Origin of the sequence: Reichenbachiella agarivorans, assembly GCF_025502585.1 — a bacterium.
GTDB classification, from domain to species: Bacteria; Bacteroidota; Bacteroidia; order Cytophagales; family Cyclobacteriaceae; genus Reichenbachiella; species Reichenbachiella agarivorans.
In genome coordinates, this window is the sequence record NZ_CP106679.1 from 1,222,399 (window position 1) to 1,280,069 (window position 57,671).

General features: G+C 43.1%; 52 protein-coding genes (2 of these 52 only partly in view). 25 read left to right on the forward strand and 27 right to left on the reverse strand.

The window, feature by feature from the left end; genetic code table 11:
- Nucleotides 1-386, reverse strand: partial view of a capsule assembly Wzi family protein gene (locus N6H18_RS05145; RefSeq protein WP_262310765.1) — the beginning only. Its footprint begins 1,285 nt before the window's first position; only the first 386 of its 1,671 coding nucleotides appear in the window; the start codon lies at nucleotides 384-386; its stop codon lies off the left edge, out of view.
- 222 nt (nucleotides 387-608) lie between these two features.
- Between N6H18_RS05145 and N6H18_RS05150 the strand changes: the two genes are divergently transcribed.
- The 8 genes from N6H18_RS05150 to N6H18_RS05185 all read left to right on the forward strand — a co-directional run bounded on the left by N6H18_RS05150 (nucleotide 609) and on the right by N6H18_RS05185 (nucleotide 8,342).
- The gene (locus N6H18_RS05150) at nucleotides 609-854 is read left to right on the forward strand and encodes a type B 50S ribosomal protein L31 (protein WP_262310766.1); all 246 of its coding nucleotides are present in this window, start codon (nucleotides 609-611) and stop codon (nucleotides 852-854) included.
- Nucleotides 855-924: 70 nt separating this feature from the next.
- The gene (locus tag N6H18_RS05155; RefSeq protein WP_262310767.1) at nucleotides 925-2,106 is read left to right on the forward strand and encodes a putative sugar nucleotidyl transferase; all 1,182 of its coding nucleotides are present in this window, start codon (nucleotides 925-927) and stop codon (nucleotides 2,104-2,106) included.
- Nucleotides 2,103-3,230: a DNA polymerase III subunit gene (locus N6H18_RS05160; protein ID WP_262310768.1), complete on the forward strand. Its 1,128-nt coding sequence runs from the start codon at nucleotides 2,103-2,105 to the stop codon at nucleotides 3,228-3,230. Before N6H18_RS05155 ends, N6H18_RS05160 begins: the two co-directional genes overlap by 4 nt.
- A complete protein-coding gene (gene hemC, locus N6H18_RS05165; RefSeq protein ID WP_262310769.1) occupies nucleotides 3,227-4,153 on the forward strand; it encodes a hydroxymethylbilane synthase in 927 nt (308 codons plus the stop codon). Before N6H18_RS05160 ends, hemC begins: the two co-directional genes overlap by 4 nt.
- 9 nt (nucleotides 4,154-4,162) lie before the next feature.
- Nucleotides 4,163-5,008 (forward strand): peptidylprolyl isomerase, encoded by an 846-nt coding sequence (locus tag N6H18_RS05170; protein WP_262310770.1) that lies wholly within the window; start codon nucleotides 4,163-4,165, stop codon nucleotides 5,006-5,008.
- Between the two features lie 28 nt (nucleotides 5,009-5,036).
- Nucleotides 5,037-5,435 carry a hypothetical protein gene (locus tag N6H18_RS05175; RefSeq protein WP_262310771.1) on the forward strand — a complete coding sequence of 133 codons (399 nt, stop codon included), beginning with the start codon at nucleotides 5,037-5,039 and terminating at the stop codon, nucleotides 5,433-5,435.
- Between the two features lie 405 nt (nucleotides 5,436-5,840).
- Entirely contained in the window at nucleotides 5,841-7,151 is a 1,311-nt protein-coding gene (locus tag N6H18_RS05180) for a leucine-rich repeat-containing protein kinase family protein (protein ID WP_262310772.1), read from the forward strand.
- A 585-nt stretch (nucleotides 7,152-7,736) separates the two neighbouring features.
- Nucleotides 7,737-8,342, forward strand: a complete 606-nt coding sequence (locus N6H18_RS05185) for a YceI family protein (protein ID WP_262310773.1) — start codon at nucleotides 7,737-7,739, stop codon at nucleotides 8,340-8,342.
- A 129-nt stretch (nucleotides 8,343-8,471) separates the two neighbouring features.
- Here the strand turns inward: N6H18_RS05185 and N6H18_RS05190 are convergent, their stop codons facing one another.
- Nucleotides 8,472-8,975, reverse strand: a complete 504-nt coding sequence (locus N6H18_RS05190; protein WP_262310774.1) for an Lrp/AsnC family transcriptional regulator — start codon at nucleotides 8,973-8,975, stop codon at nucleotides 8,472-8,474.
- A 123-nt stretch (nucleotides 8,976-9,098) separates the two neighbouring features.
- On the opposite strand from N6H18_RS05190, the gene metE reads away from it, so the two are divergent.
- Nucleotides 9,099-11,417 (forward strand): 5-methyltetrahydropteroyltriglutamate--homocysteine S-methyltransferase, encoded by a 2,319-nt coding sequence (gene metE, locus N6H18_RS05195; protein WP_262310775.1) that lies wholly within the window; start codon nucleotides 9,099-9,101, stop codon nucleotides 11,415-11,417.
- A gap of 164 nt (nucleotides 11,418-11,581) precedes the next feature.
- Nucleotides 11,582-12,334 (forward strand): copper homeostasis protein CutC, encoded by a 753-nt coding sequence (locus tag N6H18_RS05200; RefSeq protein WP_262310776.1) that lies wholly within the window; start codon nucleotides 11,582-11,584, stop codon nucleotides 12,332-12,334.
- 44 nt (nucleotides 12,335-12,378) lie between these two features.
- Here the strand turns inward: N6H18_RS05200 and N6H18_RS05205 are convergent, their stop codons facing one another.
- Nucleotides 12,379-13,770: a pyridoxal phosphate-dependent decarboxylase family protein gene (locus tag N6H18_RS05205; protein WP_262310777.1), complete on the reverse strand. Its 1,392-nt coding sequence runs from the start codon at nucleotides 13,768-13,770 to the stop codon at nucleotides 12,379-12,381.
- A gap of 248 nt (nucleotides 13,771-14,018) precedes the next feature.
- Between N6H18_RS05205 and N6H18_RS05210 the strand changes: the two genes are divergently transcribed.
- The 3 genes from N6H18_RS05210 to N6H18_RS05220 all read left to right on the forward strand — a co-directional run bounded on the left by N6H18_RS05210 (nucleotide 14,019) and on the right by N6H18_RS05220 (nucleotide 16,330).
- Nucleotides 14,019-15,365 (forward strand): NAD(P)/FAD-dependent oxidoreductase, encoded by a 1,347-nt coding sequence (locus tag N6H18_RS05210; protein ID WP_262310778.1) that lies wholly within the window; start codon nucleotides 14,019-14,021, stop codon nucleotides 15,363-15,365.
- Between the two features lie 285 nt (nucleotides 15,366-15,650).
- The gene (locus tag N6H18_RS05215; protein WP_262310779.1) at nucleotides 15,651-16,151 is read left to right on the forward strand and encodes a hypothetical protein; all 501 of its coding nucleotides are present in this window, start codon (nucleotides 15,651-15,653) and stop codon (nucleotides 16,149-16,151) included.
- Nucleotides 16,152-16,165: 14 nt separating this feature from the next.
- On the forward strand, nucleotides 16,166-16,330 hold the full coding sequence (locus tag N6H18_RS05220) for a maltose acetyltransferase domain-containing protein (RefSeq protein ID WP_262310780.1): 165 nt from the start codon (nucleotides 16,166-16,168) through the stop codon (nucleotides 16,328-16,330).
- A 144-nt stretch (nucleotides 16,331-16,474) separates the two neighbouring features.
- Here N6H18_RS05220 and N6H18_RS05225 read toward each other — a convergent pair whose 3' ends face one another.
- From N6H18_RS05225 to N6H18_RS05270, 10 genes are all read right to left on the reverse strand, one after another.
- Nucleotides 16,475-17,122, reverse strand: a complete 648-nt coding sequence (locus N6H18_RS05225; protein ID WP_262310781.1) for a ClpP family protease — start codon at nucleotides 17,120-17,122, stop codon at nucleotides 16,475-16,477.
- Nucleotides 17,123-17,126: 4 nt separating this feature from the next.
- Entirely contained in the window at nucleotides 17,127-17,396 is a 270-nt protein-coding gene (locus N6H18_RS05230) for a hypothetical protein (protein WP_262310782.1), read from the reverse strand.
- Entirely contained in the window at nucleotides 17,377-17,910 is a 534-nt protein-coding gene (locus tag N6H18_RS05235; RefSeq protein WP_262310783.1) for an RNA polymerase sigma factor, read from the reverse strand. The genes N6H18_RS05230 and N6H18_RS05235 overlap by 20 nt, the downstream gene beginning before the upstream one ends.
- Before the next feature lie 445 nt (nucleotides 17,911-18,355).
- Nucleotides 18,356-20,971 carry an ATP-dependent chaperone ClpB gene (gene clpB / locus N6H18_RS05240; RefSeq protein WP_262310784.1) on the reverse strand — a complete coding sequence of 872 codons (2,616 nt, stop codon included), beginning with the start codon at nucleotides 20,969-20,971 and terminating at the stop codon, nucleotides 18,356-18,358.
- 201 nt (nucleotides 20,972-21,172) lie between these two features.
- Nucleotides 21,173-21,790, reverse strand: coding sequence for a MarC family protein (locus N6H18_RS05245; RefSeq protein WP_262310785.1), 618 nt, complete (start codon nucleotides 21,788-21,790; stop codon nucleotides 21,173-21,175).
- Nucleotides 21,791-21,897: 107 nt separating this feature from the next.
- A complete protein-coding gene (gene thpD, locus N6H18_RS05250; RefSeq protein ID WP_262310786.1) occupies nucleotides 21,898-22,764 on the reverse strand; it encodes an ectoine hydroxylase in 867 nt (288 codons plus the stop codon).
- 7 nt (nucleotides 22,765-22,771) lie between these two features.
- Nucleotides 22,772-23,170 carry an ectoine synthase gene (locus N6H18_RS05255; protein WP_262310787.1) on the reverse strand — a complete coding sequence of 133 codons (399 nt, stop codon included), beginning with the start codon at nucleotides 23,168-23,170 and terminating at the stop codon, nucleotides 22,772-22,774.
- Nucleotides 23,167-24,432: a diaminobutyrate--2-oxoglutarate transaminase gene (gene ectB / locus N6H18_RS05260; RefSeq protein ID WP_262310788.1), complete on the reverse strand. Its 1,266-nt coding sequence runs from the start codon at nucleotides 24,430-24,432 to the stop codon at nucleotides 23,167-23,169. The genes N6H18_RS05255 and ectB overlap by 4 nt, the downstream gene beginning before the upstream one ends.
- Before the next feature lie 8 nt (nucleotides 24,433-24,440).
- Nucleotides 24,441-24,926 (reverse strand): diaminobutyrate acetyltransferase, encoded by a 486-nt coding sequence (gene ectA, locus N6H18_RS05265; protein ID WP_262310789.1) that lies wholly within the window; start codon nucleotides 24,924-24,926, stop codon nucleotides 24,441-24,443.
- Nucleotides 24,923-25,447, reverse strand: a complete 525-nt coding sequence (locus tag N6H18_RS05270) for a MarR family winged helix-turn-helix transcriptional regulator (RefSeq protein WP_262310790.1) — start codon at nucleotides 25,445-25,447, stop codon at nucleotides 24,923-24,925. The genes ectA and N6H18_RS05270 overlap by 4 nt, the downstream gene beginning before the upstream one ends.
- 254 nt (nucleotides 25,448-25,701) lie before the next feature.
- On the opposite strand from N6H18_RS05270, the gene N6H18_RS05275 reads away from it, so the two are divergent.
- Entirely contained in the window at nucleotides 25,702-28,287 is a 2,586-nt protein-coding gene (locus N6H18_RS05275; RefSeq protein WP_262310791.1) for a hybrid sensor histidine kinase/response regulator, read from the forward strand.
- On the opposite strand, the gene N6H18_RS05280 is transcribed toward N6H18_RS05275, so the two are convergent.
- The 3 genes from N6H18_RS05280 to N6H18_RS05290 form a co-directional block, all read right to left on the reverse strand.
- Complete coding sequence (locus N6H18_RS05280) at nucleotides 28,265-29,656, reverse strand: sigma-54-dependent transcriptional regulator (RefSeq protein WP_262310792.1); 1,392 nt, start codon at nucleotides 29,654-29,656, stop codon at nucleotides 28,265-28,267. The genes N6H18_RS05275 and N6H18_RS05280 overlap by 23 nt on opposite strands.
- Nucleotides 29,657-29,932: 276 nt before the next feature.
- Nucleotides 29,933-30,286 carry a hypothetical protein gene (locus N6H18_RS05285; protein ID WP_262310793.1) on the reverse strand — a complete coding sequence of 118 codons (354 nt, stop codon included), beginning with the start codon at nucleotides 30,284-30,286 and terminating at the stop codon, nucleotides 29,933-29,935.
- A gap of 191 nt (nucleotides 30,287-30,477) precedes the next feature.
- Entirely contained in the window at nucleotides 30,478-31,029 is a 552-nt protein-coding gene (locus N6H18_RS05290; protein WP_262310794.1) for a YfiT family bacillithiol transferase, read from the reverse strand.
- Between the two features lie 164 nt (nucleotides 31,030-31,193).
- Between N6H18_RS05290 and N6H18_RS05295 the strand changes: the two genes are divergently transcribed.
- Nucleotides 31,194-31,970, forward strand: a complete 777-nt coding sequence (locus tag N6H18_RS05295) for a hypothetical protein (protein ID WP_262310795.1) — start codon at nucleotides 31,194-31,196, stop codon at nucleotides 31,968-31,970.
- Here N6H18_RS05295 and N6H18_RS05300 read toward each other — a convergent pair.
- The 3 genes from N6H18_RS05300 to N6H18_RS05310 all read right to left on the reverse strand — a co-directional run bounded on the left by N6H18_RS05300 (nucleotide 31,947) and on the right by N6H18_RS05310 (nucleotide 35,031).
- The gene (locus N6H18_RS05300; RefSeq protein ID WP_262310796.1) at nucleotides 31,947-33,131 is read right to left on the reverse strand and encodes a class I SAM-dependent methyltransferase; all 1,185 of its coding nucleotides are present in this window, start codon (nucleotides 33,129-33,131) and stop codon (nucleotides 31,947-31,949) included. The genes N6H18_RS05295 and N6H18_RS05300 overlap by 24 nt on opposite strands.
- A gap of 64 nt (nucleotides 33,132-33,195) precedes the next feature.
- Nucleotides 33,196-34,188, reverse strand: a complete 993-nt coding sequence (locus N6H18_RS05305) for an aspartate-semialdehyde dehydrogenase (protein WP_262310797.1) — start codon at nucleotides 34,186-34,188, stop codon at nucleotides 33,196-33,198.
- Between the two features lie 186 nt (nucleotides 34,189-34,374).
- The gene (locus N6H18_RS05310; RefSeq protein WP_262310798.1) at nucleotides 34,375-35,031 is read right to left on the reverse strand and encodes an NAD(P)H-dependent oxidoreductase; all 657 of its coding nucleotides are present in this window, start codon (nucleotides 35,029-35,031) and stop codon (nucleotides 34,375-34,377) included.
- A 144-nt stretch (nucleotides 35,032-35,175) separates the two neighbouring features.
- On the opposite strand from N6H18_RS05310, the gene N6H18_RS05315 reads away from it, so the two are divergent.
- Nucleotides 35,176-35,553, forward strand: coding sequence for a DUF1801 domain-containing protein (locus tag N6H18_RS05315; protein WP_262310799.1), 378 nt, complete (start codon nucleotides 35,176-35,178; stop codon nucleotides 35,551-35,553).
- 105 nt (nucleotides 35,554-35,658) lie between these two features.
- Here the strand turns inward: N6H18_RS05315 and N6H18_RS05320 are convergent, their stop codons facing one another.
- Together N6H18_RS05320 and N6H18_RS05325 are read right to left on the reverse strand one after the other, a co-directional pair.
- Entirely contained in the window at nucleotides 35,659-37,980 is a 2,322-nt protein-coding gene (locus N6H18_RS05320; protein ID WP_262310800.1) for a chondroitinase-B domain-containing protein, read from the reverse strand.
- A gap of 40 nt (nucleotides 37,981-38,020) precedes the next feature.
- Complete coding sequence (locus tag N6H18_RS05325) at nucleotides 38,021-38,986, reverse strand: sugar phosphate isomerase/epimerase family protein (protein ID WP_262310801.1); 966 nt, start codon at nucleotides 38,984-38,986, stop codon at nucleotides 38,021-38,023.
- Nucleotides 38,987-39,349: 363 nt separating this feature from the next.
- Here N6H18_RS05325 and N6H18_RS05330 point away from each other — a divergent pair, with 363 nt between their 5' ends.
- The 6 genes from N6H18_RS05330 to N6H18_RS05355 all read left to right on the forward strand — a co-directional run bounded on the left by N6H18_RS05330 (nucleotide 39,350) and on the right by N6H18_RS05355 (nucleotide 50,740).
- Nucleotides 39,350-39,919 (forward strand): peroxiredoxin-like family protein, encoded by a 570-nt coding sequence (locus tag N6H18_RS05330; protein WP_262310802.1) that lies wholly within the window; start codon nucleotides 39,350-39,352, stop codon nucleotides 39,917-39,919.
- A gap of 148 nt (nucleotides 39,920-40,067) precedes the next feature.
- Entirely contained in the window at nucleotides 40,068-40,826 is a 759-nt protein-coding gene (locus N6H18_RS05335; protein ID WP_262310803.1) for a LytR/AlgR family response regulator transcription factor, read from the forward strand.
- 147 nt (nucleotides 40,827-40,973) lie between these two features.
- Nucleotides 40,974-42,953: a tetratricopeptide repeat-containing sensor histidine kinase gene (locus N6H18_RS05340; RefSeq protein ID WP_262310804.1), complete on the forward strand. Its 1,980-nt coding sequence runs from the start codon at nucleotides 40,974-40,976 to the stop codon at nucleotides 42,951-42,953.
- A 131-nt stretch (nucleotides 42,954-43,084) separates the two neighbouring features.
- Nucleotides 43,085-48,604, forward strand: a complete 5,520-nt coding sequence (locus tag N6H18_RS05345) for a BspA family leucine-rich repeat surface protein (RefSeq protein ID WP_262310805.1) — start codon at nucleotides 43,085-43,087, stop codon at nucleotides 48,602-48,604.
- Nucleotides 48,605-48,767: 163 nt separating this feature from the next.
- The gene (locus tag N6H18_RS05350; protein WP_262310806.1) at nucleotides 48,768-49,790 is read left to right on the forward strand and encodes an agmatine deiminase family protein; all 1,023 of its coding nucleotides are present in this window, start codon (nucleotides 48,768-48,770) and stop codon (nucleotides 49,788-49,790) included.
- A 65-nt stretch (nucleotides 49,791-49,855) separates the two neighbouring features.
- Complete coding sequence (locus N6H18_RS05355) at nucleotides 49,856-50,740, forward strand: carbon-nitrogen hydrolase (RefSeq protein ID WP_316044837.1); 885 nt, start codon at nucleotides 49,856-49,858, stop codon at nucleotides 50,738-50,740.
- Between the two features lie 54 nt (nucleotides 50,741-50,794).
- Here the strand turns inward: N6H18_RS05355 and N6H18_RS05360 are convergent, their stop codons facing one another.
- Nucleotides 50,795-51,187: a DUF7079 family protein gene (locus N6H18_RS05360; protein WP_262310807.1), complete on the reverse strand. Its 393-nt coding sequence runs from the start codon at nucleotides 51,185-51,187 to the stop codon at nucleotides 50,795-50,797.
- 99 nt (nucleotides 51,188-51,286) lie between these two features.
- Between N6H18_RS05360 and N6H18_RS05365 the strand changes: the two genes are divergently transcribed.
- Nucleotides 51,287-51,865, forward strand: a complete 579-nt coding sequence (locus tag N6H18_RS05365) for a VIT1/CCC1 transporter family protein (protein ID WP_262310808.1) — start codon at nucleotides 51,287-51,289, stop codon at nucleotides 51,863-51,865.
- Nucleotides 51,771-51,980 (forward strand): VIT1/CCC1 transporter family protein, encoded by a 210-nt coding sequence (locus tag N6H18_RS18825; RefSeq protein ID WP_262310809.1) that lies wholly within the window; start codon nucleotides 51,771-51,773, stop codon nucleotides 51,978-51,980. The genes N6H18_RS05365 and N6H18_RS18825 overlap by 95 nt, the downstream gene beginning before the upstream one ends.
- Nucleotides 51,981-52,364: 384 nt before the next feature.
- Here N6H18_RS18825 and N6H18_RS05375 read toward each other — a convergent pair whose 3' ends face one another.
- From N6H18_RS05375 to N6H18_RS05385, 3 genes are all read right to left on the reverse strand, one after another.
- Nucleotides 52,365-52,913 (reverse strand): carboxymuconolactone decarboxylase family protein, encoded by a 549-nt coding sequence (locus N6H18_RS05375; RefSeq protein WP_262310810.1) that lies wholly within the window; start codon nucleotides 52,911-52,913, stop codon nucleotides 52,365-52,367.
- Between the two features lie 101 nt (nucleotides 52,914-53,014).
- A complete protein-coding gene (locus tag N6H18_RS05380) occupies nucleotides 53,015-53,863 on the reverse strand; it encodes a helix-turn-helix domain-containing protein (protein WP_262310811.1) in 849 nt (282 codons plus the stop codon).
- Nucleotides 53,864-53,943: 80 nt separating this feature from the next.
- The gene (locus N6H18_RS05385) at nucleotides 53,944-54,738 is read right to left on the reverse strand and encodes a transglutaminase family protein (RefSeq protein ID WP_262310812.1); all 795 of its coding nucleotides are present in this window, start codon (nucleotides 54,736-54,738) and stop codon (nucleotides 53,944-53,946) included.
- 375 nt (nucleotides 54,739-55,113) lie between these two features.
- Between N6H18_RS05385 and N6H18_RS05390 the strand changes: the two genes are divergently transcribed.
- The gene (locus tag N6H18_RS05390; protein ID WP_262310813.1) at nucleotides 55,114-55,683 is read left to right on the forward strand and encodes a pentapeptide repeat-containing protein; all 570 of its coding nucleotides are present in this window, start codon (nucleotides 55,114-55,116) and stop codon (nucleotides 55,681-55,683) included.
- 73 nt (nucleotides 55,684-55,756) lie between these two features.
- Here N6H18_RS05390 and glpK read toward each other — a convergent pair whose 3' ends face one another.
- Both glpK and N6H18_RS05400 read right to left on the reverse strand, forming a co-directional pair.
- Nucleotides 55,757-57,244: a glycerol kinase GlpK gene (glpK, locus tag N6H18_RS05395; protein ID WP_262310814.1), complete on the reverse strand. Its 1,488-nt coding sequence runs from the start codon at nucleotides 57,242-57,244 to the stop codon at nucleotides 55,757-55,759.
- Between the two features lie 371 nt (nucleotides 57,245-57,615).
- Nucleotides 57,616-57,671: the 3' portion of a vWA domain-containing protein gene (locus N6H18_RS05400; protein ID WP_262310815.1), read on the reverse strand. Its footprint extends 1,789 nt past the window's final position; 56 of the gene's 1,845 nt are visible here — the last part of the coding sequence; the start codon falls outside the window, past its right edge; the stop codon is at nucleotides 57,616-57,618.

Sequence of the window (57,671 nt, forward strand, 5' to 3'; positions counted from 1 at the left end):
CCCAAATACAAGACTGGACTAATTTTGAGTTTGAACATCTCGGTGTTGACATGATAAAAGTCAGACTTGCTGCGATAAAACCACTTCAAAAATGGCTTTCTACTCATAGCAAATTTTTCACCGTCCTCTACATGCTCCCAGTTGTCAGTCAATAGGTACTTTTTATTGTTTGCGTTGACCGCCAGAGAATCCACCTGAGTCACTATATCCACTCTGCGGTAGGGTTTGTAACTGCTGTGAATACTTGGGCTAAAATCCCTATTGAGCACCTCCTCTCTGTCTATCAAGTGATAATAATCCTGATTCAAAGGAGCATATACGCTCTGCGCTGAGACGACATACGAGCACCCCCACACGGCTAACAATACCAAAGACTTGAGCTTCATTCTACTTAAATTTTGCGAACAATGATAGAGATTTCTGTTTGACTATTAAACCAACCACACCAATATTTATAATAAAAGCCTGATAGACAGAAAAGTATTTTGATTGTCTGGTTTGTTTTTAACACAGCAGTGCGTACTTTTGCAGTCCTTTTCACAAGAGAGGGCAAACAAGAAATCAGGGTTCATGGCAAAAACCATGGACAAAATTAAAACCATAATAAAATGAAAAAAGACATTCATCCAGAGTACAGAGACGTAGTTTTCTTTGATACATCTAGCGAATTCAAGTTCATGACTAAGTCAACTATGAGTTCAGAAGAAACAATCAAATGGGAAGACGGTAAAGAGTACCCTGTCATCAAAATTGAAGTTTCTGCGGCTTCTCACCCATTCTACACAGGTAAGAAACTATTCGTGGATACTGCTGGTAGAGTTGAGAAGTTCAACCAGAGATACAAGAAGAAATAATCCACTTTTCGGATTCAAATATTGGGGTCTTCAAGATTTACTTCTTGAAGACTTTTCTATTTTTACCCCCATGAACATAGCACTCATCGATCTCGCTCATCAACGATCGAAATTATATCCCCTTACCCAGACGAGACCTATTGCTGATTTGAGAATCGGCATCCTCACCATTCGCGAAAAGTGGGAAAAACGATTGAACACCAATATTTCCTTTCTGGCACATTCCAGTCTCGCTGAAAAATTTCCTCCGCTTCATCCATCATTTGACCTGATTATCAACGGAGCTATTTGCCCCAACGATGAACTCATCACTGCGATCCAAAACCTCTGCGACAACACTGTCCTTTGTAAAGGCGAGATACTGCTGGCTGCCAAAGGAAGTTTTAATTCATCAGAGACATTGGAAAACCTCGACCTAGCTGTAGAAGAGTATCTAGGAGATTGTGTTCACATCGACCGAACCTGGGATTTGTTCCTCAACAATGCACACGAAATCCAGCAAGACTTTGATCTGCTAACAAAAGGTAGAACCAGTGAGACGATCTCTGACCCTTATACTATCGTTTACGGAAAAGAAAACGTCTTCTTAGAAGAAGGTGTCAACATCAAAGCAGCCATACTCAACGCTGAGAATGGTCCCATCTATCTCGCCAAGGATAGCGAAATACAAGAAGGAGCCACCATCAGAGGGCCTTTTGCTCTTGGAGAGGGGGCTAGAATCAACATGAACTCTAAAATCAGAGAAGGCAGCACCATAGGACCCGGCTGCAAAGTCGGAGGAGAAGTTTCCAACTCCATCCTCTATGGCAACTCCAACAAAGCACACGATGGCTTCCTAGGCAATTCGGTGCTGGGTGAGTGGTGCAACCTAGGAGCAGACACCAACAACTCCAACCTCAAAAACAACTATGCCAAAGTCACCATGTGGGATGAAATCAGCCGAGATTTCATCGATACAGGACTACAATTCTGCGGATTGATCATGGGAGATCATTCTAAATCTGCCATCAACACCATGTTCAACACAGGAACCACGGTCGGCGTTTGTGCCAATGTATATGGTGCGGGATTCCCTAGGACACGTATTCCATCCTTCGCCTGGGGCGGGGTGAGGTCTATGCTTGTCTATGATTTTGACAAAGCCATCGAGACAGTTGATATTGTGATGAAAAGAAAAGGACAAACGATGGAACAAGCTGATGTAAATTTGCTCAGATCTATCTTTGAAGATAGCAAAGTCACTACCGAATGAGATTTGCAGATATACCAGGACTAGAAGACTCCAAACAACAGCTGATCCAAGCCATCAGAAACAACCACGTGGCTCACGCCCAGTTGTTTTATGGCATGGAAGGTTCCGCCAACATGGCACTTGCGCTGGCCTATACAGCCTACATCAACTGCCAAGAAAGAACCGAGACTGACTCCTGCGGACAGTGCAGCAACTGTACCAAAATAGACAAGCTCATCCATCCTGATTTGCAATTCGTCTATCCAGTCAGCTCTACCAAATCCGTAACGGGCAAAAATGTGGTCAGCACCAGTTTTCTCAAAGAATGGAGAAGCTACCTGACCGCCAATAAATATGGCTCTCTCGAAAACTGGAGTGCTCACTATGGAGCCGAAAACAAAAATGCCAATATATCCAAGGAGGAAAGTCGCAACATCGTCAAGTCCTTATCCCTCAAGGCTTTTGAATCCGAATACAAAGTACTCCTAATCTGGCTGCCAGAGCACATGCACGTATCTGCCGCCAACGGCATTCTCAAAATTCTCGAAGAGCCGCCAGAGAAAACCTTGTTTTTGTTGGTAACCTGCGATTACGAAAAACTATTGACGACTATCCTCTCTAGGTGTCAGCTGTTTAAGATTCCTTCGTTTTCCAATGAAGAGATCAGCCGATACCTGATGGAGCACAATGGATTGGATCAAGCCAAAGCCAACAAAGTCGCTTCGCTCGCCGATGGCAGTATCAAGACAGCGGTCGAAAATATCGAAACAGCCGAAGACGATGCACACGTTCTCTTCAGAGACTGGATGCGCCAGTGCTGGACAAGAGACTACACCGCCATCAATCAGTCCAATGAAGTTTTTTTCAAAATGAACAAAACCGCTCAAAAGCTGTTTTTGCAATATGCCATCAACATGATTCGCCACGCTTTGGTCACAGCTTTCCTCCCCGAGGAAAAACTCAAACTCAACAGCGACGAACAGGGATTTGTCACTAATTTTGGCAAGGCACTGACGAGTGACAAACTCGAAAAAATAAGTGGCGAACTCAATCAAGCAGCATATCACTTGGAGCGAAACGCCAACGTACGCATATTATTCATGGATTTATCATTGACCATCGGTCGAATCATGACGGCAAAATGAAAATAAAAATCGGGACGAGAGGAAGCAAATTGGCTCTCTGGCAAGCCTACTATGTCAGAGATCGCTTGGCAAAAGATGGAATCGACAGTGAGATCATCACCATCGAAACCAAAGGAGATAAAATCCTGGATGTCACTATTTCCAAAATCGGAAGCAAAGGGGTTTTCACAGAAGAAATCGAGGAGCAGTTGCAATCTGGCCACATCGACATTGCCGTCCACAGTGCCAAAGACATGCCCTCTAGCCTACCAAAGGGCTTTGAACTCATCGCGTTTAGTGAACGGGAAAAGGCTCACGACGTACTCGTCAGTCACAAAACCATCGATCTCAATCAAAAGGACTTGGTCCTAGGTACCTCGTCCACACGCAGAATCGCTTTCTTACAAAAGCACTTTCCTCATGTGAAGACAGTAGCAGTAAGAGGCAATCTCCAGACCCGCATCAACAAAATGAAAGATGGTGTCTGTGACGCACTCTGGCTCGCCTATGCGGGGGCTCACCGCATGGAATACGACGACATGATCGTCCATGAGTTTGATGAAAAGGAATTCGTGCCTGCTGTAGGACAGGGTAGCATTGCCATCGAAGTGTTTGAAAACATCTCTGAGGACAAAAAAATAGCTGTGAGAAAAGCCATCAACAACGTCGAAGCAGAAACCTGCCTGATCGCCGAGCGCAGCTTCCTCGCGGTGATGAATGGTGGCTGTAGCATTCCCGTATTTGGCAGGGCATTTATTGAACACGAAGCATTGACCCTACGAGGTGGTATCATCAGCCTTGACGGCCAGACGCAAGTATCCAAGACCTGTTCATGCACTCTCAATGCTGCATCCAAGGCAGGTCAAACCCTCGCCGAGTATGTTTTGGATCATGGAGGAAAGGAAATTTTGGATGAAATCAGAAAACAACAAGCTATAGATTAACAGTAACACATGAAAAAGCAATTCACATTACTATTGATGATGATGGTCATCTTGGTATCCTGCGCGAGCAACAACAAAGACTACATCGTGACCATTCATACCAGTTTTGGTGACATGAAAGTCCTCCTCTACGATGAGACTCCACTGCACAAAGCCAACTTCATCGACCTTGCAGAGTCAGGTCAATACGACAGTACCATTTTCCACCGTGTCATCAAGGATTTCATGATCCAAGGTGGAGGGATAGATACCAAAAATGGCACGAATAGCAACAAAACTATCCCAGCAGAACTAGCCAAAGGTTACATCCACGAAAAAGGAGCTTTGGCAGCTGCCAGAATGGGCGACAATGTAAACCCAGAGCGAGCATCTAGCTGGTGCCAATTCTACATCGTACAAGGCACAAAATACACAAAAGAAGAAATCGATCAATACGAAGAGCAAATGAACATGGGCAAGAAGAATCAGCTCTTCGGTGAAATCGTCCAAAAACCAGAAAACAAACAATACTTGGACAGTGCCCGCATGTACCAGAAACAAGGCAATCAAGCTGCAGTGGATTCGATCATTGCGCTCGTGATGGAGCAAGTGGAGGCTGACTTCACAGCAATCACCCTCACCGATCAGCAAAAGGAGACTTACGTCAGAATAGGCGGTGCACCACACCTAGACAATGAATACACCGTCTTTGGCAAGGTCGTAGAAGGGCTTGACATCATTGACCAAATCGCAGCTATAGAGACAGGTCGTGGGGACAAACCCACGACAGACTACTTCATCACCATGGACGTAGAAAAACTCTCCAAAAAGAAAATCACCAAGCTCTATGGATACGAATATCCTGAGAAGGAATAGAGCATCCATCATTAAGACTAATAGGAATATGAAACAGTTTTTTACCATCGCAATTGTAGTAATTACCACAATCTCTGCATTCAGTCAAGATTTTGAAGGAAAGATCACCTACCAAAATTCTTTTGTCAGTAAGATACCCAATATGACTGATGAACAGTTGACTGGAATGATGGGAACAATTCAAGAGTATTATATTCAAGAAGGCAATTATAGATCTGTATCGAATGGAAGCTTCTCTCAGTGGCAACTCTACCTCAATGCTGAAAACAGACTTTATAGTAAACTCTCTAACTCTGAAGTTATTTTATGGAATGATGGAAGTGTGAAATCTGATTCCATTGTTTCTATGGAATTGAACAAAGGTGTTGTAGATATTTTGGGTTATAAATGTGACGAATTGATACTAAGCTGTACGAGTGGAATTTAAAAATACTATTTCAATTCAGCCATAGGTTTAAACTCTAAACTTTATGAAAATCATATCTATGGAAATTGGGCTGCTTTTACAAGTCAATCAAATGCCCTCCCGTTAAAAATAGTCATTGATAATCCACAGTTTACTATGTCCAGCGTTGCAACAGAAGTGAAATCAATCGCCTTAGAAAATCAAATGTTTAAACTTCCAGAGAACGTACAAACAGCAAAAAGTCCATACTGATTACCATTGGATTGCCGTTAACTACTGTATGACTCTATAGCGTTGACCGCATCTGATTGAGAAGCAAGAGAAACTACTTTATATCGTACCTACTGGTTAGATAAAATTGTCAAGAGTTGCACCAAAATGGCTAAAAGCACGCCATTAGGAGATTTGGAAGCTTTAATTTAAAAAATGCATACTTTAAGGGAATTAGAATCAGGTCAACTAATTGGTTCAAAAACACTGAAACTAGCTTGTGGTTTAAAGGAGTTTCCAGAAGAGATTTTTTCTCTCGCCGAAACATTAGAAATCCTTGATTTATCGGACAATCAAATATCGGAATTGCCTGATGCGATTGCACAGCTGAAGAAACTAAGAATTATATTTTTCGCACGCAATTGCTTTACAGAGTTTCCTGCCATTTTAAAGCAATGTCCCAACCTAAGTATGATTGGTTTCAAATCCAATCAAATCCAATCAGTGCCAGAAAATGCATTTCCTCCATTGCTCAGATGGTTGGTTCTAACTGACAACAAGATCCAAAAGTTACCGAAAAGCATTGGTGATTGCCGAGTGCTTCAAAAATGCGCCTTGGCTGGTAACCTCATTGAAGAATTACCTTCAGAAATGGCCAACTGCGTCAATTTGGAACTCCTAAGAATCTCCGCCAACCAACTCACATCAATTCCAGCATGGTTGTTTGAGTTGCCTAAGTTGTCATGGGTGGCATTTAGTGGCAATCCTGCCTCACATCGCAATCAAATCAATACAGATCTAGCATCATTTGATTGGGATGATTTCTCGATCAAAGAACTTTTGGGTGAAGGTGCTTCGGGGTTGATCTCTAAAGCCCTCTGGAATACTAAAAAAGAAGAGGTCGCCATCAAGGTTTTTAAAGGAGACGTGACCAGTGATGGATTGCCAGCAGATGAAATGGAAGCAGCCATTGCCGTGGGATCACATGAAAACCTAATCCAAGTATTAGGTGAAATAAGGTATCACCCAGAAGGGAAAAGCGGATTAATATTAAAGCTTATACCTGCCGAATATATCAATTTGGGTAATCCTCCAAGTTTGGATTCTTGCACAAGAGATGTGTTTGATGAGACCTGTGTTTTTAATGGCAATGAGATACTGAAGATCGCCAAAAATATCGCCTCCGTTTGCGTTCAGCTACACAGCAAGGGAATCAATCATGGTGACCTGTATGCACACAATATCTTGGTCAATCAATCTGCAGCGTGTCTTTTGGGCGATTTCGGTGCGGCTTCTTTTTATGATGTCAATGCCGTTCTTTCGAAAAACATTGAGCGGATAGAAGTAAGGGCATTTGGCTGTTTGTTAGAGGATTTATTAAGTCTAACGAATGATAAAGAGCTCAACTCACAGCTTCTAAATAACTGGCAAAAGTTGATAGCTGACTGTACATTACCAGATGTTAAATCCCGACCAGGTTTTTCTAAGATTTTAGAGGAGCTAGAAGATGGATTACAAATCCTATAATAGCAAAGTCAAACAGCGGGTTGTAGATTGACAGGACACATAGCAGTAGAAATGATATAAAAGGTGTAGCTACAACCTAGACCGCCAGTCACACCGAGGTCTCTCCTTGTCACTCTGAGGTTCTCGAAGAGTGGACAAGCAGTACCGAAGCATCCGCACTACCTGTCCGATGGTTCGAGTTTAACCGCCGAGGCGGTTGCCTCACCATGACAGGGAGAGACTAGAGGAAGATGCATCACCGTTGCTGAAAGATTTTATCATGATGATTAATCGTTTATTCGATGTGCTCAATGATTTTTTTGGCGTCCTATGTCATTTTATGAAAGTGCAGAGTCATCTTATCGTGGTACGGGACGATTTTATGAGGGTGCAGAGTCATTTTGTCATGGTACTGAGCGATTTTGTGAGGGTGACTCGCTATTTGCTTATGGGTACCGGACGAACCTACACTACACTTTATTTCATTCTAAAACAAAAAGCAATATTCGCTACGGCAAGTACTAAAAATCAGTCTGCTTAAATACTGCATAACCTTGTCAACCAGCTGCATTGTGTTAAATTTGGTCATCATTCAAAAACTATTCTATGAAAACCAGAAATTATATCTCCCTTATTATCGCTCTCGTGGTGATGTATGCTTGCTCGCCTAAAAAAGCCCAAGAAGAAACCACAACAGAAACTACAGCGGTGACTTACGAAGTAGGTGCTGCCAAAGTCAAATGGACGGCATTCAAACTGACTGAAAGAATCGGCGTATCAGGTACTTTTGACGACCTGTCTGTCACTGCTGGTGGCGAAGGTTCGGTAGACAGTCTATTGGTCAACGGCACATTCTCTATCAATACATCTAGTGTCAACTCTAACGAAGCGACAAGAGACCCTAAAATCAAAGCTTCTTTCTTTGAACCATTCAATACCCCACAGATCACAGGTAAAATCCTAAGTGCTACAGGTGGAAGGGGTACCGTGGAGTTGATGATGAATGACACGACCAGTGCCGTGCCATTCACCTATATCAGCAATGATTCTACCTTGGTATTGACGACTTCTATCGACGTGACCAACTGGAACGGTGCAGCAGCAATCGATTCACTCAACAGCGTATGCGAATTGCTACACAAAGGATCAGATGGCGTGTCTAAACTATGGCCTGATGTAGTGGTACAAGTAACCATCCCTGCTAAGAAATAAGAAGATCAAAACAAGACTCAAAAAGGTCAGCGAGACATCAATCTCACTGACCTTTTTTATTTTGGACTCTTTGAAAACAAGATCAAACCCAAAAAGAGTCGAGCGGCAAACCTATTGCGCATTAGCAACCTATCCTTCTCCCAAAGGCACAGCATGCGTATGCTTGATTTCTGCCATTACAAAAGTGCTATGCGCACTCCCTACATTATTGACTGCCCCCAGCCTGTTGAATACAAAATCTTGGTAATGCTTCATGTCTCGGACGAGGACTTTGAGCAAAAAATCATAATCTCCAGAGATGTTGTAGCACTCAGTGACCTCCTCTAGGGCCGTGATCTCTTCTACAAACTGATGACCAATCTCTTTGCTGTGTTGCTTGAGGGTAATGTTGCAAAACACAATCAAGCCTCTATCCAGTTTGTCCGCATCTAGCACCGCAACATACTTCTTGATGAATCCATTTTTCTCCAACCTTTTGATCCGCTCAAAGACGGGCGTGGGCGAGAGATTGACCAGTTTGGCGAGCTCTTTGGTCGTCATGTTGGAGCTGGTTTGTAGGAGATTTAGGAGTTTGATGTCCACGACATCTAGATTTTGTACAGAATAATTTTCTGTTTTGTCATTAGAATTCATACTACTATAAATTAATAATCTTTGAAACTGATCAAACATAGATTCAATGACCAAATATATTTTATAATTCCGATCATATCACTTGATTAATAGATTTGCAAAGAAATTAAATCTATTGAAATCATGAAAACCAGCGTATTAGGCTATCCGAGAATTGGTAGCCAACGAGAACTAAAAAGAGCATCCGAGAAGTATTGGAAACAAGACATGGATGCTACGGAACTATTGCTGACAGCCAAAACCATCCGACGACAAAATTGGGCTTTGCAACAGAAGGCAGGGGTCGACTTCATTCCGTCCAACGATTTTTCACTCTACGATCAGGTATTGGACATGTCACTGATCCTAGGATGTGTGCCAAAGCGCTACCAAAAAGTAAAACAAGAACTGTCAAGCTTGGATCTATATTTCGCCATGGCGAGGGGAATCCAAAAAGAGGGCTATGACATCACTGCGATGGAGATGACCAAGTGGTTTGATACCAACTACCACTACATCGTACCAGAGTTCGAAAAAAACCAGGCCTTCGTCCTAGATGCCAGCAAAATAGTCGACGAGTATTTGGAAGCCAAAGAGCTGGGTATAGAAACCAGGCCTGTCCTGATCGCACCGGTGACTTTCTTACTCTTGGGCAAGGAGAAAGAAGATGGCTTTCACCGTCTGGATTTGCTAGATAGTTTACTGCCAGTCTATTTCGAATTACTGGCGAAATTGGTCAATCTAGGTGTGACTCATCTCCAACTAGATGACCCTTGTCTGGCACTCGATCTCAATGATGCCGAACGGACAGCCATCACCCAAACCTACAGACAGATCGCTGAAAAATTTCCCTCACTCAAGATCGTTTTGACCAGCTATTTCGAATGCTATGGAGAAAATCTGGATACTGTCCTGTCTTTGCCTATCGAGGCATTGCACCTAGATTTGGTACGCTGCGAGTCACAGTTGGAGGATGTATTGGCATCCAAGCAATTGAACAGCACCCTCAAATTGTCTTTGGGATTGGTCGATGGTCGCAATGTCTGGAAAAATGATTACCAAGATTCATTGAATAAAATCCAACAAGCCGTATCTCAATTGGGTACAGATAGGGTTTGGGTCGCCACCTCTTGTTCACTCCTACACAGTCCTTGTGATTTGGATCTAGAAGAAAATAGCAACCAATTGCCAACAGCTGTCAAAAACTGGTTAGCCTTTGCCAAGCAAAAAGTAGATGAAGTAGTGGCACTCGGCGAGCTTGCTGGACAAGCCAGATCAGAGGATGCAGTTCGAAATTTAGTTGCCAACAAACAAGCCAATGAAGAAAGAAGAAGCTCAGGGTTCATCCACGATCCCAAAGTAAAACGCCGCGTCAGTCGATTGGCTCCATCGCACAGTCAGCGGGCGTCATCATTTAGCATCAGACAAGCCAAACAGCGCGAGGTGCTTCGTTTGCCTCTGTTTCCGACTACCACGATTGGGTCATTCCCCCAAACACCAGAAGTCAGAAGTTGGAGAGCTAAGTTCAAAAAGCAGGAGTTGAAACAAGGTGAATACGATCAATTGATCAAAACCGAAACCGAAGAAACCATCAGATTCCAAGAAGAAATCGGTCTCGATGTGTTGGTGCATGGTGAGTACGAGCGCAACGACATGGTGGAGTATTTCGGAGAGAAACTGGAGGGTTTTGTATTCACCCATTTTGGATGGGTTCAGAGCTATGGCAGTCGCTGTGTCAAGCCTCCAATTATCTTTGGAGACGTGTACAGAAAACAGCCCATGACCGTCAAATGGTCCGCCTACGCACAATCCCTGACCGACAGACCAGTGAAAGGAATGTTGACAGGCCCTGTTACAATCCTACAGTGGTCGTTCGTACGAAACGACCAGCCAAGGTCCACTACTTGTCAACAGATCGCTTTGGCTATCCGAGATGAAGTTTGCGACTTGGAGGCAGCAGGTCTTAAAGTCATTCAAATTGATGAGCCAGCCATCAGAGAAGGCTTGCCACTCAGAGTGGAAAACTGGAAGGAATATCTGAATTGGGCTGTCGAGGCATTTAGAATATCTGCTAGTGGCGTACAAGACCAGACGCAGATTCACACGCACATGTGCTATTCAGAGTTCAACGACATCATCGAAAACATCGCAGACATGGATGCCGATGTGATCACCATCGAAACCTCGAGATCAGAAATGGAGCTGCTAGATGCCTTCGTCGAATTCAAATACCCTAATGAAATCGGCCCAGGGGTTTATGACATCCATTCGCCACGTGTCCCGAGTCAAGAGGAGATCGAAAAGCTGCTGCAGCGAGCGAGTGAATTGCTACCAATCGAGCATATCTGGGTCAATCCAGACTGCGGACTCAAAACCAGACAATGGCCGGAGACCAAAGAAGCCTTGATCCATCTGGTCAATGCTGCCAAAAAAATGAGAGAGGCGGTAGCCATCGAAGCGTAACACAAATTGGTAATAAGTAATACAAAAGCCGAAGAAGCTGGATTTCTCTTCGGCTTTTACTTTCTCAAGGTCTCAACTTGCGACAATACTTACCCACTCAAAACTGGCGGCACAACACCCATTTCATTCCACAAATCACCGAATACTCTCTATGTTTGTGTATCATGTCTCCATCCAAAAAAATAATCTTAGAAGTCTGCATCGACTCTGTCGCATCGGCCATCAACGCCCAAGCAGGTGGAGCCTCACGTGTCGAATTGTGTGACAACCTTGCCGAGGGAGGCACCACCCCTAGTGCGGGCATGATCAAAATGGTTCGAGATAGACTATCTATCGACATGCAGGTCATCATCCGACCAAGAGTCGGTGATTTTCTCTACACTCAGGAAGAGTTTGATGTCATGAAAGAAGACATCAAAATCGCCAAATCACTGGGAGCAAATGGAGTAGTCATAGGTTGTCTCCTACCAGATGGCAGTATTGACATGATCCGAACCCAAGAACTGGTAACGCTCGCTCGACCCATGAATGTCACTTTTCACAGAGCATTTGATATGGTTGCGGATGCTGCGCAGGCACTTGAGGACTTGATTCGGCTCGGAGTAGAGCGAGTGTTGACATCTGGATTAGAAAATGATGTCGTGTCAGGTTCTACGACCCTTACGAGATTGATTCTGCAAGCAGGTGATCGCATCATCGTGATGCCAGGCGGAGGAGTTCGTCTTGAAAATGCGAAAACACTGATTGCTACCACAAAAGCCAAAGAAATCCATGTAAGCGGTCGACATACGCTTGTGAGCCAAATGACATTCCAAAATCCAAAAGTAAAAATGGGCATCCTCCCAGATAAGGAATATCAAATACAAGTCGTAGATCAAAAGCTCATTCAACGTTTCATTCAGCTTTTGAATCCGTGATAATATCACCTAGCCTTGTGCCTTCACCAAGCTAGCTTCTCGAATTATATTTTATCAATTTCACTCATCACCAACTCTACATCTTCCTTGGTGGTTCTCCAGTTCACAAAGGAGGCTCTTATTCCCTTCTTCCCCTGAAATTGTGTGGGTGTCATGAACACTTTGCCCGTCTGATTCAACTTGGTCAAAAACCCAGCAACCTTTTCTTGATTTTCATCTCCCGACAGGCTGAAACAAACATTGTTCAACCTAACTGGTGCCAATAATTCTAGCTTTTCACTTTCGCTAATCATTTGACCAAGCAACTGAGCCATCGTTACTGAGTTCTCCACAATGTCCTGATACCCTTTTTTACCGTATGCCTTGATCGAAAACCAAACAGGGAGTGCCTTGAGTCTTCGTGAGTTTTCTGGCAAGAAATTCAGATAATTAAAATTCTCCAAAGGATCACCCAAGTAAGGCGCATTGGAATTTTGAAAGGTCTCTACTTGTGAAAACTGGTGCTTCCTTTTAATCAGATAAAAAGCGCTTTCATAGGGGACATTCATCCACTTGTGGTTGTCCATGGTGATGCTGTCTGCACTACCCCAACCCTCAACCAGAGGTTTGTATCGAGGTGAACAAGCCGCAAATCCTCCAAAAGCAGCATCTATGTGCCACCAAAAATTATGTTTTTCTTTCAATCGGGCAATCGCCCGAAAGTCATCGAAATCTGAAGTATTGACTGTGCCAGCACTCGATATGAGAATGAAGGGCTCGTCATCGAGCGCCACGATCTTCTTCTCCAAATCCTCCACATCCATCGCCTCACGACTCCCCGGCAGGGTCGCTACCTGGGTTAAATTATTACTGCCAATGCCTAACATTGCTAGTGATTTGATAGCAGAAGAATGAGGTGTAGCTGATAGAATGTTGATCTTTTGGGTGATCCCCTCTTTTGCAAAATCTTTCCCAAGTTCCTTGCCAAGCCATTGTCTTGCCACACCCAAACAAGTGAAATTGGACATAGTTGCACCTGACACAAAACCACCTATGAAATCATCGGGCAAGCCGAATAAATCCAAAAGCAAATTGATTGTTTCCACCTCAATGATCGCTGAGTTGTCACCTTGACCTTTGACGGTCTGGGTATTCTGATCATAAATAGTGGCCAGCCAATCTCCCATGATGGAGGCAGGTGTGGAACCGCCCGTGACAAAACCCCAATACCTCGGTCCAGTAGATGCGACCATCATAGGTTCAAATTTTTCATTGAAGTGAGCCAAAGTTTGGAGTCCTCCCAGACCTGTCTCACTGAGCTTTTCGTCAAGATCAACTGTAGATTGATTGGACGTGTGTCGTTCATCTACCTGATTCAAAAAATATAAACCTTGCTTTTTGACGACATCTAGTAAGTTATCAAGGTTTTCAAGGTCATGGTGCAATTGTGTATTCATCGAGATAGATCGGTAAGTCGGAATTTTAGGAATGGTTTCTTTGTGAAGTTTTCAACCAAATTTTCTACGCAATTAAATGAGTGAGATTCACAAAATTACCAAAGGATAATCACAATTCGGTGTGATGGCGTCAAAGCATGAGTCTTTGCATTTTTTCTTACAATCATTCATGACGAAATAAACATAAAATTGATGAACAGCGTATCTTCGCGTTCGTAAACAAAGAGGGTCAAAATCCATCTCGTACCATGTCAAAAGTAAGTGCCGCTCAGCTCGAAAAAATTAACATCCCCAAATCAGAATTGCCACGTATCGTCATCATTGGTGGCGGTTTTGGAGGAATGAGGTTTGTGAAGAACATTAATACCAAAAAGTATCAGGTGGTTCTGTTGGATCGCTACAATTATCACACGTTTCAGCCATTGCTCTACCAAGTAGCAACTGCTGGTTTGGAGCCAGATTCTATTGCGGGTCCGTTGCGAAAGACCTTTCAGCAAAAGAAAAATTTCTACTTCCGTATGGCAACCGCCCAAAACGTCGATCCAGTAGAAAAAATCATCACCACCAACATCGGTGAATTGAGTTATGACCATCTCGTGTTGGCATGTGGCTCGATTACCAACTTTTTCAACAACGCAGAATTTGAGCAGAAGGCCTTTCCTCTGAAGCAATTGCCGCATGCGTTAAACCTCAGGTCACAGATTCTTCAGAATTTTGAAAAAGCTGTCTTGAAAAATGACGAAAACGAAGTACAAAAATTGCTAAACTATGTCATCGTCGGTGGTGGGCCTACTGGTGTCGAAGTGGCGGGTGCTTTGGGAGAACTCAAAAAACACGTTTTGCCTAAGGATTATCCAGAACTCAACCTGAACAAAATGCAGATTTATCTGGTCGAGGGACAAGAAAGGCTACTCAGCGGGATGTCTCAAAAATCAGGGGAGAAGGCCTACGAATACTTGAAAAAATTTGACGTCAATCTCTACGTGGGCAAAATTGTCAAATCGTTTGATGGAGATACTGTCATCCTAAACGATGGCATGAACATCCCCTCAGAAACCTTGATTTGGGCAGCAGGCGTCAATGGCAATGCCCTGTCTGGCATGGAGCAAATCATCACCCGTGACAAACGCTACCTGGTCAATGAATACAACAAAGTTCAGGGATTTGATGAAGTCTATGCCATAGGTGATGTCGCCTCGATGCAAAACAAAGATTTCGAAAGAGGACACCCTATGTTGGCTCCTGTAGCGATCCAACAAGCAAACTTGCTCTCAAAAAACATGAACAAAGGCATGAATCATGAGCAATGGAAGGCCTTCAAGTATGTGGACAAAGGGACGATGGCAACTGTCGGACGAAACAAAGCAGTCACAGAAGTCTTTGGTAAGCTGAAGTTCGGCGGATTCATGGCCTGGTTGATGTGGATGTTCGTCCATTTGGTGCTAATCGTAGAGTTCAGAAACAAACTCGTCATCATGAGTAACTGGATCTGGAACTACTTCACCTATGACCGTGGAACTAGACTGATCATTCGCCCTTATATCAAGAAAAAAAAGAAGCCTGTCGAAGAGGAAAAACAAAAGCCGCTTCAGTAAAAACAATAAAAGGAGGAAATGCACAGTTAGAATATAAAACCTAAATTCATGAAACTGCAGCATTTCCTCCATTTGGTCACTACATTTCGGCCTCCTCTCAATCTCTTGCCCATAGCTACATTCCCACCATCAAGGGAAAATTTTATTTCCCAATCCTTTTATTACCCCTGCGCGGTTGAGCTGTAGATCAAAATTGTAATTCCTTTCATTTACTGATCTGCCTCCCGTTTGGTAGAAATACTTTCATTGTTTAATTTGACACAGACTTAAGACTAAACAACCTCTATGAAAACTATCTCAATTCTTTCCCTTATTTTCCTATTTAGCCTATCTGCCCTGGCACAATCCGACTGTGCCTGTTGCTCTACCAGTCATTCTGAATTTGATTTTTGGATCGGTGATTGGGAGGTCTTCACTCCTGAAAATGTAAAGCTGGGAGAAAACACCGTCAGCAAAATAGAAAAAGATTGCATAGTGACCGAATACTGGAGAGGTGCTTCTGGTCTGACTGGTAGAAGCTTCAATTACTTTGATGTTTCCGACTCTACATGGAATCAACTCTGGCTAGATAGTGGTGGATCTAATCTCAAACTGAAAGGGAAGGCCAATCAGGAAAGCATGGTCTTGCAGAGTGAATTGAAGAGAGGAAAAAAAATATCCTGGTACTACGATCGCATCACCTATACCAAGATCGATGAAAACACCATGAGTCAGTTGTGGGAGATACTTGACACCCATGAATCTCGGGTATCCATCGTCTTTGATGGGGTGTACCGTAGAAAATAACAAACCCAGGACAGATGCTCGCTGGCGAGCACTGCGGTGTAGCTGATCCACAACTAGATCAGGAAAGACATGCCGCTCGAATGATTTTCCAACCAATCAACCGTACGGGAGATGAAAACAAGACTGAAACAAGTGAGATTTCTTATCAGCTATTTGGCAAGGCTGGTAAAGGGCTTTGAATCGAGCCTCCCTTCTACTGCGACTATGGTTACAACATCAAGATAGGAGATAAAGTCTTCATGAACTTCTACTGCTGCATACTAGATCCAACCCCCTCACTATAGGCTATGATGTGAAAGGGTTCATTTCCACTAACGAAACGGCTAGTTAGCATAAAAGGTAAACTCATTTCCCTTTGCTTCAAATTTGATTAGGTTGGAGGTGTCTCCCAATATCTCATCTACCAAGCCATATGCTTTTGCTTCTATCGCATTGAGAAAGCGATCTCTCCTGAAAAACTCCTCCATCTCACTTCGGGTATGACCCGTATTTTTGCCCATGATATGGAAGAGTTGAGCTTGGAGCCTTTCTTGCTCGTGGGTGGCAATGCGGACATCCTCTGTGTAGCCTTTGGCTCCTCCTCCTGTGGGGTGCTGATGGATAGTCGCTTGTGCCAGAGCATAGCGCTTTCCTTTTTCTCCTGAGGTGAGGAGTGCAGTACCCATGCTGCCACTGAAACCCACCGCTACTGTAGAAACTGGTGCGCTGATCATCTGCATGGCATCATATATCGCAAGACCTGCATATACCGATCCGCCTGGGCAATGAATATACATATCTATCTGTGCCTTGGGGTCTAGGCTGTTTAGGTATAGTAATTGGGCTACTATCAAGTTGGCTATCTGATCGTCGATCGCGGTTCCTAAAAATATGATGCGCTCTTTCAAGAGCAAACTAAAGATATCATAAGATCGTTCTCCTCTGCTGCTTTGGTCGATGACCATTGGGATGAGATGTGAATGTATGTTCATGAGTTTATCGTTTAAAAATAGAGCGGATTCTTGCCTGAAATGAATGATGCTTTGCTGTCGTAAATAATTCTTGCTCGAGGGTCTTGATCTCCTCTCGCAATTTTTCCCTTCCATAGAGATGGACGAGTTCATAGGTTTTGGATTGCCAGTGAATCTTGTCACTCAACTGAGGACTAAGCATCGACTTGACCTCTGTGACGAGCCTTTCGGAAACATCTCCTTTCTGCTGCAGCCAGTTTTCTATTTGACTAGTCTCAATCCATGAAGTCTTCATACGTCAAAGATTTTTGTTTCACATTGTCTCTTACCTTTTCCAAGCACTTGAATTTTTGTACGGTGGCGGATCGCTCGCTGCTATACCCGTATTGTGTCGCCACTTCTTTCATATTGAGATTTTCATAGTAGAAGGACTGCAACAGATCCATGCACTTTTGACCAGAGTGCTGGAGGAAGGACAGTAGCTTTTCTGTCAAGGGACTCGTCTCGTGTTCCGCTTGCCATTCTACATTGTCAAGGCTCATCATTTTCTGTTCCTTCGCATGGCTCTTCAGCCAGAGATTTTTGACGATGCCCATTAGATAGGCCTCTTCACTGACGTCAAGCAGAAAGTTACTGGTTGTGCTCCTCTCATAATAAAGTATGAGCGCCTCCTGAAAAATCTCTTTGGCGTTTTCTAGGTCGCCACCTCTTTTTTTGATGTAAGTACAGGCAGCAGGAAAAACCTCCGTGTACCACTCGATGATCTTGGCCTCCCTAGTTTGTCTGACAGTTTCTTCTAATACCAGCATATCTATGTTTTTAGTATATGTTCCACTTTGTATAAAAGTATCACCTTAAAAGCATAGATTTTTTTCTGTGCATATAAAAGACTCTGCTTGGTCGCAATGGCGATCAAGTCGTTGACTATCCTATTATTTCTTTTTGATGTAGAGACTTGAAAGAAAGGATGATGTAGACAGGTCTTTTTCTTGAACTTTGTATTTGTATGATTTATGCAAACTCGGAGCAGTACTGCGCCGACCTTGCATAAGCTTATGATTTGTTCCTGCAAGCTGCGGCACGTTTGCATATATCTAAAAAAGGAAAGCATTCTACTCTCGTCAATAGAATGTCGTAACGGACTCTGCTACCAAGGACTATTCGCCGCATATTTAAGGGGAATAATGACACTTTTCACCGCAAACTAAAAAAGCCAGCTCTTCCGAACTGGCTTTTCATCTATGGCTATTTGACTTATTTGTCGATTTCTACTTCATCAAGATTGATGAACTCCATCTCTTTTTGATCATTGAGCGTGATGCCGATCACTGCTTCATTGCTGACTTTGCCAGAGAGGATTTGTTTGGACAGCTCATTGAGAATTTGTTTTTGAATCACTCTCTTGAGCGGTCTAGCTCCAAACTGTGGATCATAACCCAACTCTCCCAACCTGTCGAATACCTGTGGAGACGCTTCCAACTTCACGCCATTTTCCTCCAAACGTTTCTTGATCTGTTTGAATTGAATCTCTACAATCTTGCGAATGTTGGCTTTGTCCAACGGTCTGAACATAATCGTCTCATCCACACGATTCAAAAACTCTGGTCTCACAGAGAGCTTCATCAAATCCATAACCTCTCTTTTGGTCTTGTCAATGATCTCCTGCTCATTGTCAAAATCTAATTGGGAGAAATTCTCCTGAATCAACTCCGCACCTATGTTGGTCGTCATGATAATGATTGTGTTTTTGAAATTCGCCACACGACCTTTGTTATCAGTCAATCGACCCTCGTCCAATACTTGCAACAGCACATTGAATGCATCTGGGTGCGCCTTTTCGATCTCATCCAGTAAGACCACAGAGTAGGGCTTTCTTCGCACTGCCTCGGTCAACTGTCCTCCTTCGTCATAACCCACATATCCCGGAGGTGCTCCAATCAAGCGGCTGACCGCATGTCGCTCCTGGTACTCTGACATGTCGATTCTGACCATGGCATTCTCATCGTTGAACAAGTAATCTGCCAAGGCCTTTGCCAACTCAGTCTTACCCACACCTGTCGTACCTAGGAAGATGAAGGAACCAATCGGTCTGTTCGGGTCATGCAATCCTGCTCTGCTGCGTCTGACGGCATCAGCAATGCTTTCGATCGCTTCTTCCTGGCCAGCTACACGCTTGCCCAATTCATCTTCTAGGTGGAGCAACTTCTCTCGATCACTTTGCAGCATTTTCTGTACAGGTATCCCTGTCCATTTTGCAACCACCTCGCCGATGTCCTCAGCACCTACTTCCTCCTTCAACAAAGTACTCTCACCTTGCATCTGTGCCAGTTTGGCTTTGAACTCTTCTAGCTTTTTCTCTGCTTCCTGAATCTTACCATATCGGATTTCGGCCACTTTACCAAAGTCCCCAGCACGCTCTGCTTGTTCCGCTTCGGTCTTGAAGCGCTCGATATTCTCCTTCTCTGACTGAATCCCCGTGATAACTGCTTTCTCATTTTGCCATTTGGCTTTCAAGTCATCTCGACGCACAGATAGATCAGAGATTTCACGGGAGAGCACTTTTTCTCTCTCCTTATTTTTTTCTCTACGGATGGCCTCACGCTCGATTTCCAACTGCATGATTCGACGATTGAGCTCATCAAGTTCTTCAGGCATAGAGTCAATCTCGATTCTGAGTTTGGCCGCTGCTTCGTCCATCAGGTCAATCGCCTTGTCAGGCAAATGACGATCAGAGATATATCTGCTCGACAATTCTACTGCAGCAATCACCGCATCATCCTTGATCCTAACTCCGTGGTGTACCTCATATTTTTCTTTGATCCCTCTCAGGATAGAAATCGCATCTATCTCATTAGGCTCGTCTACCAAGACCGTCTGAAACCTACGCTCCAGTGCCTTGTCTTTCTCGATGTATTTTTGATACTCCTTCAGCGTAGTGGCACCTATCGCATGTAGCTCACCTCTTGCCAAAGCAGGTTTCAGTAAGTTAGCGGCATCCATGGCTCCTTCGCCTCCGCCCGCTCCCACCAGTGTGTGAATCTCATCGATGAAAAGAATGATCTCTCCAGCAGAGTCCTGCACTTCTTTGATCACGGATTTAAGTCGCTCTTCAAACTCACCTTTGTATTTGGCTCCTGCCACGAGCATCCCCATGTCTAGGGAAATCAAAGTCTTGGACTTTAGGTTTTCTGGGACATCACCATCCACGATGCGTTGGGCCATCCCTTCCACGATGGCTGTTTTACCCACACCCGGCTCACCGATCAGCATCGGGTTGTTTTTGGTCCTGCGGGACAAAATCTGCAACACGCGTCTGATCTCTTCGTCTCGACCTATTACAGGGTCAATTTTTCCATCTTTGGCGAGTTGGTTCAGGTTCTTGGAGTAGCGCTCTAGCGACTGATAGTTTGATTCTGCGCTTTGACTATTCACGTTGTTTCCTCCACGCAATTCTTTGACTGCTGCCTCAAGATCCTTTTGATTGAACCCTAATTCCTTCAACAAAGTAGCTGCTTTGTCCTTTCCATCTAGGATACCCATGATGAGGTGCTCTATAGCTACAAATTCATCTTTTTGCTTCTTGGCGATGGCTTCAGCTCTTTGCAGTGCTGCTGCAGCTTCATTGGATAGATACGGCTGCTGACCCGATACCTTGGCATAGGTTGCTACGGTGCTATCGATTCGGGCTACCAATTGCTCCTTGCTGATTCCTAATTTTTTGACAATAAACCCTATGACATTCTCATCTGTCTCTACGATGGCCTTGAGTAGATGTGCTGGTTCGATGGCTTGTTGTCCGAGTGCCATCACAATCTCTCCGGACTTGTTGATGACCTCTTGTGATTTGACTGTATATTGATTAAAATTCATTTTTTTATCCTTTGGTTGATGCTGTCTAGTTAGACAGTCTACGAGTCATTATCAATTCTCGTTCCATCTCCATTCAATAAATTTTATCAGCCATTGTGTCCGTTTTCGGACGAAAAGTAAATTATATCAAGTCAAATTGGCGGAAAAATAATTCCCAACTTGGACAAGTTTTCTGGTTGGGTAGAATAACATGTTTCTATTTTAGAACTTAGCTACCCATGTTTTGAGTCCGCTCATAATCATCTCGATAGAGAAAGTTCCGATGAGCAATGCAGCGACTCTACCGATGATGTCGATGTAGCGCAGTACCAGGTCTTCGTTTTTGGTTTTCACAGCGGAGTAGATGTATTTGAGTAGAATCACCAAACTGATACAAACGATGAGCGATATCACAATAATGAGAATAGCAGTCGGGTAGCTCAGTCGCTGACCGACTATGATGCTGGCGCTAATGGTACCAGGCCCGACCATGATGGGCATCACAATTCCTCCCTGTACATATTTGGGTTCACCTCTTAGCTTTTTCATGGCCTTGTTGCCATTGAATACATATTGAATCCCCGTGATGAGAAAGACAATACCTCCAAAGATCTGGAAAGACGCAAAATCAGCTTTGAATAGGGTATCAAATATTTCATTGCCCAACACAGCAAATGTGATGTAACAACAACCGCTGATGAGTGCTGCTCGGATCAGTACGATCGAAAAGGTCTTGGAATCTAGCTCCTCTACCAAATCAATCAGGTACACAATCAATAAAAAAGGGTTGAGCATAAAAAGCATCAAGCCTAGGGAATCGTAAAATGCTGCATTGAACATGGGGATGTCGAATTTGATGAGAACAAGATAAAATTACAAAAAAAAGGCCATGGTAGCAGCCAAAAGCAGCGTCCCATAGACCTTTCTAAACCTAAAATAATAATGCCTTATCGGTGTGCAATGAAATCTGGACGGGGTTTCGTTCCGCCAAATGGGTCAACCAATTTGTTGGTTACCGCATTGAACACGAAAAAGATGTTTCTTCTGGCCAAAGGCGTAATATTGCCATTGGAACCGTGCATCGTGTTGCAGTCAAATAAAATCACAGACCCTGGAGGACACTCTGCTACCACGATTCCATTTTCCTCATAGAATTTCGTCAAGCTCTCCTGATCTGGCACGCCGTATTCTTGCTTGCGCAGTGATTCTTTGTAGTGATCATCTGGCGTCTGCCCTACACAACTCACAAATTTGTTGTGAGAACCAGGCATCAACATCAGCGATCCATTGTAGCTTTTGTTCTCATTCATCGTGATCAGACAACTGATGGCTCGCATGTTGGGCATGCCATCTTCTACGTGCCATGTTTCGAAATCCGAGTGCCAATAAAACTCCTTGCCATTGAAACCTGGCTTGGCGTTAATTCTAGCCTGATGCACGTAGGTTTCGTCATCCAATAGGTATTCCACCTTGGCACGAATTCGCTCATCATCAGTTAGTGCTTTGTAAACATCGCTGAATTGATGTGCTGCAAATAGCGACCTCACTACTCTGCTATTCGGCTCTTTGATGAACTCCTCTTTCGAGGAAAGAATAGGATCGCTGCTGAGTCTTTCGAATTCAGTATTGTATAGATCTATTTCCTCCTGAGAGAAGACACTCTTGATGATCAAAAAGCCATCTCTTTTATAATTCTCAATTTGTTCTTGGGTCAACACGTTTGTGTTGCCCTTGCCGTACACTACTGGATCTTGTCGATCAATCCACTGTGCTGTGGCCTCTGTCCTTGATGGATACAAGTCTTCTAATACCATAATGTTTTTAGTTTAAAAGTTCTTCTTTGACCAATGAGTAGCTCCCGTCTGGATTGTGTGTTTCCTGACCAGTGACTGGAGGGTTGAACACACACATGACGGTCATTTCAGTGATTCCTTCCAAAATGTGCTTGTCATTTTCATTGAGGGCGTACATTGTTCCAGGTTTGATTTCCCAGCTTTTCCCAGTTTTCAGAGCAGTTATTCTTCCTTCTCCTTTGACACAGAATACTGCCTCCAGATGGTTCTTGTAGTGCATTTCTAACCTTGCACCCTCATGAATGATGGTTTCGTGAAAAGAAAAACCCATTTGATCCTTTTTGAGCAAATACCTTCTGCTCGTCCAGCCATCAGATTGCACTTCGTTGCCTGATGCCTGGATTTCTTCTAGCGTTCTGACTATCATACCAACTCTACTTCTTTGATGCTTTCTATTGCTTGTTCAAATATTTTGATCCCTTCGTTGAGGTAATTGTGGTGAATATTGAGCGGAGGCAAAAACTTGATGATGTTGCCTTCAGACCCACATGTCTCGATGATGAGGCCGTTTTCAAAGGCTTCCCTAGTCACCTTGCTGGCAGTTTCAGCATCAATGAATTCCATGGCGATGATCAATCCCTTGCCTCTCACGTCCGTGATGATGTCACTGTTTTCATCTTTGATGATGTTCAGGATTCTAAACAGTTTGGCAGATTTTTCTTTGATCTCGTCTTGGAATTTGTCGTCCTTCCAGTACTTGATGATGGCTTCTGCCGCTGTGACAAAGGCGAGGTTGTTGCCTCTAAACGTACCTGTGTGCTGTCCTGGTTCCCACTTGTCTAATTCTGGTTTCATCAATAAGATGGCCATTGGTAGTCCGTATCCACTGATGGATTTGGACAATGTCACCATGTCTGGATATATCCCTGCCTCTTCGAAACTGAAGAACTTGCCCGTACGACCACAGCCAACTTGGATGTCATCTACGATCATTAGGATACCATGCTTTTCGGTGATTCTTCTCAGTTTTTTCAACCATTCATTGGGAGCTACATTGACACCACCTTCTCCTTGGATAGTCTCTAGGATGATCGCTGCTGGTTTGTCGATTCCGCTGCCTTTGTCACTGAGCACTTGATCTAGATAATCTGCACTGTCAAATCCACCTTCTACATAGCCGTAGTACGGCAAGAAGCTTGTGAACTGGTTTAGTTCGTTTTCGAGCCCTTTTCTATAGTGCTCATTGGCAGTCAATCTCAGAGCACCCTTGCTATGGCCATGGTAGGCATTGGTAAAAGTGATGATGTTGTTTCTACCCGTCGAGATCTGTGCCAACTTGATTGCAGCCTCTACTGCGTTGGTACCTGTAGGGCCCGTGAACTGCATTTTGTATTTCAGCTCTCTTGGCTCCAAGATGTATTGGTTGAATACTCGGATAAACTCTTCCTTGGCCTCTGTAGCCAAATCTAGACCGTGTGTGATGCCATTTTTGTCTATATAATCCATCAATTTCATCTTGAAGAAGGGATTGTTGTGCCCGTAGTTGAGCGCACCTGCTCCTGCTAGGAAATCAATGTATTGTCTGTGATTCTCATCGTTGATGATGGCTCCATGTGCCGTAGTAAATGTCGTAGGGAAGCTTCTGCTATACCCTCTTACTTTGGATTCGTGTTTTCTAATCTGTTCCATTATTTTTTTTAATAGTTCAAAATTCCAATTCTATATATGAATTCAGACTTGTGACTATTGCTAAAGTCCTGTGCATCTATGTACAAATCCTTGTCAATTTTTGCGTCATAAGACTTGGCAATGGATGTAAATAGTGCACGCGAACCCAGATTGTCCTCTGAGATAGTCGCCTGAATATATTTGACTTTGTCTTGTTGATTTTCTAGGATGAAATGAAGCATCTTTTTGGCCATCCCCTGTTTCTGAAGCTGAGGGTCGGTACATATCTGCCAAACGAATAAAGTGTTGTCCTCCTCTTGACGAGGAAGACAGGATGCAAATCCCAATATACCAGCATGATCTGGCGAAGTGACAATAGCACACTGGTCTTGGTACAGATCTGCTAGCATAAAGTAGCAGTATTCTGAATTGAGGTCTAAGTTGCCAGTACGTTTAATAAGTTTCCAAATTTCTTTTCCATCGCTGATCTGAGGTTTTCGAATTTTTATTGTCATGTATTTTTAGGCTTGAATTCGCCTGCTTGATTGATTGTGATTTCTGGCTCTCCTACCACGTTTTCACCAGAGGCGAGAATTGGACTAGAATCAACGTCTTCTGCCTCTATCGCTTTGATGAGCATGCCGAGTGAGTCCAATATTTTCTTTCTTTCGTCACCTGTGAGATCGGAGAGATTGTTTTCCAGTTTTTTATGCAAAAACATGGGAGAGTTGCTCAAAATCTCATCCCCCATTTTGGTCATTTCGATTTTGATGATGCGGCGATCCTTGTCAGAGCGCACACGCTCTACCATGCGTCTAGATTCTAGCTGATCGATGATGTTGGTCAACATGCTGGGAGATAGATTCAGCATTTTGCCGAGATCAGAGATGGATCTGGGGCCATATTCACTCAAATAATTGAGGCAGGTAAGCTGGGACGAATTGAGCCCAATCTGCTCCTTCAACCTGTTGGAATAAATGTCTACGGCTCGTATGATCTTCCTGATACTTGCGATAATCTCTTGTTCTATTTTCACTTTGCTTTGCTGTATTTGTTTTACACTGTAAAATAGTACAGCACTGAATCTTATGCAAAACTAAATAATCTAGTACAATTAAAAACATTTTAGTGGTGAAATATTAATTTATGTATCATAATGTCCTGTGTGATTAAAATGGAGGAGGTATTAATAAATCCATAGACTATCATTTCCCTCCACCCACCGACCAAATGCCCAATTTTAACAATACATAGTCTCCAGTTATTGACACAAGTTTTTAACTTGTCTCTATGACTCAAAATATCAAAACAGATAGGGAGACCAAAAGAAAGGTGTGGATGGTCTTTTTGATTTCCTTTCTCATCACGTGCTGTATCTGCTATGTGAGCTACGAGAGTTTTTTGGCGTTGACAGGTGCTATCAATCGTCTGAGCCAACCAGACGAACGGGTCGAATTGATCAATGAAACCTTTCAAGAAATCGTGGAGGCTGAAAACAACATACAGTCTTATATCCTCAGCAATGATGGTCGTTTGGAACGTGAGTATCTCATTCATGCCCGTACAGCCAAGTTGAAAATCGCTGAACTGAAAACTTTGCTCAACGATGATAGTCTTCAGCTGGAGAGAGTAGATTCACTAGAAATATTATATGAAACGAAGCTTTCTAATTTGGAGACTTTTCTGGAGCTCAAAAACAAGCGGCAGCAAGAAATGTTTACTGGTCAAGCGCTCAACAAAATCCAAAATCAAATGAATGACACTGCCGTGACAGAGCGGCAGCTCCTCAGAAGGGAATTCCTCAATGCTGAATTTACTCCCAAAGAAAAAGTGCTTGTGGTAGAGGATGAGAGCAAAGGGGTCAAGGGCTTTTTTAGGAAAATGCTGGGTAGTGAAGAAACATACGTGGATACCGTCAGAACGGTCAAAGATGAATTTTCACTCTCCAAACAGGTCAGAGTAGACACGACCGTGATCAAAAGCCTTTCTTATGATACGACATTGCTAGAGGTGAAAAATATTCTGTCGCAGGCACTAAAGGAAGAAAAACGCATGCAAAGACGGATGTCCGCCAAGGAATTGGAGTTGCTCAAACAAGATATGCGGTTTATATCTAATATCAGGGGGATCATTTATGCCCTGAAGCAACAAGAAAAAGCGGAGTCTGCCATCGCCAATCATGCAGCAACCAGAGTAGTTGCCAAATCTACTCTTTTTATCATTTCGGTAGGTCTCGTAGGGTTGCTCATGAGCGGAGGATTTCTATTCCTGATATTGAGAGATATCACAGGGTCATTTTATTACCGCATACAGCTCGAAAAGGAAAAAGCGAGAGCTGAAAAATTGGCATTGGCCAAAGAAGAGTTCTTATCCAATATGAGTCATGAAATTCGTACTCCTTTACAAAGCATCAAGGGCTTTTCCGAATTGATTGGACAGACTACACTTGATCCCAGACAAAGTCAATTTTTGACCGCTATCAAATACTCCAATGAGTACCTATCGGGATTGATCAATGATGTCTTGGATCAAGCCAAAATCGAAGCAGGAATGTTGGAACTATCCAAACAACCCTTTGATCTGCCCCGCATTGTACATGAGATACAGACGGTATATGGCAAAACGAGTGATGACAAAGGTGTCGTATTCAAAGTCAACATCTCAAGTGAAATAGAGGATATCGAGCTAGTAGGAGATGCGATGCGTATCAAACAGGTACTGATCAACCTGGTCAGCAATGCCATCAAATTTACCACAGAGGGGTTCATTCTACTCGATATTCAGGGCACGAAAAAAGATGACACCATGGAGTTGGTGATTCAAGTACAAGACACAGGCATAGGAATCTCAACAGAAATGCAAACGATAATTTTTGATCAGTTCACACAAGAAATAAACACAACAACTCAAAACTATCGAGGCACAGGACTAGGACTATCTATCGCCAAGAGTCTGACCGAAGCGATGGAGGGCAAAATCTCATTGGAAAGTGAGTTGGGCAAAGGCTCTACTTTCAAAATGGAGTTGGAGCTACCATATATCGAAAAACAGAAAAACAACACCATTGATTTGCCATTGGTATCTCTCCAAACCAAGTTTGCCGTACAAGTCTTGGTGGTAGAAGATGATGACTGGAACGCCACACTGATCAAAGAAGTTCTTTCACAATTGGTCAATGAAGTCAAGGTCTTTCAGCAAGCCCATTTGGCCCTGGAGTTTTTGCTGGAGAGCGAAAGTCAAGTAAATCTTATCTTGACAGACATCAAGATGGCCGGCATGGATGGAGCTCAGTTCTTGACGCAGGTTCGTGCGGCTGGTATTCAGACACCCATGATTGCATTGACAGCACACGTCCAGCCAGACAAACTCCAGGCTCTCAAAGACGAGGGTTTTGATCAAGTCTACAGCAAACCCTACAACACAAGCGACATTCAGCAAATATTGGCGCAGTATTTTGAGCCTGTACGATCTGACTCTGATGAAAGCCGCCTAGAAACATCCGATGAAAAAGTGTCGTCAGAAAACCAGTCCATTTTTGATTTTAGTCTCATATACAAATATGCTGGTGGAAATGAAGATACCTTCAAAAGCCTACTCAGCTCACTCCTCTCCAACAATGAAAGACAACTAAATGATTATCAAAACTATTTGGAAACTGACAATATGAGCCAAATGGCTGATCTCTGTCATCAAATGAAGACCAGCTATGACAATCTAGGATTGACCACAATCAGCGAAGCGCTCGCTAGCATCGAACTATTTCATCAGATAGGCAAGCTAGACAGGGCAAAAGCCTCTGCCGAAGAATTGTCAGCAGAGCTACATGTGGTATTCGAAAAACTCAGAGATCAACTCAAACGTCAATTTGATATTTAGTGAGTTTGTTGTAAAGTGTCTTTCGGTCGATATTTAGGAGTTTGGCCGTCTTGCTCTTGTTGTATTTGGTTCTTTCCAGCGTTTCCAAGATCAGTTGCTTTTCATTTTGTTCCTGCATCGCTTTGAGATCCGTTGCTGGTTGCTGAATCATGCTTTCCACTCCATGACCGTTTTCACTACTATAGGAAGGCACCAATATACTTTCATGCGCCAACTCTCCTGGCAATTGTGCAGAGGTGATTTTCGAACCCATGCTCAATAACACACCGCGTTTGATGACATTCTTTAATTCCCTCAAATTGCCAGGCCATGGATAATTCTCCACGATAGACATAGCATCAGCATCAAGACCCTCAACTTCACGATCGAGCTCTTCACATGCTTGGTGTAAGAACAAATTGACATACTCTGCTAGGTCTTCTCTTCGCTCTCGTAGTGGAGGAATTTTGATTTCAAACTCGTTGAGACGGTGGTAGAGATCAGCTCTGAATTCACTTTGACTTCCCGTCTCTTTGATATTTTCATTGGTGGCGGCAATGATCCGCACATCTACGTCTATTTCCTTTTCGCTACCGACACGTCGGACTTTTCTTTCCTGAATCACACGCAGGAGTTGTACTTGCACAGCGTATGGCAGATTACCGATTTCATCGAGAAAAATCGTCCCACCATTGGCTACTTCAAATGCCCCTTTCTTATCCTGAACTGCTCCAGTAAATGCGCCTTTTACATGTCCAAAAAGTTCGCTGGCGGCCAGCTCTTTGGACAGCACACCACAATCCAAAGCCACAAAAGGTTCTTTGGATCTCTTGCTCTTTTCATGAATCATTTTGGCAGCATATTCCTTGCCCGTTCCACTCTCTCCCAATATGAGTACAGTCATTTTGGTAGGTGCCACCAGTTGAAGATGCTCCCATAGTTTTAGTGAGGCAGGGCTTTTGCCCACCACATATTTTGGTGGAGAATCACTTTTTTTAATCGCTTTGCTTTTGGTCTCACCAGATGAACTTTTCTCTAATAGTGCTTGACCTACTGTGAGGAGCAACTCGTCTGGATTGACCGGTTTGGTCACGAACTCAAATGCGCCCAATTGAATGGAGGTAACCGCCGTACGGATGTCAGAGTAGTTGGTAATCAAAATAACTGGCAAATCTGGACGCTCCTCTTTGATGATTCGGATCAAGTCCAGACCATCCATGTCTGGCAGTTTGAAATCCGTCAAAACCAAGTCGATGGCTTGGGTCTTAAATGCTGCCAAGGCAGATTTGGATGAAAATGCTTCTTCTACTTCGTGATCTTGTCTGCGCAAAAAAGAACTGAGCATTTTGTTGAATGCTGGATCATCATCTACTACTAGGATTTTAGCCATATACAGGTTGAGCTATTGATGTGGTAATCAAAGATAGAAAAAAGTACATTCTCTATCATTACATTAACATTTTTTGGGAGGATAATCAATACAAACGTAATAAAGTGATCTTTAGCTTTTCCAAAATTTTATACCCAATCACTTTGCACGATTGGAATTTTTGGGTGATCGAAGATAGACCTTTGGAAAAGATCAACCCACGTACATACGAAAAAAGGAGCTGACGTTTCAGCTCCTTTTCAGGGGAATGATATATGAATAAAAGAGTGATGTTTCTTAGCTAATTGCTTTTTTGTTCACATAGTTGCCTTCTTCATCAAACTGGATTGCCCATCTGACGCCTTCGGCAGTTACTACAAATTCGTACAAAGTTTCGTCAGTAAGATCAACTTTGTAAGCTTCTTCTACTGCTGCAGTCTCAATGTTTGAATCTTGAAGACCTTCTTGTACCGCTTCAGGAACTTCTTCCATAGCGATCGCAGTTTTGTCTTGATCTTGTGACTCTACCATTTGAGTTTGATCTTGAGTTGGATCCATCTCCTCAGTTGGAGTAGCTGTTTGAGCAAATGCTGTTCCCATCACTGCAACTGACATCATTAACGAGGCGAATATTCTTTTTACATTTTTCATAATTGTATTTTTTAAAAGTGAAGTTTTATATTGTTTGACAGGTATATATTCAAAGCCATGCCAGATAAGAAAATATAATCTAATATCCTGATTTTCAGATATTTAAAATTATTTGTCTTTAAACTTATCGCTACCCAGACTGACTAACTTCACCTCAAACTGTGGAACATATCCACAGGGTGTAAAAAATATTATTCTAAAAATTTGCCCTGGTAGCCTAACGCTTGTTGGATATGAGCTAGGTGATGATTGGAGTGCCAGGCATAGATGCCAATAGTTTCTGCCAAAGTAAATCGCCTACCATGTTCGGGATGGATAAATTCCCGTTTCAAATCTTCTTCACTAAGATTTCTCTGCAATTGAACAAGACGATAGTGTAGTCCTTCTAATAGTGATAAAGTGTAGCTCAGGTCATTGTCTTGCGAATCGATCAATTCTGCCCATCGCTCTTCATGATAGGGTCGGATAGTTGGGGAGTCTTCAGTCAATGCTAGTTTGAAACGGATGAGACTATTCATGTGACTATCGGCACAGTGGTGCACAACTTGTTTGATGGTCCATCCATCAGGACGGTAGCGCCAATTCAATTGTTCGACAGAGAGATTTGTGGTAAGGATCTTGACTCGCGATGGGAATGCTTCGATATCTGCAACCCATTCTTTGATCTGGTCATTAGAGATTACTTCTGGTTTGATAAATTCGCCAATCGGGAATTTGAGTTGAGTTAATGCTTTTTCATCCATGCCCTAAAATAAGTGTTTCAGAGCAATTAACAAGAGCAGCTGGATGGTTGATATTTTCTCAAATAAATAACCCAGATGACAAAAAATGTATTGTCGGGAGACAAATTAAGTGAATACGGCATTACTGAGATATATTTACAGCTTAGACCATTATATTACAAGGCATGATCAAGTACATTCTATCAAACCTCCTCCTATTACTGACTGTTGCAGCTGCTGCGCAAGACACACTCATCACCGCTAGACTCGATACAATGGTAGGCCAAGTGACCTTGTATCCAGGTGGTGCCTACACTGCAGATCGAGCCATGATCAAAGTAGGCAAAAAGAAGAATAGGTTTGAGTCTTACCAAATCAAAAGCATCGTCAAGGATGACAAAACCTATATCGCAACCAAACTCGATGACAGGTACCAATTTGTAGAAATAGAAAAGCAAGGATATTTTTTGAGTCTATATAAGTACATCGATCTAGAAACTAATACCTCAGAATACTCAGGCAGGTTACTCATAAAATTGGACGGGAGTCAGCACAAAATCAGCAACATTGGTTTCAAAAAAAGATTGGCGGAGTTCTTAGACCAATGTCCATCCGTGCAAGACAGTATTGCTGGTGGTAGCTACGACAAATCAGATTTGTACCAAATCATCGATGACTACAATGAGTGTATCTTGAGTAAATCTCAACAAGAGGAACAAAAAACAGATGCAAAAGCTGAAAGCTCTAAAATCGCTAGTTTGATAGAACAAATCAATAACATGGATATTGAAAACAAGCAAGAGCTCATCGATATGCTCAAAGATGTCCAGCAGAAAATTGCCTCCCAGCAAGCAGTACCTGGCTACCTGCAATCAGCTATCAAAGAAAAGTTGGCTGGTGAAGACTCGTTGATCGAACTGTTTGATGAGGTCATCACATCATCCAAGACGACTACAAACTAAGACTTTCGGGCTGCCGTCCATCAGCGTAGTGGCCAATAGATATACAGAACCTCCGTCTTTGATGGAGGTTTTTTTTCGGATTTCTTGTACTGTGTTGGGGTAGTTTCGGACCGTGATGTTGGCTTTGTTGTCCGGCACATAATCTTTCAGCTTCTTCTTGTTCATCACAGTCACAGCCCCCAATTCAAAAACCCTACCTGGAAAATCATTGACTAGTATAGTGGAAGTGTAGAGATGCGAATTTCTATGGAGTTTTTGCAAATGATAGTTTTGAGCAACCGCTTTGAAAGCTCCCGTTTTCATGATCGATGCATTGGGCTCATAGATGTACTTCTGTGGCATGCTGTAATCACAGTCATCCCCTTCGCCGCTATACATAAAAGACAGAATGTCTTGCACCATACCTCGCAAATTCACTGCAAAAATCTTGGGTTCTACCTCACTACCACTTTCGATCTTGAAGAGTATTTCTTTACACTCATTGTCCACAGATATCACATGTATTTCTGTGACTGCATCCAATTGAGATAACGCCTGACGAATGTCTAGCATGGGAGCCAATTTCACCAAAACTTTGGCTCCCCTTTCTAATAGCTCTGGTAATAGTTGGGTCAAGTCTGGCTGACAATCTGTGATCTGATAGACGCGCTGGTTCGCACCATCACGCCGGGCAGGATCCAAATAATGCCAATCTGGTGTCACCGTCAGATTGCTCAAATATTCCTCCGCACTAGCCAAATATAATTCTACATTCTTGATGCCGAGTTGCTCAAAATTATGAGCGACGACTGGATGCAAGGCTAGATTTTGCTCCACATAATACACTTGTCGAAAACGCTTGGCGAAGTAATAAGTATCAACTCCAAAACCACCCGTAAGATCAGTGATTGATTTTCCATCCATCAAATTCGCCTTGTATTGGGCAGTGATCTCGGAGGAACTTTGCTCTAGGGATACACCTGGTGGATAGATGATGGTAGGTTCTGCGGAGAATTCAGGCAATTTGCTCTTCGCCTTTTGAAAGCACTTGATCTGATGAGCCACCAATGCCACAGGTATTTCAGGAAATCTAGCAGCTTGCAAAGCCAGAGTCACTGGGTCATCCTGTAGATGCTCTTGAATGAATTTTTGAACTGCGGGATTTAAAAGCTCTTCGATCATAAACAAAAAAGGCTGACCCAAATTTATACAAATCCAGACCAGCCTCTGCTAAAATAGGAATGTCTTATAAGACCAAATTGTTTTCCGTCACATATTGTGCGATTTGAACAGCGTTGGTTGCAGCGCCTTTTCTCAAGTTGTCCGCGACGATCCACAGATTCAAAGCATTGGCTTTGGACTCATCTCTTCTGAATCTACCCACGAATACTTCGTCTCTTTTGTGAGCAGTCATAGGCATCGGGTACAGGTTGTTGGCTACATCGTCCTGGATCACCAAACCTGGCACTTTGGACAAAATTGCTTTCACCTCAGCCATTTCGTATGGGTTGTCAAACTCAATGTTGACTGACTCAGAGTGTCCACCCATGGTTGGGATTCTCACACAGGTAGCAGATACTTTTACTCTGTCATCTCTGAGAATTTTGACCGTTTCGTTGGTCATTTTCATTTCCTCTTTGGTGTATCCATTTTCCAAGAACACATCGATGTGAGGCAATACGTTCATGTCGATTTTGTGTGGATAGACCATAGTAGGTGTTTCACCAGCTCTTTCAGCCATCATTTGGTCAACAGCAGCTTTGCCAGATCCTGTGACTGACTGGTAGGTCGATACAATCACACGATTGATACCATATTTTTTGTTCAATGGCCCCAAAACCAATACCATCTGAATAGTCGAGCAGTTGGGGTTGGCGATGATGCGGTCATCGATGGTGATGGCGTCACCGTTGATCTCTGGTACGATCAATTTTTTGGTTGGGTCCATTCTCCATGCAGAAGAGTTGTCAATGACGATGGTTCCTACTTCGGCGAATTTGGGTGCCCACTCTAGTGAAGTACCTCCTCCCGCTGAGAAGATCGCGATATCTGGCTTGGCTGCTACAGCATCCTCTAGACCAATCACGGTGTAAGTCTTACCATCGTAATCCACCTGCTTGCCCGCAGAGCGCGCTGATGCCACCAATAACAATTCATCGTATTCAAAATTTCTTTCTTTGAGCACTTCCAAAATCTCATTTCCTACAAGACCTGTTGCTCCTACTACTGCAAGTTTCACTGTATTTTCGTTTTAATTGTATTCAATATCGGATGGCAAAATTACTGGAATTCAAAGAACTACCAACCCGATATTGTGCTCTTCATTAATAATTGTCAAAAAACCATTCTCTTTGTTAAATATTTAACCCCTTTGTTCCCTGTGGTTATTATTTAAGCAAGAATGAATCATCTTTAGGACCAAACGTCATTTCCACGTCACTACTTCGTCTATGCATCTTCTGGTTTTTTCTCTTGGTTCTACGACACGGTAGCCAAAAGCCAACATGTACGATATGCCATATTTGTCAGTATCAATGCCCAGTTTATCTTTGAGAATCTGCTCGGTGGTTTCTTGTTTGAAACCCTCGATCGGACAGCTGTCTATCCCGATCATCGCTGCAGCAGTCATCATATTTCCCATCGCGATATAGCTCTGCTTTGCCGCCCAGTCAAAGAGTCTACGATCGTCTGTCAACTCAAAATCTGATTTCTGGTATTGCTCAATGAATTTACTCTTGCCCTGAATGACTTCTTCTGGCAAGTCTTGCACACGCCTCATGAAATCCTGTAGGTAAGCTGTGTCCCACTTCATCAAGGTTGATTTCATGGTCAGTCCCAGCAAGAAATGACTGGCGGTATCAAGTTTTTTGGGAGCTCCCCACGCATTTTCTTTCAATGCCTCCCGCAGTGCAGGGTCTTGGACGACCACAAAGTGCCAAGGCTCTAGGCCGAAAGAACTAGGCGAAAGACGGGCAGTTTCGAGGATAAAATCAAAGTCTTCTTTGGGGATAATTTTGTTTGTGTCAAATTCTTTGCAAGCATGTCTGTAACGGAAAGCACTGAGTATTTCTTCTTTTGTCATGAGTTGAATAGTATGGTGTTGGAATTAAAATTAGTCTTTATTCTCGTTCTTCGTTTACCCTTTGGGTTCTAAAAGGTTTGGAAATAAAGAAGTCACAATTCATTTCTTCGCTATTTTTATATTTCAGACAACCGATAAATCCCCATGGACTCAGTACTCAATTACATTCATACCAAAGAGGCACAACAATCTGTCTTGCTTCTGGCGCTGCATCGAATGATCACGGATCATCCCAAAGTGCAAGCCAAAATCAGTTACAGTATTCCTTGCTATCGGCTCAAAAACCCGATTTGCCATCTGAACCCTCTTAAAAATGGAGGAGTGGAGATTGTCTTTTGGCGCGCCAGAGAGTTGTCTAATGAAAGTGGTATCCTAGAATTCAAGGATAGAAAACGAATGGCTGGGATCAGTTACTATTCACTCCAAGAAATAGATGCTGATGAGTTGCGTCAAGTACTACAAGAGGCATATTTGCTAGATGAGACCACAGAGCATAAGCCAATGAAATTGAACAAAAGGTGAGCGTTCCGCAATTTCTACAATCAACATACCTGAAATGAGCTGGAAATAAAAAGGTCCTGCCAATGCAAATTGACAAGACCTCTTCAAAATCTACTCTGCCTGATGTTAGTAAACCAAAGTCAATTTCAAGTTTTCCTCCACCAAGATTTTACCTGAATTGCTGATTTCATTGTTGGCATGTGTGTTGTTTTTTGCTCCCCAAAGCAATGCTACCAACTTGATTGGGTTGTTGCGGAAGGTATTGCCTTCAATGTTGACATTGACAATTCCTCTGCTGTTGATCAATATACCCGTACTCTCTTTGGAGCCACTCTGAGTGAAGGTGCTGTTGGTCACCGACAAGTTGCCACCGATGGTCGACTCGTCGTATCCGCCTCTATAGTAGTCTACCACGTTGGCTTTCACATCATCGAAGGTACAATGATCAATCGTCAAAAACTCCACATTGTAATCTCCTTTGTCATTGGTTTCTTGCGACAACTCGATTCCATTCTCACAATTTTGGATCACCGTATTGATAAAGCTGATTTCTTCGGCGAAGGTTTCTTTGTATGCTTTCAACACGAAATCGAAATCACGGATTTCGCAACCATTGACAGTCAGATTGTAGTGGCTAGACATGTTCTTTTGCAAACTAGCAAAAGCCTGTTGTGTGCCTGTCCCTGACAATTTCACCTTAGCAAGGGTCAATTCCCCTTTTGGGTTCATAGCAAATGCCGGCGTACCCTCCGCTCCTGTGTAGACGATTTGAGCAGGATTGTTGTCATCTTTGGACTGAATCGTAATGGCCTTATTGATTGCCAATGATTCACTCAACTGGTACTGACCCGCTGCTAGGAGAATCACATCGCCAGCTTGTGCAGCAGCTATTTTTACAGCCAAATCATTGTCCTCTGGTTTGACTTCCAAAATGCTTGGTTCTCTTTCTTCTTTCACATTCGAATACCAGTCTGCCCCATATTTGGTTTTGTCTAGTATCATCGGATCTGCGACAGGAGCCTTGGTCATCGCTCCTATGCTTGTATCATTTTCTCTAGAGTTTCCGAAAATGTCCGTCTTGATTTGATCAAACTCAAAACCCATGTATGCTTCCATCGCGGTGGTTGTAGTGGGCATAAACACGTTTTCACCTACTTTTTCCAGTTGCAAATCTGCTGTGCTTAATCCCTTTCTACCAGCAAAGCTTACACCTTGATTTTGGATAAAATTGCTGGCGAAGGTAACACCATCTGCTTGATCATGTTCTACGATTGGAGATGGGTCTCCTTGTTCGTTGTAAATGAGATTGTTGGCGACCACAGTACGGATCGGTCTTGCAGACCTGATTTCGGAGAGCGGCAATACTTCCTTTTGACTGATGTTGGTACCTACACCAAACTGCCATGGAGAGGGGCAGTTGACATACGTATTGTAAGCAACCACGACATCTGTTACTTGATTGTAACGATTGAGGGGAGATTTTGGAATCCCATTCATTACTGCAAGCGGGCTTCTAAAGCTCTTGCCTATCAAGTTATAAAAATAATTGTTGGTCACGACGTGTCCTGTGTTGATCAAACGAATCCCGCCAACATTTTCTGATTTGCCATCACCAATGAAATAGTTGCCATCGATGATACAGTAGTTACCGTGACGAGTCACGAGAGATCCCTCACTTTTGTAGAATACGTTATTTCTGAATTCGTTGAAATTGGTCTTACTTGAAATCACTTCTACTTCACCATTGCATTCCTCAAAGAGGTTGTTGGCTACTGTCGTATTGCTTGGCGACATGGAACTAAAGCTATCCCCCAGTTGTATAGTTTCGCCTTTTGGTCCTCCCTTTCTAGGGCGAGGTCCGAAGTGGTTGTTGACAATTTGGTGAAAATTCTTAATGTTTTTTCTTCCTTTGATCTCTACCCTGACTGTTGGGCCTTCGTTTGCCTTTCCTGCTAGGTAGCAATGATCCATTTGGTTGTTTCTACCCCAAAACTCAACCCAGTGATCCATTTTGTCTCGACTCAATTGGTTGTATCCATCGATTACCGAATTGGTAAAACGACAGTGGTTGGCCACTTGGTCCTTGTCAAATTTGAAATCTATCACTGTATTGGAAGGTGTATAGCCATTTCTAAAGTAAAGGCCACTGACCACCAAATATTGTCCACCAAATTTCAGATCCGAAATCCCTTCGATGAATACCTGTCCTGGTGTTTCGGCACGTAGTGTTATGGGTTGATCTTCGGTTCCTTGTCCATCAAATCTGATTTGGATATCTTTCCATACGCCATTGGCCATGATGATCTCATCACCTGCTTTGGCACTGTCAATTGCCGACTGTAACTCTACCGCATTTGTCACTACTAGCCCTTCCTTCTTCTCTGTCTTTTCTTGACAAGCTACTGCCAAGAAAAACAACCCTGCTAGTAAAATAATGTTCCTTTTCATTGCTCTTATTCTTTGAATTAAAATTCTATACTTCCTTTTGTTAAGCCTCGTTCCAAAGCCGTTGTACGGCTTGCAGATCCTTTTTCATGGCATCAAATACCACTTTTTTGTCTACTGTTATGTCTCGGTTTCCTTTTTCTGCTCCACCCAATGGATATTCGAGATGCAGGGAGACTGGTGGTTTCAAACCATAGTTTTTTAAAATTCTAAAGTACTTTTTGAAATCTACCATTCCTTGTCCTATAGGTACATTGATTGCCTCCCAATCACCATCTACTTTGCCCCACTTGTAATCTTTCAGTACGATAACCTTGATTTGTGATTGTAAAAGTTGGAGTCCGTTTTGCCAAGAAAATCCTCCTTCGACCATGGCGTGGCGAATATCATATTGTGTCCCAAAATACGCAGGGTCTGCGCTTTCCAAGATTTTTTTGACCTCCCAATATGACGCTCCTACATGTCGACCTGCATGGTTTTGATAACATCCCACGATCCCAAGGGACTGGTTTAGCTCACTCAACTTTTGAATTTGTTGGGCATATTGGTCTAGCTGGACATCCATCGGTTCAGCATCGCTGTATTTAAACCAGTTGGTGCGATAGTATTGTACGCGCTCTTTGGCTGCCGTCTGGATGACCTCTACATCTAGTGGGTTGCTGATTTTTTCGATACTGGTGGTGATCATCTGGCATTGAGAGCCACCAGCTTCAATTTCTCTGATCGCTTTGGGTAGATCCGCTTTTACAGACATGGGTTCCACGTGTCCTTTGGGTCTGACAGTCAGGTCTACACCATTGAAACCCATCTCAGCAGCCATCGACCCTGTGTCCTTGTAATCCAAAAACTGCAAGTGTTTGGAAAAAATGCTGACATGCAAGTTTTCATTCTCAAGATGAGAATCCCATGAAAATAAGGGTGTCGGCAGCAAAGGAATCAATCCTGCCGCCAATGATGTTTTCTTTATAAAATCTCTCCTAGAGGTCTTCATCAAGTCTTCCGTCTTCATGTTTTCAAAGCCATTTTTGGATTCCCAAAAATTGGTCAACCAATATAGAGAGATTATCCGAAAACAGAAAATAATAGGAAGACTAACCTAAATTTAACGAAAGTAAAAACGGACAACTGATCCAAGTGTAACGATATTTTGGAATGAATAAATGCTCTAAATGAAAGTATGTGCCACTTCAAATTGTTTTTCATTCCTTAATCTCAATTGAGGTTGATGATCTGGGTCTGTTGTGTTCTAATCCATACAAGGGATGAATGCATATAAGTCTCCAAAAACATGGTGCAATTATTTCTCGATTAAATCTGAGTTGATATAATACTCGTATATTGAGTAATTCCAATGATTAAACCAACAAATCAAATGTCAGAAAGTATTTCGATTGAACTCAATGCTGTTGCACCCATTTTTGATCTCATTGATATTTTTAACCGTCCCGTCAATTTGAAGGACTACCGAGGCAAAAGAGTCTTGGTGGCGTTTTTTAGACATGCGGGTTGCCCATTTTGCAACATACGTGTACACCGACTTCAAAAAAAACATGAGGAATTCAAAGCGATGGGTTTGGAAATGATTTTCTTTTTTGAGTCTGAAGCCAAAGTGCTATTGTCACATGAGTTTCATCAGGCAATCAACCCGATTCCTTTGATTTCTGATCCTGACAAAGTGTGGTACAACCAGTATGGAGTGGAGAGTTCTGCGCTCAAGTCGGGCATAAGTCATGCCACTACTTTCTTCCAAACTGTGGTTCAAGCCAAGATGAAAGGGTTGCCTGTCCACATGATGGAAGGCAAAGAGTCGATTAAAACCATACCTGCAGAATTTCTCATTGATGAAAAAGGCATTGTCAAAAAGGTACACTATGCCCGCAGTTTGACTGATCGTCTGGGGCTTGATATCATTGCCAAATTTGCGGAAACGGGTGCGGCATAGTTTTACTCACTGGGCTGCCAATTGGCATACAGAAACCTAGGCATAGACTGTTTCGACACAACGAAAATTCTCTATCTTTACATTCCACCTATACGTTCCAAATTATCTCCTAACAGCTAGCCCAATCTGCATTTATTACGAGAAAATTATGGTCAAATTAAGGATGCTAGTAGCAGAAGATGATGCTACACATGCGGCGAAGATGGAAATGTTGCTCGATGAGATGGGCTATGATGCCGTAGGCTTTTTTGACAATGCGCGTGATTTGCTGAAGGGTCTCAAGGAACTGGATCCGGACGTAGTGCTATTGGATATAGCGTTAGGCAAAAACGAGGATGGAGTAGATATTGCACGACAAATTCAGCAGATTCGTCCTACGCCATTTATTTTCGTGACCTCCTTTGATGATAAAACTACGCTGGACAGAGCTCTTGCCACTGGCCCCAATGCCTATCTGTTGAAACCCGTAGAAAGGGGCAATTTGCAAGCAGCGATTGAGTTGGCCGTGACTAAATTTGAACAATCTAACCGAGAAATTGCATCGCCTCAAAATTCTACTACATGGAATACCGATGTATTGATCAGAGACAGTTTCTTTTTGAAAAAGGGCAGTAAGCTAGAGAAGGTCCAAGTCAGCGACATACTATGGATCGAACTGGCAGATGAACGCTACTGTGAAGTGATCACAGCTACAGGCCAATACCATCTTCGCATCTCGCTCAAGGCCATGGAACAACAACTGAATCATCAAATGTTTTTACGCATTCATCGAGCATATATCGTGAATTTGAGCAGGATCAGCAGCATTGATGATACAGATTTGCTGATCACGCTAGAAGGTCGTGAAATTCCATTCGGACGAAGCTATAAAACTGAACTATTCAAGAGGCTGCAGATGCTGCTTTGAATCTTGATTTGTATATTTGACTTACCTATCCAAGCTGCAAATTTTCGACCCTATTCAATTACATGCATGTGCAAATTATGGTTTCTTACGGTATTATGCTTTTTATTATTTCATAATAATTACGCGCAACCGCCCCTCCTCCAACAGATGATCAAGGCACAGCAGGCAGACAACGAAATGCTGTTGGATTCCTTGATCAATCAAATGTACGCCGAATCCAGTACACTAGACTGGTCTTCCTATTTTGGTTGGTTGTCTGAGTCAGTGGAGACAGACTCTGCGTTGATAGAGTTTTACTATGACGTAGCAGCACCCGTCATCACAGGCAAAAGTGCCTCAGAAGCCATCGTGTTGATAGATGAGGGGATCCGTTTGAGTGAAGGGATCAATAGCAAGTTGCTGATAGCCGAAGGGCTAGAGTTAAAGGCATTTTCACTCAGTCAGTTTGGTCGATTTGATGAATCCATCACCTTGTTTTATCAAGCCTTGCGTTTGATCAATCCCAAGCTCCATGGTGGACTATACGCCAGTACTTTGGCCAACCTTGCCTCCACGCTCCACGAGATGGGCGACAATGAAAAGTCCATCGAATATCATCGCAAAAGCTTGGCCCATCAGCAAAGCACTGGAGATCTGCGAGGGGAAGCTCTGTCATATTTGGGACTGGGCAATTCCTACTCAGGGCTGCCAAATTATGACAGTTCGCTGTATTACTATGAAAAGACCGTCGAATTGTCCAAAGCAAATGGTTGGGATGATCTGGAAGCCTATAGCTATGGCAACATGGCCTCAGTCTATCTAGAGCAAGGCTTTTTAGAAAAAGTCATTGAATATCAAAAAAGAGGACTGGCTATGGAAGAAAAGCGCAACGACGAGTTAATTTCTATCGAGTCTCATGCCAACCTTGCCTCTGCCTATGCCCAACTTCAAAACAGAACGCTAGCCATGTATCATCTGCAGCGAGCCAAGCAAATAGGAGAAAAATACGGTGCATGGCATACCATGGTGATGGTCTATGAGATTGAATCAAAGGCTTATGAAATTTTTGGGCAGTATGATTTGGCACTGGCTGCATACAAACAGTTCAAAACCTTGGGCGATAGTTTGTCTGGCGTGGAAGTCCAACAAACCAAACTGGCCTTGCAAGAGCAATACGAAACAGAAAGGAAGGAAAATGAGATTTTGACCCTTCAGCAGCAAAACCAAGAAAATTTCTTAGCAATCGAGCAAGGTCGACTGGATATGCTACGCCTAAGTGTATTGGCAGGAGCGGCTATATTGACTTGCACTGGATTCATTTTTGGTTTTGTGCAAACACGAAAAGCCAAAAAAACTTTGGACAAACGAAACTTGCTGATTACAGATATCAACAAGAAACTGAATGCTTCGCAGAATGCCTTGATGGAAAGCAATCAAATGAAAGACAAGTTTTTCGCTCTGATTGCGCATGATTTGCGGGGACCATTGACTTCATTTCAAGGGATCGGCCGGATGCTAAACTATCAGATGAAAAGAGGCAATACAGAAAAAATAAGCCAACTCATCGAGCAGGTGGACAAGTCTGCGGACAAGGTCAATCATTTGCTGGACAATCTGCTCAAATGGGCACTAAACCAACTCGGAGCATTGCCATTTCAACCCCAAACTGTCAATGTACAACATTTGATAGATGACGTAGTGACTCTTTTTGCAACGAGTGCACGATCCAAAGAAATTGATTTGGTTGTCGAAACCGATTTTGAAGAGAGAGACATCATGGTCAAAGCTGACCTCAATATGCTGGGAACGGTACTTCGCAATTTGGTAAACAATGCCATCAAATTTACCCCTCATCATGGACGGGTGGTCATCTCTGTGTCAGTTGACGATGATCACGTCATACTACAAGTACGTGACTCTGGTATCGGCATGTCAAGCGAAGCAATCAGCCAAATCAACGAAATAAGCCTCAATCCAAGCTCGAAAGGTACGGATGGAGAAAAAGGTTCTGGACTCGGATTGATCCTTTGTAAAAAATTTGTACAAATGCATGGTGGCCACTTAAAAATCGAAGTAAACAACGGTACTGCTATTAGCTTCTCACTTGAGTCAGTAGCAGCACCCACCTTAAACACTACCATTGGCTAATCAGAATCCTGTTTTCATTCATGAAGCAATATGAACGGCTCATGAAGGAATTTGTATGACTCATGTAGATGTCACCAAAATTAGTTTTGCGTATGAAAGAAATTCACGGTTGATAATAAAAACGTGAATCAATGATCATACAATTTTTTACTTCCCTATTCCACCGACTCAGCGCAACTCTTGCCGAGTCATCCGCCATCTCAGCATGGCGCTTTGTCCCATCTCTCAAAACCAAGACAACACAGATGGCCGTGCTACTCTTGCTTACTACTGGATTGACCCAGGCGCAAGATCGCCCGTTCATCACGACTTGGAAAACGACTTGGCCCAATCAAACCATTCAAATACCATGGAACTGGGACACGTACAGCTTGGATTATACCGTAGACTGGGGTGATGGCACGATCGATACGCATGTAGCGAATAATGCTTCTCATACCTATGCCCAAACAGGAGTTTATGAAGTACAAATCAGTGGCTTCTTTGACGCCATATACATGCCAAGCGGTAGCAGTTCCAGCTTGCTCAGCATTGAGCAATGGGGAGACATTGAGTGGCGTACGATGAGCTATGCATTCGCAGGTGCCACTAACTTGCAGATCAATGCCACAGACGCACCGGATCTGTCAGCAGTGACGGACATGTCTGGGATGTTTCAAGGAGCCACATCACTAGATGCTGATCTAAGCACCTGGGATGTCAGTCAGGTAACCAATATGTCTAGCATGTTTTCTGGTGCCAGCTCATTTGATCAAAACCTAGGCAATTGGGATATCAGTAACGTGACCAATATGTCGGACATGCTTTACAATACCTCGCTTTCGATTTCCAACTATGACCAGACGCTCGCTGGGTGGGCATATCTGGACGCAGATGCTGGGGAAACAAAGATTCCTACCTACATATCCTTTTTCAACGCAAAGGGTCTCACTACCTGTGATCCGACTAGTAGATCAATCCTGATAGACACATACCATTGGAATATTTATGATGATAAAGTCTTGGCTGGTGGGATTATCCCAACTCTAGAGTCACTGCCTGCAATCGTGAGCAAACATGCAGTCCAATCCTTGATTCCTCCTACAGCGACAGATTGCAATGGGACTCCCATTACCGCTACTACAGATGCCACATTGCCAATTACCGATATACAAACTGTCACTTGGACATATATTTCAGCCAGCGGAGGTATAAGTACCCAAGAACAAAAGGTCTGGGTAGGCAGCCCCTTCACTACTACATGGGAAACAGCTAATGACATAGATGCCCAAAATTTCATTAAAGTCCCAATCAACAGTGGATTCAATTATAGCTATATAGTAGACTGGGGTGATGGCAGCACGGACAATACCCTCTACACCAACACCAAAGCACCGATCCATGAATATGCATTGGCAGGTACTTACACTGTTTCTATCTATGGACAATTCCCTGTTTTTTATGGTCCTGGAATCACTGATAGAACCAAACTACTGAGCATCGACCAATGGGGAGATATCGAGTGGGAGACGATGAATCGAGCATTCTCAAACATGACCAACATGACCTATCAGGCTACTGATGCACCTGATCTCTCCCAAGTGACTGACCTGTCCAATATGTTTAGCAATACGAAGGTATTCGACGCTGACCTCAGTGGATGGGATGTGAGTAACATCACCAATATGTCGTACATGTTTAGTTATGCATCTGCATTCAACCAAAACTTAGGCAGTTGGAACATCAGCAACGTAACCAACATGTATGGTATGTTGGATAATACGCTTCTATCTAGTTCGAACTATGACCAAACATTGACTGGCTGGTCCTTTCTAGACACAGATGCTGGGGAAGCAAAAGTTCCACGATGGGTGTCCTTAGGATCTTCTGGGCTTATATACTGTGATACAGACAGTCATTCGTCATTGACCAGCAGCTTTAGTTGGAATATCACTGGAGACAAAGCAGCAGAAGCAGGTATCATACCCGACAGCAAAACTTTGGATCCCGTAATCAGCAAAGAACCTCTTTCAAGCCTAACACCCCCTATGGCTATGTCCTGCGAGGGCGGAATCATTACTGCCACAACAGATGCCGTTTTCCCAATAAATAGCCCACAAACGATCACTTGGACTTACACCCACGATGAAGGAGGAACAACTACACAAGAACAGGAAGTTTGGGCAGGAAGACCCTTTGTCATGAAATGGCAAACCATGGATAGTTACAGCGGAAAATCAAATGTCATTCAGATACCTCTTAACCCATACAGTTCACTCGATTACAGCTACATAGTGGATTGGGGTGATGGTATTGTAGATCCTACAGTATATACCAAGGGAACAATGCCTTTACACGAATATACTTCATCCGGTACCTATACTATCTCTATATATGGCTATTTTCCAGCAGCATATCAAGGATACCTATATGACAGATCCAAATTCTTAAGCATCGAACAATGGGGTGATATCGAATGGAAAACGATGGCCTCAGCATTCGCTGATTTACCCAACATGGTTTGTAATGCCACGGATCTGCCGAATCTAACACAGGTGACGGATTTATCTTACATGTTTAGTAATGCAAAGTCATTCAACAGTGACCTGAGTCATTGGGATGTCAGTAACATTACCAATATGTCCAGTACGTTCAGCAATGCCTCTGCCTTTAATCAAAATTTGGGCAATTGGGATATTAGCAAGGTCAACTATATGTCTAACATGCTCAATGGCACGGCTCTATCTGTGTCGAACTATGATCAGACACTGGCTGGTTGGGCAACGTTAGATACTGAGGCAGGAGAGACAAATATTCCTATCAACATGTCCCTCGGTGCGAATGAATTAGTCTACTGTGATGGCACGAGTCGATCGCTGCTAGCTGATGTCAAATATTGGACAATTTCAGGTGACGAGACAGCAGAAGGCGGTATTGTGCCCGATAGCAAAACCTTGACATCAATATTCAGCACTGAATCTTTGGAAAGTCTGGTACCGCCAACAGCAACATCTTGTAGTGGAGAAGTGATTACGGCGACTACTGATGCTGTATTCCCTATCGACGCGCCTCAAACCGTCATCTGGACCTATACTAGCCAAGAGGGAGGAATCAACACCCAGTCACAATATGTCTTTGTGGGAGAACCTTTTGTCACTACATGGCAGACTTTAAGTGGTGAAGGATACAGCAATTTTGTGTACATCCCGATCATCACATGGAATGGTAACACATATAGTTTTAAGGTTGATTGGGGAGACGGCTCAGAGGATGACACCATATATACATCAGAATCTTTCCCTATACACGAGTATGAAACCGAAGGAAGCTATAGCGTGTCCATCTTTGGTCAATTCCCTGCAATAAGTGCTGGTAATGGTCCTGGAGCTGACTTACTGTTGAGCATAGATCAATGGGGGGATATTGAATGGAAATCTATGAACTATGCATTTGGTGGAGCATCGAATATGATCTACAAAGCAACAGATACACCCAACTTGTCAAATGTCACAAGCATGAGTGAAATGTTCTACAAAGCATCTTCATTCAATCACAATTTAGGAAACTGGGATATCAGCAATATCGAGGACATGGATGGAATGTTGGATGGCACGAACCTATCTGCTGAAAACTATGCCCTAACCTTAGCAGGATGGGCTACACTATCTGGTGACGAGACACAAATACCCGAAGATATCTATTTGGGTGCGGATGGCTTGATATACTGTGACGATACAGATAGAATAATATTAATTGAAACATACAATTGGGAAATAGAAGGGGATGCAGCTGCCGAAGGGGGTATTGTACCTGATGTCAGGGCATTGTCTGCTCTTGTTGGTAATGATGGAGGCACCATCGAAAGTTTAGTTGCTCCTACTGCCACTACTTGTACTGGCGAGACGATCACAGCTACGACAGATGTTCTCCTCCCTATTACTTCTTCGCAAACCATTGCATGGACATATACGTCGACAACAGGCGCTACAGCCACGCAAAACCAATATGCTTATGTAGGCAAGCCTTTTGTGACCACATGGGAGACCATGTCTGATTATGGAAAAACCAATGCCATTTATATCCCGATCAATTCTTGGGATGATTATACCTATAGTTTTTCAGTTGATTGGGGGGATGGTTCCTCAGACAATACAATATACACCGAGGATTCAAATCCTGTTCATGAATATGAAACTACAGGTCAATACACCGTCTCCATTTATGGTCAGTTTCCAGCCATATATGCTGATAATTGGGATGGACGGAGATTATTGAGTATTGATCAATGGGGAGATATCGAATGGGAGACCATGGAAGAAGCATTTGCATACGCAGAAAACATGGTGTACAAAGCGACAGATGTGCCCGATCTATCCAAGGTCACAAGCATGAGTGAAATGTTCTATTATGCATTATCTTTCGACGGAGATTTGAGTTCTTGGGATGTAAGCCAAGTAGAAGATATGTATTCTATGCTTTACCGTGCTTCGTCATTTGATCATAACCTCGCATCATGGGATATCAGTTCTGTCACAGATATGGATCGTATGCTCAGTCGCTCTGGGCTTTCTTTACAAAACTATTCCTTGACTCTAGCAGGCTGGGCTACTCTGGATACAGAGGCAGGCGAAATAAAAATCCCCACGGGCATTGAACTTGGATCAGACGAATTGTATTACTGTGATGAAACCTATAGGAATCTCCTAATTGATACTTATAGTTGGGACATCTATGATGATGAGCAAAACTGCCCTCCGACGATTTCGGAGGTGCTGGAGGATATAGTGGGTGCATGTAGCGTAGACATGCCTGCTACACTGCCAACTGCCTATGATGAAGAGAATAACGAAATCATCACAGGTGTGACGAATGCGGCATTCCCAATCTATGCAAACACGGAGATTACATGGATATTTACAGATCGTGAGGGCAACAGCTCTACGCAGACACAACAAGTAATCATCACTGATGATACCGCTCCAGCTCCTGACATGGCTACATTACCCACCCTAAGTAGCCAATGTGACCCAATAACATCGCTCCTAGCACCAACCGCTACGGATCTTTGTAGTGGATCAATCACTGGGACAACGGATATCGTACTGCCAATCACTGAGTCGACAATGGTTACTTGGACGTTCACCGATGCAGCTGGGAATCAAACCACACAGACGCAAACAGTCACCATCGAAGACACAACTGCACCTGTAGCCAATGTAGCTTCACTTGAAACAATAACTGGAGAATGTACCATTGCTGCTAATGCCATTACAGTTCCTCTTGCGACGGACAATTGCAATGGCGAGATAATAGCCACTACAGAAACCGTCTTCCCAATCACTGCTACCACCACTGTCACATGGGTCTATACAGATGGATTAGGCAATCAATCTTCTCAAACACAAGAAGTAATCATCGAGTGTGCGACTTTAGGTGTAGATGAGACATTTGCCTCCGTGGAGATTTATCCCAACCCAGCCTCTGCTTCATTTAGCTTGTCTAGTCAAGAAGAGGCAAATACAGTAATCATCATGGATGTCAGTGGTCATACGGTAAAGCAATTTACCCAGTCACAACACAACTACGACATCAGAGAATTACCTGTTGGTATTTACCTTGTTGAGTTTTATCTGAGTGGAACCAAACAGGTGAGAAGATTGATAAAACAATAATTTCACAACATCTTTTATTATCACAACAACAGAAAGACAGCCTTGCAAGGGGCTGTCTTTTTTTTGGTAGACTGCCGAAAGTACAACCTGGACAAAGCATACAAAAAGTATTTTGCAACACTGCCAAATGTGATAAATTGCAGAATAATTTTGATCTAAAAGAATGACACGATTGCCCGCCGAATGGGAAGCCCAAAGTTTTATCCAATATACCTTTCCTCATCGTAACAGCGACTGGGCGTACATGTATGATGAAGTCGTAGTTTGTTTCGTCCGTATCATTGAGGCCACCGCACGTTTTGAGCCAGTATTGGTGGTTTGTCATGATGAAAGGGAAGTCTCAGCCCATTTTGCGAATCGCACGAAATTTCCAATCCATTTTCAGACTATAGAGGCCAATGACACGTGGGCAAGAGATCATGCTGCGATCACTGTCTTGGATGGCGACAAGCCTACATTATTGGATTTTACCTTCAATGGCTGGGGACAAAAATTTGAGGCAAGTCTGGACAATCAGATCACCAGAAATCTAGGCACCAATCGATTCTCGTCTCTTACGATCCAAACGGAAGATTTTGTACTAGAAGGTGGTGCCATAGAATCAGATGGCCAGGGGACTTTGCTCACTACGACAGAGTGCTTGCTCTCACCCTATCGCAACCCCAAAATGTCTCAGTCTGAGATAGAAACCTATCTGAAAAAGACTTTCGGTCTTCAAAAAGTGCTATGGCTCGATCATGGTTATTTGGCCGGTGACGACACAGATTCGCACATTGACACCCTAGCCAGATTGTGTACACCTAATATCATTGCCTATGTCAAATGTGATGATCCAACAGATGAGCACTACGTAGCACTCCAGCAGATGGAAGCCCAACTCAAGACTTTTAGCAATGCAGCAGGGGAAACTTACCAGTTGGTTGCCTTGCCATGGCCTGATGCTTGCTTTGATGCAGATGGTAACAGACTGCCTGCTACCTATGCCAACTTTCTGATAGTCAATGGAGCAGTACTCGTACCGACTTATGACGTAGCTCAAGATCAAAATGCCTTGGATATCATTCAAGGAATCTTTCCCGATAGGGAAATCGTAGGATTAGACTGTAGGCCACTCATAGACCAGCATGGTTCGCTGCATTGTATATCTATGCAATTTCCTGTACAGGTTGAAATGAATCAACGTTGAATCCAGAGAGCTTTTTCAAAAAACACTATTTTGCATCTAAATTGTCACCCAAACATATCTACACCATGAGCAAATTGAAAGTCGGTATTGTACAACAAACTTGTTCGACAGACAAGCAAGCCAACATAGACAAGAGCATCGCGGGCATCCGACAGTGCGTGTCAGAGGGAGCCGAATTGGTTGTCCTTCAAGAGCTACACTGCGGCATCTATTTTTGCCAAGCTGAGGAGGTAGAGATGTTTGATTGGGCGGAGACTTTGCCAGGGCCATCGTATCAGCAATTTTCGGCGATAGCCAAGGAATTGAAAATCGTCTTGGTGACTTCTTTGTTCGAGAAGCGCGCCCCAGGTATCTATCACAATACTGCCGTGGTGTTTGAAAAGGATGGAACAGAGGCTGGGCGCTACCGCAAAATGCACATCCCAGATGATCCAGCCTATTACGAAAAATTCTACTTCACGCCAGGCGACATGGGCTTTGAGCCGATTCAGACCTCTGTTGGCAAACTTGGAGTCCTAGTATGCTGGGATCAGTGGTATCCTGAGGCAGCACGCTTGATGGCGATGGCCGGAGCAGAGATGTTGATCTACCCGACAGCCATTGGCTATGAAAGCAGCGATGCGGAGGCCGAAAAATCTCGTCAGCGTGGGGCATGGATGATTTCACAGCGCGGACATGCAGTAGCCAATGGGTTGCCTGTCATCTCTGTCAATCGAGTCGGCATAGAGCCAGACTGGTCTGGTGTGACCAAAGGCATAGAGTTTTGGGGGACGAGCTTCGTGGCGGGCCCACAAGGGGAAATCCTCTGGGAGGCGGATCAACAATCTGAATTGAATCAGGTGATAGAAATCGACAAAGCTAGAACTGAAGAAGTACGCAGAATCTGGCCATTCTTCCGTGACCGTCGCATTGATGCCTATGGTGATATCACGAAGAGGTATAGGGATTAATTCTTTGACTCACAAAGTAATCCACTTCACTGGAAAAACCCATTTGACACCACTTCATTCAGCCGTCATTTGATTGTACACTATTTCTATCTTTTCCCAATCATCCTTATTCATCCATCGGTATAAGTAATAGGTGCATGCATCAGCCATATTTTTGAGAACGCTTCTGCGTTTGAGAGAATCGAGAATTTGCTCCACCAGCAGTGTTTCTTCGAATCCAGTCCATTCGCCTGCTACCCGAAGCATGTTAGGTAAGAGAACAGGAAACACCTCATGCTTATCTATTAATCTCACCTCTTCCAAAGTGTAGGGACTATCAATGATGCTCTTTGCAATCTGATAATAGTCTGATTCTTGCAGTGCTGTATCCAGATACAAGTTGGACAGTGCGACCCAAATAGGTCTTCGTGCTGCTATGTCTAGGACAGGTTTTTTCAAAGGATTCAAAATACTTATCGATATATTACTAATCTAGCTTATTTTTAGACTTAGCTACCAATCTGAGCATCGTCTTGTTTTCCAAAAAGTGCATTTCATAGATCACATATGAACCCAGAAAACCATTACGTCAACCGCAGCAACTGGCTGAGAGCAGCAATATTGGGCGCCAATGATGGCATCATCTCTACTGCGAGCATCGTCATCGGTGTGGCGGCAGCTAGTAGTACCCGAGAACCTGTGATTTTAGCAGGTGTGGCTGGATTGGTCGCAGGAGCGCTTTCGATGGCAGCCGGAGAATATGTGTCTGTCAGTTCACAGGCGGATTTAGAAAGTGCAGATCTACATCGAGAGCAGCAGGAGCTAGATGAAATGCCTGAAGCAGAGATGCACGAATTAGCCAAAATTTACGAAAGAAGAGGGCTAGATAAAACTCTCGCGATGGAGGTTGCCAAACAGCTCCATGAACATGATGCACTCGCCGCACATGCCCGAGACGAACTCGGGATCAATGAAATCACCCAAGCCAAGCCACTGCAAGCTGCCCTTGCTTCTGGAGCAGCTTTTCATTTTTGGAGGTGTATTACCTGTCTTGGTTGCACTTTTTGCTCCAGTCCAACCTATGGTTTATCTTCAATATGCTTTTGCTTTGGTCTTTCTGATTTTGTTGGGCACCATCGCTGCTAAAACCGGAGGATCAGATGTCCTCAAAGCCGTGATGCGTATTACCTTCTGGGGCACAGTCGCCATGGGTATCACCGCTGGTATTGGCTATCTGTTTGGAGTGAACATGGCCGGATAGCTTTATCCAAGCAATGACACATATCAGTGTATTAGCTCAGTATTACATAGTAAAAACGCAATCATATCTTTCATAATTACACCATTATGTCGTAAAACATAAATAATCATTGGTATAACCTAAAATCAAATTGATTTAACTAATCATTTCTTCTATATACATTATCATTTCTCCGATTTTTCTGATCGTTCTTACTATAAATATTATCGTTCAAATTATAAAGCATAGCGATTGTGCTAAATATCTAATCATTCATGCTTTTTGTCTAAGTGATTGTATGAATATACTTATCAAAAAATCTTTTTTTCTAAACGATTGGGAGAATACGATGAAAAGGTCGATGTGAAATCCCATCGACCTTGTTACAAAAACCAACCTTTATCCTTATGCAGATACGGCTTGCAATTCTTGCGCTGCAGGAAAATCAATTGCAAATTTTCCTAATCCAAAAAGGTAGTTACTTATCGTTTTGTCTCCAATCAATAGTACCACATCAACTAGGTTTTCTTTGGTATATCCAGCGGCAAAAAATGCATCAATTGGCGCTTGATCTGCTTGTCCTTTGTTGATGGCAGCATTTTGTACCAACTGAGCCAAAGCATCCAGTTTGCTATCAAAATGTGCACTGCCTGATCTGATTTCTAAGATTTGCTCGTCTGTGAACCCGTTCATCTTGGACACTGCTGTATGTGCTGCTTTACAGTAATCACAATTGTTGGTTTCGCTTACGATTAGGTTCACGACTTCTTTCTCTTTGTTGTTGAGAGATGTTTTTCTGTTGCTGAGTGTGAGGTAATCAGCCAAAGCTGTTTCGGCATGTGTGTACGCAGTATATAGGTTGGGTACGAATCCTACAGCTGATTTGAGTTGGTCAAAAATCTGTTGGTTTGCTTCAGATACTTGCTCTCTTGTTTTGGTTTCTAAATTTGCCATTGTCTTGTTATTTATGTTTTCAGAATTGTTTCTGAATGTATAAACTGGCAATAGCCGCTTGGGTAATGGTACAGTCTTCCCGATTGCTGGTGGATACTTCCCTAATCTTGCACTTTTTGCATTTGCTTGTACTCCATAGGAGAAAGTCCAGAGATTTTTTTGAATAGCTTATTAAAAGCAGACGCATCATCAAAGCCCAATTCATAGGCTGTTTCCTTTGCTGTTTTGTCTGTTTTCAATAAAATCCGTTTGGCCTCTGCAATGAGTCGTTCATGAATGATGCGCAAAGGACTCTTGTCGCTGTGTTGAGAAAATGAATTGGCGAGTGTCTTGGGAGACTTGTTGAGCATATCAGCATATGCGGAGACGTTTTTGACCGTCTTGAAATGTTTGTCAACCAACAGAGTATAGGCACGAACCAAATCAGAAGAGCCGCTGCTGGTGGGTTGCATGGCTAGTTGTTCTTTTGCTAGTCGGGTACATTTGATAATCATACGAGTGAGTAACATCTGCAGCATCTCGCCTTGCACCGTATCCTGTGTATCAAATTCCTCCTCAAAAACCAGAAACAAGCTCTGCATTTTGACTGTTTCAGGTTCACTTAGCTGGATTAAGGGTATTTCCTTTGTGCCATAAAAAATTATACCATTGCACGAGACCTCTTCTTCATGATCTCGGAGACAATAAAATTCTCTGTTGAATGACAAAGTAATGAGTCCCTTTTGCCAAAAAAGGACAATTACCTCTTGCAGCTCAGTCGCTGTGGTGATGTGATTGGGTAATAAACTGACAGGGAATCCATTGACCCGCAACAAGATAGTTTGATCGGATTGATTCCAAAACAGATGATTCATCCCTTTTTTGATGACACGGTTTTCAGTGATCAAATCTATTTGATCTGTCAATCTCAAAAATGACTGTAACTGTTTGTCTTTATATTCTAGGTACATATTGGTATGGAACTATTGCCTATCAACACATTAGCAGCTTATAAGTTCCATGTTTTGAATCATTCGTACTGATTTTCTCACTACTCAGGGCTATCAATCATTTCCACATTCACAACTTGAGACAGAGGAAAAACAGAAGGGCCAAATTGGTTGGAAATCGCCACATCAGTCGCGTCACGTCCATAGCCTACTGAGACATATCCTCCCTTGACTCCTGTATGTACTGCATCAAAGGTGTACCATCGCCCACCGACATAGGCCTCAAACCAAGCATGCAGATCCATGGGCTTCAGATCATAGAGATAACCTACAACCATACGCGCGGGGATACTCAGGCTGCGACACAAGGCAATCCCCAAATGTGCCAAATCCCTACAAACACCCGATTGTTTGAGATTGACCTCTACAGCGGACATGGGGTAATTGCTACTGCCTGGGATGTAGCTGATATTCGTCCGCAACCAGTCTTCAATCGCCTGAACCTGATCATAGCCTGGAGTCAGACCTGCCGTGATCTCACAAGCCATGTCACCAAAACGATCCGATTCGCAATACCTACTCGGCAGCAAGTAACTCAACACAAAATCAGGCAGATACTGTACCTCCACGAACGGTGCGCCCGGCACTTGATCCATGAGATCGACAGTCTTGACCTCTGCAGAGGTATGTACCGAAAAAATCCCAGGAGGAGCGACCATCCGTTGACAAAGGTTGCTATAGCTGTCTGTGTATTCAAACACAGGGACATGTGGTGTGATTTTGTATTCTTCCTTAGCGACCCACTGCTGTGCGCCACTACGCGGACGCAGCATCAGGATAAATGGAGTAGGTACAGCAATTTCAAATGACAATTCACAACTGGTTCTCAACCACATAATCCAAAAAATCTAAGTGAAGAATTGCGCGATCCAATTCCGTTTCAATATCGAAATAAAATGCTACCAAATGTGAGGTTTGATTAGAAATACGCACATGTTTTTTCACAGTTTATCAAATGCTGCTTTTTGACTCCTACCGAAGATAAAATCCCTCCATAAATGCACTTGATCTGAGCTTGCAGTTTAAATTCGTATCTTATAAACCCGCGTTCGATTCTTAAAGAGTGCTCATGATCCACAAGAGGGTAGAAAGACCATTCAAGGGTACTCTTTCTTGATCATAAGCAAAACGAATAGTACATTAAATCCTTCAAAAAGGACATTGAAGGGATATTCAAAATCGAACTCAGGTTATAAAACGAAGCAATAAAGATGGGATATTTTGACGAACAGGTTTTTACGGGAGTAGATTTTGGGAAAGAAGAATGGCAAAAAGGGGAATATGTAGACTCTAAGTTCGTCAATTGTCGAATGTCCAGTCTCGACTTGTCAGGAGATACTTTTGACAATTGTGAATTCATCGGTTGCGATTTGAGCTTATGCAAAATTGATCATACTGCTTTCAAAGAGGTGGATTTCAAAGACTGTAAACTGATGGGGTTACATTTTAGTGATTGCAATGCCTTCCTTTTGACTTTTCGGTTTACGGATTGTATTCTAGACTTTTCTTCCTTCTTTAAATTGAAAATCAAGCAGAGCAAATTCACGAATTGTAAAATGGAAAAGGTGGATTTTGTAGAAGCAGATCTGACAGGATCTACATTCAACAACTGTGATTTGGCTCAAGCTGTATTCAATAGAACGATTCTTGAGAAATGCGATTTTCGCAGTTCATACAATCTAGCACTTGATCCAGAAGACAACAGAATCAAGGCAGCCAAATTCTCAACAGAAGGTGCATTAGGGCTACTGGAGAAGTACAACATCACGATAGAAAGGTAAAACTCTTCTCAACCCTTCCATTCAGATTTAGTCTTGTGGAAGAAAATTGATGAATTGCTAATATTTTGAAAAGCTATCGCGCCCAATTCATGCATCTTTTGACAGCATTGTGCCAGCCTTCATACAACTTGTTTCTGGTATATTCGTCCATTTTGGGCTTGAAAGTTTTGTCAATGGTTCTTTTGTTCATCAACGAATCAATGTTCCAAATCCCGGCTGTGATTCCTGCCAAGTATGCCGCACCAGTCACTGTTGATTCAATATTTGCTGGCCGCTCTACCAGTATCCCCATGATGTCTGCTTGAAATTGCATCAGGTAATTGTTGGCACTCGCACCACCATCTACCATCAGGTGGGTAATCTTGAGCCCTGAGTCTGCTGCCATGGCTTGCAGTACATCTCTGGTTTGGTAGGCCATGGAGTCCAAGGTGGCTTTGATGATGTCATTTTGATTGGTCTCACGGGTGAGACCAAACATACCTCCTCGCGCATAAGAATCCCAAAATGGTGCCCCCAATCCAGCAAATGCGGGCACTACATAGACACCTGACTCAGGATTGGCGTTCTTTGCGATGGCCTCAGTATCAGAAGCAGAGATAATCAATTTCAATCCATCTCTCAACCACTGCACCGCAGCTCCAGCGATAAAGACACTGCCTTCCAACGCATAATCTATCTTGCCATTAAAGCCCAAAGCGATTGTTGTAAGCAATCCGTTTTTTGAATACTGAATTTTTTCGCCTGTGTTCATCAGGATGAAACAACCCGTGCCATAAGTGTTTTTGGCTTGCCCAGGTTCTATACAACCTTGACCAAAAAGAGAGGCTTGCTGATCCCCAGCGACACCTGTGATCTGGATATTGGCTCCAGCGAGTTTGGCTGTCCCAAAGAAATAACCAGAATGCGTCACATCTGGTAGCATCTCTCTCGGGATATTAAATTTCTCCAGCAATTCATCATCCCATTTGAGCTCCACTATATTGAAAAGCATGGTACGTGAGGCATTGGTAAAATCAGTGATGTGAGATTCTCCTTCTGTCAAATTCCAAATTAACCATGTGTCTATGGTGCCGAAAAGCAATTCTCCATTTTCGGCTTTCTTTCTCGCACCAGAGACATTGTCTAGAATCCACTGGAGCTTGGTTGCCGAAAAATACGGATCTACAATGAGACCCGTTGTTTCTTTGACATAGGCCTCCAAGCCCTCTTCTTCAAACTTCAAGTCTTTACAAATCTCTGAGGTCCTGGTGTCTTGCCATGAGATGCAATTGTAGATCGGTCTTCCACTTCTTTTCTCCCACACGACTACAGATTCACGCTGGTTGGAAATACCTATGGCTGATACGTCACTGATGCTGACTTTGGTCTTTTTTAGCACTTCGTAGATCATCTCTACTTGATCCTTGATCATGACTTTGGGATCATGCTCCACCCATCCTGGTTGAGGGGAAGTTTGCTTTAGTTCTTTCTGTGCTATGCCAATCATTTTTGCTTTTTGATCGAAAATCGCTGCTCGCAAGCTGGTCGTTCCTAGATCTAAAGCCAGTACGTATTGCTTCATATTCTCAAATATCAGTGAATTTAATGAGATATCTAATAGATTAATTTATGATTTTTTCCATGTAAATGCTAATGAGTTGCTGATAACTGTTGTGCAAACTCCAAAGTATGAAAACTAATTCTCCCTACCTGATCGAGATGTAAGAGCAAATCACTGTGACATTGAATCAGAAGAAATTTGGGTGAACAAAAAAAGCCCAGATATGAACGTATCTGGGCCAAACTCAAAACATAACCAATCAACTAATCTATGGGTCCCTGCTGGACCATAAACTATGAAACTTGTAATCTAAAACTCGATAGGTTATAGGCAAGCCCTGTGCCAAACTCGAAAGCGAGTTGTTAAAATAGGTGAAATGCCTAGCCAATGGCTCACATGACCATCAGCTGATAGCTTTTGACTAGGTTGATGAATTCCACGCGATAGC

Excerpts from the sequence above, each read along its gene's own strand:
- N6H18_RS05150 (WP_262310766.1), top strand. The coding sequence starts at position 609 with ATGAAAAAAGACATTCATCCAGAGTACAGAGACGTAGTTTTCTTTGAT.
- N6H18_RS05155 (WP_262310767.1), top strand. The coding sequence starts at position 925 with ATGAACATAGCACTCATCGATCTCGCTCATCAACGATCGAAATTATAT.
- N6H18_RS05160 (WP_262310768.1), top strand. The coding sequence starts at position 2,103 with ATGAGATTTGCAGATATACCAGGACTAGAAGACTCCAAACAACAGCTG.
- hemC (WP_262310769.1), top strand. The coding sequence starts at position 3,227 with ATGAAAATAAAAATCGGGACGAGAGGAAGCAAATTGGCTCTCTGGCAA.
- N6H18_RS05170 (WP_262310770.1), top strand. The coding sequence starts at position 4,163 with ATGAAAAAGCAATTCACATTACTATTGATGATGATGGTCATCTTGGTA.
- N6H18_RS05175 (WP_262310771.1), top strand. The coding sequence starts at position 5,037 with ATGAAACAGTTTTTTACCATCGCAATTGTAGTAATTACCACAATCTCT.
- N6H18_RS05180 (WP_262310772.1), top strand. The coding sequence starts at position 5,841 with ATGCATACTTTAAGGGAATTAGAATCAGGTCAACTAATTGGTTCAAAA.
- N6H18_RS05185 (WP_262310773.1), top strand. The coding sequence starts at position 7,737 with ATGAAAACCAGAAATTATATCTCCCTTATTATCGCTCTCGTGGTGATG.
- N6H18_RS05190 (WP_262310774.1), bottom strand. The coding sequence starts at position 8,975 with ATGAATTCTAATGACAAAACAGAAAATTATTCTGTACAAAATCTAGAT.
- metE (WP_262310775.1), top strand. The coding sequence starts at position 9,099 with ATGAAAACCAGCGTATTAGGCTATCCGAGAATTGGTAGCCAACGAGAA.
- N6H18_RS05200 (WP_262310776.1), top strand. The coding sequence starts at position 11,582 with ATGTCTCCATCCAAAAAAATAATCTTAGAAGTCTGCATCGACTCTGTC.
- N6H18_RS05205 (WP_262310777.1), bottom strand. The coding sequence starts at position 13,770 with ATGAATACACAATTGCACCATGACCTTGAAAACCTTGATAACTTACTA.
- N6H18_RS05210 (WP_262310778.1), top strand. The coding sequence starts at position 14,019 with ATGTCAAAAGTAAGTGCCGCTCAGCTCGAAAAAATTAACATCCCCAAA.
- N6H18_RS05215 (WP_262310779.1), top strand. The coding sequence starts at position 15,651 with ATGAAAACTATCTCAATTCTTTCCCTTATTTTCCTATTTAGCCTATCT.
- N6H18_RS05220 (WP_262310780.1), top strand. The coding sequence starts at position 16,166 with ATGCTCGCTGGCGAGCACTGCGGTGTAGCTGATCCACAACTAGATCAG.
- N6H18_RS05225 (WP_262310781.1), bottom strand. The coding sequence starts at position 17,122 with ATGAACATACATTCACATCTCATCCCAATGGTCATCGACCAAAGCAGC.
- N6H18_RS05230 (WP_262310782.1), bottom strand. The coding sequence starts at position 17,396 with ATGAAGACTTCATGGATTGAGACTAGTCAAATAGAAAACTGGCTGCAG.
- N6H18_RS05235 (WP_262310783.1), bottom strand. The coding sequence starts at position 17,910 with ATGCTGGTATTAGAAGAAACTGTCAGACAAACTAGGGAGGCCAAGATC.
- clpB (WP_262310784.1), bottom strand. The coding sequence starts at position 20,971 with ATGAATTTTAATCAATATACAGTCAAATCACAAGAGGTCATCAACAAG.
- N6H18_RS05245 (WP_262310785.1), bottom strand. The coding sequence starts at position 21,790 with ATGTTCAATGCAGCATTTTACGATTCCCTAGGCTTGATGCTTTTTATG.
- thpD (WP_262310786.1), bottom strand. The coding sequence starts at position 22,764 with ATGGTATTAGAAGACTTGTATCCATCAAGGACAGAGGCCACAGCACAG.
- N6H18_RS05255 (WP_262310787.1), bottom strand. The coding sequence starts at position 23,170 with ATGATAGTCAGAACGCTAGAAGAAATCCAGGCATCAGGCAACGAAGTG.
- ectB (WP_262310788.1), bottom strand. The coding sequence starts at position 24,432 with ATGGAACAGATTAGAAAACACGAATCCAAAGTAAGAGGGTATAGCAGA.
- ectA (WP_262310789.1), bottom strand. The coding sequence starts at position 24,926 with ATGACAATAAAAATTCGAAAACCTCAGATCAGCGATGGAAAAGAAATT.
- N6H18_RS05275 (WP_262310791.1), top strand. The coding sequence starts at position 25,702 with ATGACTCAAAATATCAAAACAGATAGGGAGACCAAAAGAAAGGTGTGG.
- N6H18_RS05280 (WP_262310792.1), bottom strand. The coding sequence starts at position 29,656 with ATGGCTAAAATCCTAGTAGTAGATGATGATCCAGCATTCAACAAAATG.
- N6H18_RS05285 (WP_262310793.1), bottom strand. The coding sequence starts at position 30,286 with ATGAAAAATGTAAAAAGAATATTCGCCTCGTTAATGATGTCAGTTGCA.
- N6H18_RS05290 (WP_262310794.1), bottom strand. The coding sequence starts at position 31,029 with ATGGATGAAAAAGCATTAACTCAACTCAAATTCCCGATTGGCGAATTT.
- N6H18_RS05295 (WP_262310795.1), top strand. The coding sequence starts at position 31,194 with ATGATCAAGTACATTCTATCAAACCTCCTCCTATTACTGACTGTTGCA.
- N6H18_RS05300 (WP_262310796.1), bottom strand. The coding sequence starts at position 33,131 with ATGATCGAAGAGCTTTTAAATCCCGCAGTTCAAAAATTCATTCAAGAG.
- N6H18_RS05310 (WP_262310798.1), bottom strand. The coding sequence starts at position 35,031 with ATGACAAAAGAAGAAATACTCAGTGCTTTCCGTTACAGACATGCTTGC.
- N6H18_RS05315 (WP_262310799.1), top strand. The coding sequence starts at position 35,176 with ATGGACTCAGTACTCAATTACATTCATACCAAAGAGGCACAACAATCT.
- N6H18_RS05320 (WP_262310800.1), bottom strand. The coding sequence starts at position 37,980 with ATGAAAAGGAACATTATTTTACTAGCAGGGTTGTTTTTCTTGGCAGTA.
- N6H18_RS05325 (WP_262310801.1), bottom strand. The coding sequence starts at position 38,986 with ATGAAGACGGAAGACTTGATGAAGACCTCTAGGAGAGATTTTATAAAG.
- N6H18_RS05330 (WP_262310802.1), top strand. The coding sequence starts at position 39,350 with ATGTCAGAAAGTATTTCGATTGAACTCAATGCTGTTGCACCCATTTTT.
- N6H18_RS05335 (WP_262310803.1), top strand. The coding sequence starts at position 40,068 with ATGGTCAAATTAAGGATGCTAGTAGCAGAAGATGATGCTACACATGCG.
- N6H18_RS05340 (WP_262310804.1), top strand. The coding sequence starts at position 40,974 with ATGATCAAGGCACAGCAGGCAGACAACGAAATGCTGTTGGATTCCTTG.
- N6H18_RS05345 (WP_262310805.1), top strand. The coding sequence starts at position 43,085 with ATGATCATACAATTTTTTACTTCCCTATTCCACCGACTCAGCGCAACT.
- N6H18_RS05350 (WP_262310806.1), top strand. The coding sequence starts at position 48,768 with ATGACACGATTGCCCGCCGAATGGGAAGCCCAAAGTTTTATCCAATAT.
- N6H18_RS05355 (WP_316044837.1), top strand. The coding sequence starts at position 49,856 with ATGAGCAAATTGAAAGTCGGTATTGTACAACAAACTTGTTCGACAGAC.
- N6H18_RS05365 (WP_262310808.1), top strand. The coding sequence starts at position 51,287 with ATGAACCCAGAAAACCATTACGTCAACCGCAGCAACTGGCTGAGAGCA.
- N6H18_RS05375 (WP_262310810.1), bottom strand. The coding sequence starts at position 52,913 with ATGGCAAATTTAGAAACCAAAACAAGAGAGCAAGTATCTGAAGCAAAC.
- N6H18_RS05380 (WP_262310811.1), bottom strand. The coding sequence starts at position 53,863 with ATGTACCTAGAATATAAAGACAAACAGTTACAGTCATTTTTGAGATTG.
- N6H18_RS05385 (WP_262310812.1), bottom strand. The coding sequence starts at position 54,738 with ATGTGGTTGAGAACCAGTTGTGAATTGTCATTTGAAATTGCTGTACCT.
- N6H18_RS05390 (WP_262310813.1), top strand. The coding sequence starts at position 55,114 with ATGGGATATTTTGACGAACAGGTTTTTACGGGAGTAGATTTTGGGAAA.
- glpK (WP_262310814.1), bottom strand. The coding sequence starts at position 57,244 with ATGAAGCAATACGTACTGGCTTTAGATCTAGGAACGACCAGCTTGCGA.